This window comes from Paenibacillus sp. sgz302164, from assembly GCF_056120505.1.
On record NZ_JBVYOL010000005.1, the window covers coordinates 349,525 to 407,195 of the forward strand.

The window sequence follows — 57,671 nt, forward strand, 5'->3', positions numbered from 1 at the left end:
TGAGGTTTGTATGTTGCAACTGACGAAAGAAATGAAAAATATCCTTCCGCGGCTGTAGTACAATTGTAGCTAGGAAGCCAAGAAATATACTTTTCAACAATATCGTTATCAGTCAAGGAAGTATCTCCATCTTCAATCCTTCGTTGAATTAGTTCCATTTCGCAAGATGTCGTCATTGACTAATCACTCCCCAAATCATTTATTTCACCTCTATCTAATACAATGAAAGTCAGTTTTCATTGTAAATCTTTTTCCATTTAATTTTGTATTCAATCTTGTAATTCTATTAATTTTCTAAGAAAGTCGCCGTGTCGTATACTCATCTGTTGTTTCTCCTGATCGTAGACCCAGCCATTTTCAATAGCATACTTTATTAAAGTTGTACATGTAGATGGTAAGTTAAGGTTGAAGTACCATGATTCTTTCCATGAGAAGAATACTTCAAAAAAAGATGTCTTGGTATTACTAGGATATACCCGAAAAGAGACAAACTCATTTCTAAAATATTCATTAATTACGCAATGGAATTGAAAACCATTCACAGTTACTTTTTTGAATCGTTTTTCAAATGTCTTCAATCAAATCACCTCACCATTCATTTTCTAATATATTCCTTAATATTGAGGATTTTATTTTCCAAGTTATCTTCATCATCACATGTTGCAGTTTCACGAATGGTCGCCCAACCATGATATTCGTACATCCACAAACACCTACTTCAAATAAAATCACTGCAACCCAATAGTCACTAATACCCGTATCCTCAGTATATATTCCCCGCTTCAAATTATCCATAAAATTCCTTGTATGTGGTCGACTTTTCAATTGCCACTTGAAACAAGTCGTCCCATAGCTTGCTTTTTACACATGAGATAGTAATAGTCCAGATATTCCAGCCAGAGTATTTCGGTTCTATGAAGCATTTCATTTTGATGGGCATGAAAAAAAAGATAGAGCCGTGTTAACCCTATCCTCGTCTTGCAAATTATGTTTCGATCAGTTGCTTGATTTTCGGTGGCTCGAAGTGTTTCTCCATGTATTTTAATCATCTCCGATGCCAAATCTTTTCGCAGATCTCGCACGAGCGCGTTCCATTTCGATCTCACGATTGCGTGGCTCGGCATTGGTGACCAGTGAGTCTAACAGAGTCCGGGCAACTTCAGACACCTCCATAATGGCGCGATTGAACGCCTCCTCGTTCGCCTTAGAAGGCATGGTGAAGCCCGAAATCTTTCTCACGAATTGGAGCGAAGCTGCCTCAATCTCATCGTCGGTAGCGGGAGGATCGAAGTTGAATAGTGTTTTGATATTTCGGCACATGGCTGTCTCCTTTGATTACCGTTATTTTTTCAATCTTACTAACATCTAACTCTATCCTGACAATAACAAAAAGAGTGGCTCATCGCCACTCAATATTCGCCAAATTGGCAAAATATTTACTGATTCTTATTTTTTCGTGATCAAATCCAAATCTACCGGAATAAACTTCTCTACTTGTTCGCCTTTCAACACTTTCAACGCTGTTTTCACCGCTGTGTCTCCGATGGATGCCGGTTTCTGAGCAACGGTTGCTGCCAATTTCCCGTCATTTACGGCTTTCACTGCGTCATCTGTAGCATCGAAACCAACGACCAAAATATTTTTACCCGAGGCTTGAATAGCTTGAAGTGCACCTAATGCCATTTCATCATTATGGGCAAATATAGCTTGAACATCTTTATTTCCCTGCAAAATATTTTCCGTAACGGAAAGGCCTTTTGCACGGTCGAAATCAGCAGGTTGGGAAGCAATTACTTTTACGCCGGCTTTTCCATCCACAGCATCATGGAAACCTTTCCCCCGGTCACGCGCTGCGGAAGTTCCTGCAATTCCTTGAAGTTCCACAAGATTACCTTTATCGCCAAGCGCTTTCAAAATAAAGTCGCCTGCCATTTTGCCGCCTTTCACATTGTCAGATGCAATGTGTGTAACAACTTGTCCGCCATTTGCTGCGCGATCCACTGTAATGACAGGAATATTGGCTTTATTTGCAGCTTGTACGGCAGTTACGATAGCATCGCTATCCGTCGGATTTATCAGAATGATATTTACTTTTTTCTGGATTAAATCTTCAATACCGCTGATTTGTTTCGCTGTATCGTTTTGCGCATCTACTACAACTAAATTCGCGCCGGCTTCTTTTGCCGCTTTATCCGCACCATCCTTCAAAGTAACGAAAAACGGATTATTCAGTGTGGAAACGGAAAGCCCGATTGTCATTTTACCGGCAGCCGCCTTGCTGTCCGTTGTAGCAGACGGTTTCGTGGAAGCTCCTTCCTCAAGCTTGGATTGCGTCGAACAGCCGGCCAGAACCAGGAACACCGCTACTACGGCAGACAAAATGAGATTCATTTTTTTCATTGTAAACTCCCCTTTAATGAATTTTATTTACGAGACTTTGATCGGTCTAACAGGACTGCGATTAAGATTACGATACCTTTGACAACCTGTTGATAAAAAGACGATACATTCAGTAGGTTAAGACCGTTATCCAACACGCCTATGATCATGGCGCCAATTAATGTACCGACAATCCAACCTTTTCCCCCTGATAAGCTAGTTCCGCCAAGGACGACGGCTGCAATCGCATCCAGTTCAAACGCTCCTCCTGCTGTCGGTTGCGCGGAGTTCAATCTGGAAGTTAGAATGATACCGCTAATTGCAGCTAATAAACCGCTTATCGAGTACACCATAATTTTTACTCTCGATGTGCTGATTCCTGAAAGCCAAGTCGCCTCCTCGTTGCTGCCGAGCGCATAAACACGCCGGCCAAAAGTTGTATGCTTTAAGATGATATATAATACTGCAAATGCAATGACCATCCAAATAATCGGCATTGGAATTTGCAGAAAATATCCCTTTCCTAATATGGCAAAATCCTCTTTGAAGCCCGTGATTGGCTTTCCCTGCGTATAAACTAAGGTGAGTCCGCGGAATACTGTCATTGTTGCCAAAGTCGCGATAAAGGGAGCTACCTTACCTTTCGTGATCACAATACCGTTGACCGCCCCCATGACCATTCCTCCAATGAGACCGATCCCTACAGCCAGCCACGTATTCATACCGCTTGCCATTAAGCCTGCCGTAAAAGTGCTTGATAAAGCCAGTACGGATCCTACAGAAAGGTCGATGCCTCCCGTTAAAATAACGAAGGTCATACCGAAGGCGATAAGAGCATTAATCGAAATTTGACGTAGAACGTTAAAAATATTACCGACGGTTAAAAAGTCACCGCTAACTACCGACAAAATTACAACTATCAGAAACAATCCCAATAAAGGTCCCAGACTCTGAAACTTACCGATTTGGGGTTTGTTTAAAATTTTACCATCAACCTGCATGCCGGTTCCCTCCCCCTGTTGCACTTAACATAATGTTTTCCTGATTTGCTTCTTCTTGCTTAAATTCACCGCTTATTTTACCCTCGTGCATGACGAGTATGCGGTCACTCATTCCCAACACTTCGGGAAGCTCGGACGAAATCATTAGAATAGCTACGCCTTGCGAAGCAAGCTCATTCATAAGATCATAGATTTCTTTCTTCGCCCCGATATCGACTCCGCGCGTTGGCTCATCCAAGATTAGTACTTGCGGATTCGTCGCCAACCACTTTCCGATAACCACCTTTTGCTGATTGCCTCCGCTAAGAGAGCCGACCTTCTGCTCACTGTTCGGCGTTTTGATCAGCAGCTTTTTAATCATGGATTCGGACAGCTCCCTCTCCTTTGAACGGTTCATGAAACCGAATGAGGACAATAGCTTCAAGTTCGGAAGGGCCAGGTTGTCGTTAACAGAATGAGCAAGGAGCAGACCTTCATCTTTACGGTCTTCCGTAACTAAGCCAATACCTGCTTGAATAGCATCAATCGGTTTTCGAATCGAGACCGGTTGACTGTTAATGGATATCGTCCCCCGATCAATCGGGGTTATTCCAAATAGTGCTTTCGCCAGTTCGGTTCTTCCGGCACCCATTAGGCCGGCAATCCCTACAATCTCCCCTGCTCTTACTGAAAAGGAAATATCATGAAGCTTCCCTTTTTGTGTCAACCCATTGACCGTCAGTTTCTCTTCTCCAAGGGCGACTTTCACTTTAGGAAAACGATCTTTAATTTCCCTGCCTACCATCATTTTAACGAGCTTGTCCATCGTCGTATTTGCAATGTATTCGGTTCCAATATAATGTCCATCCCGCATGACCGTAACCTGATCGCAAATCCTGAATATTTCTTCCATCCGGTGGGAAATATAAATCATTCCAACACCCTTCTCTTTCAATGAAGCGATGACCTCGAATAACGCTTCGATTTCACGGTCCGTGAGTGCAGCCGTCGGCTCATCCAAAACAAGAATTTCGGCATTCATTGATAAAGCTTTCGCAATTTCCACCATTTGCTGCTGGCCTACAGAAAGCTCGTTGACAATAGTACCCGGATCTATATTCAAGCCCAATTGGGATAAATAGCGATTGGACTCCTGCCGCATCTTTTTCCAGTTAATTAGCCTTGACTTTCCGTAAGTGAATTCACGACCGAGAAAAATGTTTTCCATAACCGTTAAGTGCGGAATCATATTCAGCTCTTGATGAATAATAACAATGCCTAAATTTTGTGCCATAGAAGGTGTATTTATGTCGTAGACAGTTCCACTAACGGAAACGGTTCCACTATCTTTTGTATAAATCCCGCCCAATATTTTCATCAGCGTAGATTTGCCGGCGCCGTTTTCCCCCATCAACGCATGAACTTCTCCGCGATTCAGGGAGAATTCAACTTGTTCCAGCACCTTAACTCCAGGGAAGCTTTTACTGATTCCCTTCATTTCCAACAGCTTGGACGTCATTCCAATTCCTCCTTTCAGAAGATAACTCCAGCCTGAAGAATGACATTGGCATATGGAGTAAACTCGCCTGTTCTTATAATTGCTTTAGCTTGATGTGTCATTGCCTTCAGTTCTTCATGACTGACCTCGCAGACATGTATCCCATTCAACGATGGTTCCATTTGCTTCTTTAGCTTGGGACTTACCTGTTCCATTTCACGGGCCACGAAAGCCTGCTCAACTTGCATTTCCAAAAGCACGGTTTCCAAACAATCCATAAAAGAAGGAATGCCTTGTTTCAAGGCCAGATCGATTCGTTTTACATGGGCAGGAATAGGCAGCCCGCTATCACAAATGACAATGGTATCGGTATGCCCAAGTTCACTGATCACCTTAGAAATTTCGCTATTTAAAATTCCAATCTTTTTCATGTTGATTCTCCCTTGGAATTTTTCGAAAATAGCTCCACTTCCTCTATGCTTGGCATTCCGGCTTGAGCCCCAAACTTCGTAACGGCCAGCGCAGATACCTTCGCCGCAAATGACACGGATTGTTCCAAGTTATTTTGCCCGGCAAGTGAAAAAGCTAGACCTGCATTAAACGAATCCCCTGCCCCTGTCGTGTCGACAACAGGCACCTTATAACCGGGTACTTTGTGCAGCTCACCTTTTTCTAAAAAGGCAGATCCGTCACCACCCAGAGTCGTAATGACGTTGCTTGCCCCTTTTTGCATCAAGCTTGTCATTGCTGTTTCCAACTCATCGCCATCTGCATGAATCCCTGTAAGCAAGCACAATTCAGATCGGTTTGGAGTGATGTAATCTACATTACTTAACAGTTCATCTGGCAACAACTGAGCGGGTGCCGGATTTAAGACCACCGTCTTTCCAAATAACTTTGCCTTTTTCGCAGCATGAACAACCGTTTCTAAAGGAATCTCCAACTGAAGCAGAACAATATCCGCATCCTGGATAATGTCGTCATGCTGATCGATATCGCCTGGCAGCAATTGATGATTGGCGCCCGGGACAACGACGATGCTATTGTCTCCATTTGAAAGATAGATGGAAGCTATTCCGGATGCTGTGCCATCCACGATCTTAACTGAGTTTCTGCTAATCTTATTATTATCTAAAGCTTGTAGAAGCTCTTGACCGAAACTGTCATTTCCGACAGCTCCGATCATCGTCGTTCTTGCTCCCAGCCTTGCGGCCGCAACCGCTTGATTGGCACCTTTGCCGCCCGGTATGAATTTGGCGTTTGAGCCAAGAATCGTTTCTCCCGGTTGCGGGTATCTGTCCGCTTCAATAACGATATCCATATTCAAACTGCCAATTACAACTATATGAGGCGCCTTCATGTTATCTGCTCCTTTTCGTTGAATCTCTTGGGATTACTCTGACATCCAGCTCATAAATTTTGTCCTCTTCTATGGTGCCTTCGATCTTCTTAATTAAAATCCTCGAAACTAAAGCCCCCATATCATAGATGGGCTGTGCGATTGTAGTTAATTCAGGCTCAGTAATCTCGGTCATGTTAATACCGTCGAATCCGCAAACAGCCACTTGTTCAGGTACTTTAAGGCCCATTCTATGCAGAGCTTTCAAAGCTCCGACAGCCATTAAATCATTTCCGGCAAAAATAGCGTCAACATCAGGATGCCGCTTCATTAGCAGTTCCGTCGCTTGGATTCCACCGTGAATCCCAAAATCCCCTTGAACCATTAAGCTTGGGCTGAACCAATCAAACGTACGTACGGATTCTTCATATCCGATTAATCTCTCCTTTGCAGGGATCAGATCCTGGGGACCATAAATGTGCCCGATTTTCTTGCAGCCTGCCTCAAGAAGATGCTTTACAGCTTGTCGGCCACCCTCACGATTGTTCGAACGAACAACGCTGCAGGTTGTATTGGTCGGTGCCCTGTCCAGACAAACAAAGGGAATGTTAGAGGACATCATTTTATCTACATCTTCAAGTCCCAGCGTATTGGAGGCAAAAATAATCCCATCGATATTTTTACTCTTCAACGCATCTATATATTTCTTTTCTTTTCCGACCTGACTGTCCGAATTGCAAAATATGACGGTGAATCCGTATGTAGTGGCAACATCTTCAACCGCCCGTGCCAGTTCCGGAAAGAATGGATTTGAAATGTCGGGTAAAATTAAAGCAATTGTTTTCGTGCTTTTTCCAGCGAGTCCCCTTGCAACAACACTGGGTATATAATTCAGTTTTTCAATCGCATGTTTTAGCTTCAATTCCGTATCAGCGTTTACATAACCGCTTTTATTTAAGTAACGAGATACTGTTGCAACAGAGACTCCGGCTAATTTGGCCACATCGCGAATAGTTGCCATCCTGGGTTCACTTCCAAGCTCATATTTATGGTATCGTTACCGCAACTTTAATAAAATCCAATATTTATTGGCATTTCAATATGTGGTACCGTTTACACACATAATATATCACAGCTTTTTTTCAATTGCAATATGAATGTTTACAATACAGAATTAAATTGAAGGCGGATATAGCTTGTTCAACGACAAAAAAACTGCGCAATCAAAAGATGCGCAATTTTCAAAAATCATATATCATCATGAATTATTTTTTGAATTCGTAACACACACTTTAATTTGCGCTGTTATTCCTTCACCTCTGCTCAAGGCAACTTCTAAAGGCAAGGCTTCCTCTTTATTAGGATTACTATGGCCGACATGCTCCTTCCAGGCGGAACTTAACATCCTGTGTCGTTGTAAAACAAACTGAAATAATTGCGATTTTTCCGGTTGATCTACAAAATCAGGAATTTGTTTTACAGATGTATGAAACAAACTGCTTAATAACGTTGTAGCTATTATCCAATGACCGCCTGAGTTAGGATGGATACCATCACCTGAACGATAACTAGGGTTAATCTTTCGTTCAAGTTCTCTCATCTGAAGAAGCGGATCGTAAATATTCACAACTTGATCGGCAATTATATCAAGAGTAAGTATCCAATTCGCATAGTAGCGAAGCACGCCGTTGTAATTTTCGTATGGAGTTATATAGCTGTATCCTTCTTGGTTATCGGGAGATAGAACGCAATCGCTTATAGACTCTGGATCAAATGGTGGAGGGGTCATGACAAAGGCTTTTGCTCCGTATTGATGGATGGTGCGGATTGCTGCAAGAATACCATTTTGATAAGCTTGAAACCTTTCTTGGGAAAATGGGGAATAGATGCCATCATTCATTCCATATCCCATAACAACCCAATCCGGCTTGCTTTCTTGCAGTGCCCTTGCCAGTCGATCAAGGATACAAGGACGCGGAAACGGATGATCCGGCTCTGTTAATCCAGAGGCAGTTTCGCTGCTAACACCCAGATTTATTAAGGTAAAATGAACATTGGAAGCATACAGATGGAAATATGCGTCCAAAAAAGCGATAAACGTACCTTCATTTGTAATGCTGTCGCCAAGAAAAACGATTCTTTTTTCATCGGAGACCTGCGATTCCTTACCTGCTATTACGATCATTCTTCTGCTCCCAATTGTCAATTCAGTTACCCGTGTTAGTAAAATGATCATTTGTCCTTTTTTGAGAACTTTGCAAATGACGGATCATGGCTGCGGAGGCGCCTTTTGGATCACGCTTCATTAAATTCTCCAAGATTGAATGATGTTCCGACCATTCCACGTTCGTGAAATCTACATCCAGATTTAATTGAATAAAGCTTACATATCTTTGAATTTGTTCAATATATCCAATAACTAAATTCCTCAAATTTGTATTTTCACAATATTCAAGGATAGTACCGTGTATGGAACTATTCATTTCCGTTATTCTCTCTAATCCGTTAACTGAGTATGAGGAATCATTGATTTTAAGAGCATTCATTGTTTCCAGCAGCCCCCTGAGTTTGTCATCGGGAATGAGTAGCGTTGCCTTTTCTACTGCCAGAGGTTCAAGCTGCAATCTGATTTCAAATAATTCGTTCAAGTCTTTAATACTCATTAGATTAACAAACATACCTTTAAATGGAATAACATGCAAATACCCTTCCGATTGCAATCTGGAGAGCGCTTCGCGAACAGGAATGTTGCTTACCTCCAGAGAGCGTGCCAATTGGTCAATGTTTATTTTTTCTCCGGATTTTAATTTATGAGACAGTATGCCTTCTTTAACAATCCGATAAATTTCATCCGTTAAATTAACTCGATTAATTTTGCTTCTCATCGAACCCTCACCCATCATTTTTCCCATAAATATATCATGTATGATTGAAGGTTTTCAATTTGATGAGAAGCGTGAGCCCTCCTTTAACCTAGTGAATTCACATCGATATCAGCATCATCGTCATCCGAATTTTCAGCCTGCTGATTGGATTTCTTTTGCGTCATAAAACGAATCTCAGCCCCGTAGCTCGTACCTGCCGAGTTAGTCGCATACGCTCTAGCGTAATAAACTGTATTAGGCTTTAATTTTGTCAGCTTTGCACTGAACATGCCTAATCCGGAACCGGCGGATACTTGTAATGATTCCTTATCGTCAATTGCCGGAGAAGGCACTGTTGAGTACACAATTCCCCGTGATGTGACGGCGGCGCCCCCATCTGCTGCAACCTTGCCTTTAATTGCGGCTTTTGTGCGCTTTACCTTATAATCGGCGGTGCTCACTGTGGCTGTTATCGGACCTGGTACAACGGCGAAGCTCAATTTATCTAAAAGCATATAGATTCCTGATTTTTTCACAGCTTTAATCGTGTGCCAACCATTCGCAAGTCCCGAAACGCTGTATACTTTTTGTTGGACTAAGCGGGAAGCGTTGTAAGCACTCACTGTTTGCCGGAATCCCCCATCTATGTAAATATCGATGCTGCCTTGCGAGGTATCCATTTCTGTAATTACATCAATTCCGGTTCCCTTAAAAGTGTAGGCAAAGGAATCGCCGTTGGTTTCGGTTACATGCACGTCATTCTGATAATCTCCGCTGAAAATGAAAGTCAGGTTAGCAATGCCGACAGGCTGCGCTGCAAGGTATTCCTTCTTGATCGTTACTTTATTGCCTGATAACGTATAGTCGATACTTGGTACAAGCGTTTTTCTGCCGTTGTCGATTCGCTCTAATGCGTATTCTCCCAATGACAACGTGATGCTAATATCCGCTTGCGCGTCCGGTTTTTTATCAAAACTTCCCGCAGTCGGAGTGATCAGATCCCCCGCAACAATGTTTAATTTATCCAGCAGCATAAAAGTTCCGGATTTCTTCACTACTTTAAGAGTATGGGAGCCGTTCGGCAGTCCATATATGCTGTATACGGTTTGTTGAGCTAACCGGCTGGCGTTATAAGTGCTGACCGTTTGTTGGAATGCACCATCTATATAAATATCGATATCCCCTTGCGAAGAATCCTTCTCAGTGACGACTTCAATCCCCGTTCCTTTAAAGGTATAGGCGAAATAATCATTGTTCGTCTCGGTGAAGTGAACATCGTTCTGGTAATCGCCAAGCCCTCTATTCGTGCTATACCCCCATGAGCCCGTATATTGAATCGCAGCATTGTTATCGTTAATGGAAGCCGCGGCGCCTTGGGATGCGGGAGCGAGTTGAGCCGCGAACGCCAACGGTATCGACGGTATCGGCTGCGCAGGCAAATAGATGTTTCCGGTAACCGTAATCCCCGTATCGTTGTCATTTACAATAACTGGCGCAGTTCCCGTTGATGGACCACTCAGATCTGGGATTAAAACTCTCAATTTATCCAGCAGCATATATGATCCCGACTTTTTTACGGCTTTAATCGTATGAGGACCGTTCGCTAATCCGGAAATCCCATATACGGGCTGCTGAACTAATCTGCTGGTGTAATAGGTGCTTATCGTTTGTTTAAAGGCGTTATCCACAAAAATGTCCATGTCGCCTTGGGAGGCGTCCATTTCTGTAATCAATTCAATACCCGTCCCGTTAAACGCATATTCAAAGTACTCATCATTCCGTTCGGTGAATTGCACGTCATTTAAATAATCGCCAAGCCCCCGATTCGTGCTTCGCTGCCAAGCGCTTGAATAGGAAATGCCAGGATCGTCATTATTTAGTGTAATGGAGGCCCCTTGGGAGGTATCGCTAACAACAATGGCGAGCGTCTGGGCATGACCGGCGCTGAAGTTGAAAATCAGGTTGTTCGTTCCGGTCGGCAGCTTGAACAAATATTCTTTTTTGATTGTCACTGTGCTGCCTGAAACGAAATATTCGGTCCCAGCTACCAAAGGATTCCCCCCGCCTACGATACCGATCAGTTGATTGCCCTGCAGGTTCAATGTCGTTGTGACATCCGCCTGCAAAGTTGCCTGCTTATCGAAATTTCTCGTCGATGGAAGGATGGTGCTGTTCAAAGGTGAGGAATCACTTACTGCGATGGCGAGAATCGGCCTGGCTCCTGCACTGAAATTGAAAGTAAGCTGGGTAGTTCCCAGCGGTTGGGAAGCCAGGTATTCTTTCTTAATGATTACCTGATTGCCGGATACCGTGTAATCCGTGCCAGGCGCCAATTCGGTTTCATTGTTCACAATGCCGCTCAATGTATTCCCGTTCAACGTCATCGTTGTTATCACATCAGCCTGTAAATCCTGCTTCTTGTCAAAGCTTGCCGCAGCGGGGCTAATCGCACTGTTCTGTGCCAAGGAATCGGTTACTGCGATTGCCAGCGTTTGCGCAACACCAAGCCCCCGATTCGGGTCCCGCTGCCAATTGCCCATATACGAAATGCCGGTATCGTCATCATTGATTGAGGATACGCCTCCTTGAGACACCACTTTCAACAACCGCGAAGCATGGGGCGCCAAATTCGTCGCGCTGTAACCTGTGTTATAAACGCCAAGATCGGAATGGCTCCATAAATCTCTTACGGACGCCGCACCGCTTAACCCGATATCGCTCCAATTCACAGTGACCGCCGCGTTAGCGCTGCCAAGATTAAACAGCCCGACTGTGTAGCTTCCGTCGCCGTTATTGGCATACCAAACCTGCTGTTCGGTTGATGTAGATACCGGATGTGCAGGATGACCGGCCTGATTGACAGCGATAACTTCATCGTTCGTCAGCAGTTGAATACCGTAACTATCCAAATTCGTCAGATCATTGCCTGTATACAATTGAGCTGAAGATATTGCCCAAAGGTTCATGGCCGTCTGGCGCTCGTCCGGCGTGATGCCGTCCATCGCACCGTTACCGATGTCCAGGGAGTCGAAGTCGTTCCAACCGCCAGGCCCGGCGTAACGCCACCATTGCTCGGCTTTCGGAAATAGACGTGCGATATTCCCCCAACTGGTTAAACCTGCTTTCCCGCAGTAGCATTCAACATCCCATTCGACGCGCCAACCGTTCGCATACTTCTTCCAGGTGTCCGCGTAGTTAATGTCCAGCGCCCACGACAGCTCGAACCAGATATGATGAGGCTTAAGCGCCTGGGACCAGGCTCTGACATCATCGCGCGCATCAATGGACGTATCGTTATGTCCGGAGCCCGGTGTTACGCTATCAAACTTCACGAAATCGACGCCCCAGGAGGCAATCTGATCGGCAATTGAGTTGATATAGCTCTGCGCGCACGGCTTCGAGAAATCAATCTTATAGCCCAAATTCCAATAATCTGCTGTCGTTAAGGGCAAAACGACAATATCCTGCGCATGGCAAGCGGTTCCATAAATCGGCAAGTTGGCGTTGTAAACTGCGGGAGACAACCCCGGAATAAAATAAAGACCAAATTTTTGCCCATTGTTGTGCACATGATCAATGACCTCGCCAATACCGTTCGGATAGAGCGCGGTGCTCGGTTGCGGCCGTCCATATGCATCCGTGCTGCCGCTCCAGCCCGCATCTACATTGATATAATTATAGCCATGGGGTTGCAGTGTCCTATGCATAGCGTCGGATTGAGCCATAATTTGTGCGGCTGTTATCCAATTCGGGCTGTTCTGATATACCTGCATGCTGTAGCTGCTCCAGCCCATGTACGGTTTTTGAGCTAATCCGTTATCGGCCGCGTTCACCATAGTCGTATTTGGAATCAAGAGGGCAAGCAGCGCCAGCAAGAATCCAAAAACCAAATGCCGGCTTTTCGTTTTATTCCATCGTTCAGCCACATCATTCATCCCCTTTTTCACAATAAATTCACCGTAAAAAAGTCAGATGCTTTATTTCCGGATAAAACACCTGACCTGACATTAACCATCGCTATTTTTTAAAAGAGGCGGCATCATACGCTTTCTGCAAAATTTCGAGATACCTGCCGAGTTTCAAATTCTCCAACCCTTTTACATAAGCGTTCCAATCTTTATTCAGATCTTTGTTTCCGGTAATAAATTGAAGGGCGCTTTGCTCAATGTAGTTCTTAAGATTGGTTTGTAAAATACTGGCCTCATCGGTGAGTGCAGGATCAATCCAAATCGCCCACATCGGGAAAAGTTCCTTCGGCTCATGACCTTGATATAAGAGCGTCGCATCGTACAGTCTGCGTTCGTAGTTAGCCGAGTCGTAAATATCTGTCCCTTGCACGAAGCTGTCTCTGTATTCCTTAGGCTGGTAGAAATGGCCCATCCCGCTCCATCCTGCATTGCGGGGAGGCTGGCCGTCAACGGCAGGAATCGTCGCAATTTGAGGCTTAACGCCTTTGCCGAGCGCTACCTCGCCTTCCTTCGGTCTTCTCCAGTCGATGCCTTCCATCCCCGATGCCGCATTCGTTTGGCCTTCCATGGTAAACATGTAATCCACCATTTTGATCAATGCGATTTGCGCTTCTTTGCTCGCTTTGTTCGTAATGACGAATTTGGCGCCCGGAGTCAGACCCCCTCCGTCATTTGTTGCCAATGAACCATGAGGACCTGTAAGCGGAGGAACAGGATTATAATCGGCGGAATTTTTATTTCCTTTATCAATGTTCACGAATATGGCAGGATGCATGCCGGCGCCCGCACCTAAAATTTGTCCGTTTGCGTTCTCGCCGATTTTCTTGAAGGCTTCGGCATTTTGCGTGAACGCCCCGGGATCGATCAATCCCTCATCATATAAGGATTTAATATAAGTAAGTCCTTCCTTCCACTCCGGCTTATTGGCCGCAGTATCTACTTTCCCGTTAACGAGGTTCAAATAATTACGGTCATCGTCGTAGATGAACCCGTTCATCAGGAATGGAATGACGCGCACGCCGAAATCTTCGATCGAGCCGCTAAGCGGAACTTCATCGGCTTTGCCATTGCCATTCGGATCGTTTTTCTTGAAAGCTTCAAGCACTTTCTTGAAATCCTCGGTCGTTTTTGGCATCTCAAGGTTTAATTTTTTCAGCCAGCTCGTATTGATCCACATCTTGTTCGGATATGAGCAATGGAAGCACTGTGTGTAAGCGCCAAGTCCATAAATTTTACCATCCGGGGCGGTGATAAAGCTTTTGAACGTGGAATCCTTTTCCATCGCCGCTTTAATATTGGGCGCATATTGATTAATCAGATCATTCAACGGAAGCAGGACACCTTGATTGCCAAATTTCAGAAGATCAGCTTGCGAGAATTGATCGATATAGGCAGTTAACATATACGCTTCCGGATAGTCGCCGCTTGCAAGCGAAATTTGCCGCTTTTCTTTGGCTCCGTCATAAGGGATAATCTCAAACTTGAACTTTGCGTTGAATTTGCTTTCCAAATGTTTCGTAAAAAGGTTCGTATTCAGATCAATGTCATTAGCCTGCTGGGCAAAAACGCTGATCTCTACGGGCTTGCCGGCTTGTGCCGCACTGGACGATGCCGGTTCTGCGGAAGGTTCCGACGATGCCGGTGTTTGATCGTTTTTCGAACAGGCGGCAGCAAATAGACTTGCCATTAAGACGAAAACCAATGCGATGAATGATCTTCTTTTCATGTAAAACCGCTCCCTTTTTAATTGGTCTGCCAGGCAAAAGAATGTCATTTGTCATTATCCTATAGAGATCACCCCTTTCAATTCTTCGAGGCGAGCATCGTTCCCTCTTCCCGCTACCCTTTTACGGAACCAACCAGCATCCCTTGTACGAAGTAGCGCTGTACAAACGGATAAATAATGAGTACGGGGAGCGTTGCCACGACGATCAAGGCATATTTCAAAAGCTCCGCCAACTGCTGTCTTTCCACCAGCTTTAACGCATCCGTCACATTCGAGCTATTGTTGAGAATGATAATGCTGCGTAAAACAAGCTGAAGCGGAAACAGGTTAGCGGTTTTCAAATAAATGAGTGCATCGAAATAAGCATTCCATTGACCTACCGCATACATCAACACAAGAACGGCAAGAATCGGTTTGGATAACGGGATCACCACACTCCACATAAACCTCATATCGCTGCATCCGTCCATTTCGCTTGCATCGATCAACTCGGCCGGGATCGAGGCTTGAAAGAAAGTCCTTGTAATGATCACCTGCCATACCCATATCGCGTTAGGGAGTAATAAAGCCCATCTCGTGTCGATAAGTCCCATTTGCTTTACAACCAGGTAGGTAGGAATCAGGCCGCCGCTAAACAGCATCGTGAACGTAATCATCATCATCAGTACATTCCGGCCGAAAAAAGTGTTACGCGATAGCGGATAAGCAATCATCACCGTAAGAGCTACGCTGACAGTCGTGCCGACAGCCGTATAAAACAGCGAATTGGCATAGCCGGTCACGATTTTGGGATTATCCATCAAACTTGCATATCCCTTGAAAGAAAATTCTACAGGCCATAACCAGACCCGGCCGGATGTGACCGCCGAGGGACTGCTGAACGAACTGCTTAGAATATAAATGAGCGGATAAAGGATTACGATTAATACAAGACTTAATATTGTATAAATGCCGATCATAAATAGCTTGTCTCCAACCGAATCCTTAATCGTAGATCTCATCGCGTTCAATCTGGCTCCCCCCTCTATTTCACCAAATACTTGTGTTGGATAATCGCTTCGCCATCATGTTTACCACAAGGAGAAGAATCAAATTAATAACGGAATTAAACAAACCCACCGCCGTTGCAAAGCTATAGTTAGCGTTCAATAATCCGATTTGATAGACATACGTAGCAATAATTTCAGAATTTATTTTGTTAAGCGAATTTTGCAGCAAATAGATCTTTTCGAACCCGATGGACATTACGCTGCCCGCATTTAAAATAAAAACAATCGTGATCGTCGGCATGATGCCGGGCAAATCGATATGACGGATTTTCTGAAAGCGCGATGCGCCGTCTACCTTCGCCGCCTCATAAAGCGCTGGATCTACTCCGGCGAGCGCAGCCAAAAAGATGACCGCCGAATAACCGGCGGTTTGCCAAATATCGGACCCAACATAAATCGAGCGAAACATTCCGGGTTCTCCAAGAAAATTGATGGAAGGCAGACCCATGTGATGCATAGCGACATTTACGAATCCCAGCCTGGGGGCCAGAAAAAGCATAATGACGGATACCATGACGACAGTGGAAATAAAATAGGGAGCAAATGATACCAACTGGACCAGCCGCTTAAACTTTCCGCTGCGTATTTCATTTAGAGCTAAAGCTAACAAAATAGGGATTGGAAACCCGGCAATTAATAAATATCCGCTTATTAAAATCGTGTTTTTCATCAACGTCCAAAATATCGGGTTATCAAAAAACAACTTAAAATGTTTGAATCCCACCCAAGGGCTTCCCCATATTCCTTTGGTAACGTTGTAATCCTTAAACGCCAGGACGGCATTCAACATCGGATAGTATTTAAAAACAAGGAAAAATAATACCGGCGGTACCACAATGACATAAAGCTGCCAATGTTTTTTAAAACTCTTTGCTGCCGAGAAAAAGAAGCCTCCTCTTTCTTTTGGCACTGCCGGTCTGCTTTCAATGACAATGCTTTCTTCCAAACCGCTCCCCCCTAGTGCCTCCCGTATTTTTTTGATAGCGCTTACCATACAACTGATTATAGGGGGGGACAACGTCCACCGTATAGGTACAATTGCGTCGTTTTGCGAACAAATAACCCGATTTCCCAGGACATTTTCTCCCTTTGAACCTCCAATTATCGCCGTCCAGCCGTTCCAGACAAAAAAATCCTAACCGCATGAGCGATTAGGATTTTCATTGTTCTGCGGATTGTCTGAACGAGCTGGGCGATACTCCCATAACCCGTTTGAACGCCCTGCGAAACGTGTGTGAACTATTATAGCCGACATGCGATGCTATTTCATCAACACTATACATGTTTCTCTTTAATAAGTCAGAGGCGTGGTCCATTCTCACTTTTTCCAAATGATCGGATAAATTCGTCCCCGTCACCTCTTTAAACAATTGGGAGATGTATTTTTCAGGACGCTCCACTTTCTCGGCAATTCGATATAAATTCAAATCCGGGTCTTTATACATTTCTGCGATATAATCGTTAATCTGCTTTACCGTTTTAATATGAGCATCGTTCTTTTTACTCGTGATGAGACTGCACAGGGTTACGATAATTTCACTGATTTCGCGCGAAATAAGTTCAATTGCTTCCTGCGGCTGGATACTTAAGATCCGATTTTTGACTTTCTCAAACATATTGGTTTCCATAAGCGCCTTGTGATCGAGCAATTTGAGCAGTGTGCCTTTCAATTCTCCGATAAACTGAAGCTTCATCACCATGGAAAGCTCCCGGCTTTGCGTATTCTGCTCGATAACGGACTGAACGATTCGTTCGGCTTCACCCACATCTCCAGCCTTGATTGTACTCATCAATCGCAGTTCCACATCCATCGGGTAATAGTACGTGAGACTATCGACACGCGTATCGCTAAACCAAACGATTCCTTTTCTATTCATATATGCGGCGTGTTCCAAAGCCTGCCTCGATTGTTCATAAGAACGGCTAATCTCCATAACGGAAGCAAAGGAATCGCTTAATGCCGCAGTAAGGGAGATCCGATACTCATTAAAGGCAACATCGGTTAGCGCAGCAACCAATTGCGCGACATCTTCCTTGCCGGCTTCCTCGCTTTCGTCTTTCGGCGTGATGATGACGACTATACGATCTGATCCCAAATCGGTCATATGTATATGCAAGTAACCGCTAATATCGAGCAAAATTTGTTTCAAGACGAGTCTGGCGGCATTCAGCTCATTGAGAATTTCAACGCTGTCCAAGCCTGAGTATCCGTTGATCTGCAAGATTCCGGTATATCCGGCATTCATGTGAAGCCCCGTATTCGCCTGAGAGGCGGCGGAAATAATCGCTTCCCTGGATTGAAATTCTCCTGCAATCAGCCTTTTAAGAAAAGCATCCTGGATCAAGGGAAGCTGACGATTCAACTCGGATTCCAGACGCTTGTTGTTGGTTATGATATTGCGCATGTTCCCTTGCAGAAAATCATATTCATTCCGCCCCACCGTTGCGTCCTTGCCAAACTGCTCTTTCATCACGCTCAGCAGCCTATTGATCGGCGCCGCATTACGATAAGATTGTAAAAAACCGATGAGAAGTCCGATAATTAGGGCAACACCGGTCACGGACCAAGTAATGTATTTGATTTTATTCGCATTTTCCATTAAAGCGTATCTTGGAATTCCCGTACTGTATACCCAGCCTGTTAATTGAGAGCGGATCGTAATCACCAGGTCATCTTTATAAAATTGACTGATCTTCGCCTTATCGAAGCGGCTATCCGCCGACAATTGATCGATTTCAGACTGACTGATACCTTGCAAACTAATGGTTTGACCCCGCGCATCGCTGATATAGGTCCACCCGCCATTCGCATCCCTTTGTCCGGATAAGAGGCTGTTGATCGTTTGTTGGTCAATGATCGTGACAACCGCAGCCGGTGGGGAATCGTTAAAGCTGTCTAAGGGGAGGGACTGCATAAAGGTGATCACGGAGCTCTGTACACCATTACTGATGAAGGGACTTAACGGCATCATTTCGCTTCTGTGCGTTTTTTCCAATACCGTCCTTTTCCACTCATCTAACGACAGATTGTTGTAATGTGAGGTCTGATAATAATGTTCAGGCCGAAAATAAGCATTTCCCGGCGTGAGGATGACGTTAAAATTATTCAAATAAATGTAAAAATGTTTCAAAAAATCGTTGGTTTGGCTGTATGCCTTAATATCTCTCGTGATTTTCCATATACCATACACATTCGCTTTCTCATCCACCATTTTTTCGTTCAAAAGCACGCTTAAATCCTGATTTAAAGCAAGCTGTCTTGTAAAACTTTCCACTTCCGCAATTCTCCGCTCCAAAATTTCTTGGCTCTTTTGAAGCTGCGTCACTTTGTTCTCAATGGATATCGACTGCGTGACAGCGATAGCCGTACGGTACGACATGTAGCCGGCTATACTCGGTATGATCAAGATAATCATATAAGAGATCAGAAATCTTCGAAATAAACGCGAATATTTGGGCATGGCCATTCTCCCTTCCAAGTTGGAAGTTTCGAAACGCTCCTCTTCTGTTATAGGTCCAGCCGGTATTTATGCGCGTATTAACGCCTTGTTACATGCAGTTGCTTGTCAATGATATACACGTATCCAGGCTCAAGAACAATACTTACCGTCTGATTCCGATAATGAAGAAAAGTCTGCCGCTCCGAGAATGCTTGAAGAACGGCCTCAACCAATTCCCCATCCTCCCAGAACAAGCTTATTTCTGCGTTGCCTTTCACCCGCATGCCCGTAACCTTTCCGGTATGCCACTTCTCGGGAAGTGCCGGAAGCAAATGGATTTCACCGGCATGACTTTGCACCAGCATTTCCGCTATAGCTGCCGTCCCCCCAAAATTTCCGTCTGCGACAAATATGTTTTTCTCCGCTCCGGCAATGCCCGGTTTGGAATACGTCAGCAAGTTGTCAAAGCATAATTGACCGATCAAATGCGTTAAGTGTTTATACGCTTTGGCGCCATCCTGCAATCTGGCGAAGCTGGCTGCGAAGGAAGCCACCGTGAACTCAACATCCTCCAGTTCTTCACGCTGCATACGGTTTTCCAATGTTTGTCTGGCAGCTGCGCTCAGTTCCGGCGTTCCTCTTAAGGTGATTTGACTGCCTGGATATAAGCCGACCAAATGGGACAGATGCCGATGATCCGGCTGGGCTTCTTCATAATCTTCAAGCCATTCCTGTAATTGCCCCTGCTTGCCTATAAGCAGCGGAGGCAGTAATGCGATGGCATGTTTCAGCCTTTGCTGCCAATCGAAATCGTCCTGCAGCAGCTCAGAGGCTTCCAAGCAGAAGACGAATAAGTCCCGCACCAGCATTTGATCGATCGTAGACCCCATTGACAATTGGTGCTCGCCGTCTTCTACATAGAAGCTATTTTCCGGCGAGTTCGACGGTCCTGTTACGAGCCATCCATATTGCGGATGTATAGTCATATAGTCCAGAAAAAAGGCTGCCGCTTCTTTCAATACCGGATATGCCCGTTCCGCTAAAAACTCCCGATTCAAGTTGAACTCATAATGTTCTCGCAGTTGGAATGCAAGCCATAAGCCGCCTGTAACATTCAATCCCCAAGAGGTCTCCCATCCGGGAGCCGTAAAGCCCCATGCATTAGAAAATACATGAGCCACCCAGCCAATACATCCATAAAATTGCTGAGCTGACGTTTTGCCGGCAACCGCCAATCGCTCAATATAAGCCATTAAAGGAAGATGACATTCTGCCAAATTGCTTGTTTCCGTTGGATAGTAATTCATTTGCGTATTGATATCCAGGTGGTAATCGCAGCTCCATTGCATGCGATTGGCTTCGCCATCGTTCCATATCCCCTGCAAGTTCAAGGGCAATGGGGAGTCAGCCCGCGAGCCGGAAATCATTAAATATCGCCCATATTGATAAAATAATGCAAATAATTGCGGGTCGTCGTCTTGGCCGGTCCGTAGTATCCGTATTCTATCGTCGATTGGAAAGCTGGAAGAGCTTGAATGACCTAAGTCTATATTTACTCTGGCAAACAAGCTGCGGTAATCGGCAATGTGATTTTCTTTGAGTCTCGGATATCCTTGGGCCGCAGCTAGTTCAAGTTGGCGTTCAGATTCATGAAGCCAGTCTTCATCGCTTTTTCCATAATCCGTGTTGACCGCAAAATAGATACAGGCTTCATCTGCATTTTTTACCGCAAGTTGATCGGCATCCGCACAAATCGTTCCACCTTGAATCACCACTTTAAGCATCCCTTGACAGAGCACGCCGCATTGACCGTTACTGTGCATAGTTTCAGTCGCTTGCCCTTTAAAGGCAATCGTATCGTCTCTTTCCGGCCAGCATGTAAAACGATCTGTTTGCCCTTCCACGCCAATCGAAAAAGAAACCCCTCCCGGCTGCTCGCTCCATAATCGGGAAACCACAATGTTATCGGCGTGTGAAGCGAACATTTCCCGCTTGTGGATATGTCCGTTTGCTTTGTAGGAAGTATGTATGAGAGCGTTATCAAGATTCAATTCACGATAGAAATCATCTGCAAGATGCTCGGTACGAAGAACGATTTGACACATCGGCAAATGAGTCCCGAAATTTTGCTTTTTAGGCTGCAGCGCACGCTGGGCCAGTTCTTCTCCATGCTTGAAATCCCCTGCAAAAAAATGCTGCCGCATCTGCTCAAGATCGGCTTTGCCCTTGGAATGGCTTTCGATCCGTTCTGATTGTCCTGACCAGTAGGTGACTTCCGTCATGCTCCAGATTTCCTTATCGATCCCCCCATAAAGAACGGCCCCCAATCTACCGTTACCGATAGGGAGCCCTTGCGACCAGTCCAAAGCGGCGCTGGAATACCAAAGTTTCAAATCGTCCAAGCAGGATCCCCCTAAACTCATCATTTATCGTTTATCATGTATGATTTATTTTATCATTAAGGATTCACTGTGTAAATGCAGCCTGTTATTCAAGCGGAATGTCTTAAAAAATCCGGCCCTAAACATCAGAGCCGGATTGTGTACATGATTAAGGTTTAATTTGGTTGTAAAACTTCTCTTGTACCAGTTTCGCCGCCGCGTCCAGTTGGGCTTTGACATCGACGTCCTTTTTGGAAAATACTTCTTGAACCGCACTTGTCATCGTCGCATAGTAATCTTGCGTGTTGAACTGCGCTTCCGGTTTGCCGTCCAGCAGCTTCATAATCTCAGGGGAGTATTGATACACATTATCGTACTTGTCGTATAAAGCTTTCACCTTTTGACCGTATGCCGAGTCCGGCGTGAAGTACTCGATGACCGGAGGAACAAAATATTTATTGTCTTTTTTCCGCTGCTGAATGCTTGCTTCAATGGAAGCCAGGCCCTTATCCGAGAAATAGTCGAACGTTGCGTAACGGAATGCCGTCTCTTGCTGCTCTTTCGTTGCTTTCGGGTTGATCACCAGGAAGTCTCCGCCTAAAACTCCGGTGTGTTTCCCCCCTTTATCGGCAGCAGGCATCGGATAAACAAGAACATTCGCAGGTTCCATGCCGCCTTGATTTAGCGCCTGGTCAACCGGGCCGTCTGGACCTGCTATCACCATTGCCGTTCTGCCTTGAGCAAAGGCGCTCACTGCGTCGCCCCAACCGAGAGCCCAATCTTTCGGAATGGCTTTGGCATCCCAGGCCAGACTTTGATAGAATTTGAGAGCTTTCACACCCGCATCCGAATTGAAGGCCGCTGTGACTTTGCCGCCTTCAACCTTCTGAATATCTCCGCCGGCTTCAAATAGGAAGTTGGTCCAGTTCCAGCCCGCTTCGTTGCCTTTGCCCATCGGCGCAATGCCGGCAATGCCTTTGGCAGGATCGGCCACCGCTTTGGCGGTGTTCAGCATATCCTCCCAGGTCCAGTCGTATCCGGGAACCGCAGCCTTCTTATCGTCCAGCATCTTCTTGTTGACGACCGTTCCGGTTACATAGCCTTGTTGAGCTATTCCATACACTTTGTCTCCTATCAAAAATTGCTTTTGCAAGATCGGGTTCATCTGATTCTTGAACTCATATTTGTTGAAAAGGTCCGTAATGTCGGCCGCCCAACCTTTTTCAGCCAAAAATTTGCCTTCCGTCGCATATGTATTGAAGAGTGTCGGGGCTTCGTTGGCGCCCATTTTGATGCCAATTTCATTCGGATTGTACTGCCAATCGCTCTTGACGATCTCAACATTCGGATACTTCTGATTAAACCGTTTGATTTTGTCGTCTTCAAGTGCCCGTTTTTCCACCTGATCAGGCGTTGGATAATAGATGCTGATTGTGATCTTCTTCTTGTCCTCTGCCGGTGCGCTGCCGGCTGCAGTACTGCCGGAATCGGAGGCGGCAGGCGGGTTTTTCGATTGGTCGGCGCCTGCTCCTTGATTGGAACCGCCGCATGCGGCCAGTAAGGAGCTGAGTACAAGGAGAGACATTGACATTGCCGTCACTTTGCGTTTGCTCACAGGAATTCCCCTTTTCCAATGTGATTTTGATGCTGCACATTTATCATAATTCGGAATTTATACAAGAAAAAGGTGTATTCTTATTCGGGTCATGTGCATGTTTACGTTTCGAACTCGCCACATTTTTAGCCCTTAACCCCACCCAACTGGATCCCTCTCAAAATAAATCTTTGGAAGATAAGGAATACGACAACCGGAGGGAGCGCGACCATAAACAAGATCGCAAACTTGATGTTCAAATTCATCCTGCGGACGTTGATCACATATTTATAAATGGCCGTGGCAAGAGGATACCCGTTATCGCTGTGCATTACGATCGACGGCCAAAACCAATCATTCCATGCGGTGGAAAAAATAAAAATGGCCAATGTGGCAAAAATCGGAATCGATAACGGAACAGCGATGCGGTAAAAGCATGTGAAATCGGAGGCGCCATCCATCCTGGCCGCTTCAAACATTTCCGAATGAATGCCCCCGAAAAAGTTTTTTAACAGGAGCAGATAAAAAGCATTAGCAGCCGCGGGAAACCAAAACGCAGCAAAATGATTGATCAAGCCCAGTTCCTTCAAGTTGATAAAATTGGGAACGATGTAGGTAGTCGGCGGAATGAAGAGCGTAATCAGGAAAAAGGCGTTGATGACTTTATGGAAAGGCACTTTCAAATGGGATAAGCTAAATGAAGCCAGTCCCAACACAAGGAACGTAACGATGATATTGCCGGCAAAAATTATCAAGGTATTTCTCAAGAAAAGCAATAAATCAATATACTTCCAGCCCTGATTGAAGTTCCCCCACTGCCATTCCGAAGGGAACAAGCGCGGCGGAAACGAGTTGACCTCCGCATTGGGCTTTAGCCCGTTAAAAAATGTGATCACAATGGGATACAGCATGGAACAAACCATGGCGAGGATGATCAAGCACATAGCCAGATATACGATTCGATTCGTGCTTTTCCTTAGATCGTATACCGAAAGAATGCCGCGTTCGGAGCCTTTCATGTTCAGTCTCCCTCCTTTTTGGAAAACTTGTATTGCAGGATCGCCAAACCGCCGAGCACAACAAACATGAGCACCCCTAAAGCTGAAGCTGTCCCATAATCCTGGCTGGTGAAGGCACTTTTTACAATCAATAGGCCATATGTCAACGTCGCTTTGTTGGGACCTCCATCGAGCATGGCGTACTGGGACTGGTATCCCTGCGAGGTGGCGATAAACTGCAGAATGAATAACAGGAGAATCAAGCTTTTCAGAGAGGGCAGCGTAATGTAACGAATCCGGGCCCATACGCCCGCCCCGTCGATTTCCGCAGCTTCGTACCAATCCCGGGGAATGCCGCTTAATCCCGCCAAATAAATCAGCATAGCCGCTCCGAACTGCTGCCATGTTTCCATAAATACAAGCGAGGCCATCGACCATTTCGTATCCGTCATAAAAGAAACCGGCTCGAAACCCAGCTTGACCAGAATGGCATTGATCGGGCCAACCGGATCATACATCCATCTCCACAGTCCATACAGCACCACGATCGGGAGAACGTTAGGCAAGTAAGCGGCGACGCGGACAAATCCCTGGAATCTTTTGAGCTCCGAAGTGGCGATGGCGAACACGATGGGCACCCAAAATCCGATCACTATGCACAGAAGCATGTAGTATAAAGTATTTTTCACGGCTTGCCAGGTATCAGGATCGCGAAGCACCTTTTGGTAATTATTCAGCCCGACGAATTCGTCGCCTTTGACAAAATCGATATGGTACAGGCTGTAGACGAATCCTTTGATGATCGGCATCCACAAAAATAAGACAAACAAGACGACAGCCGGCAAAATAAACAGATAGCCCCATATATGCTTTTTCCTTATCCGCGGAATTCCGGATTTGCGCCCGGTTTCCGCATATTGAGACTGCAACGCTGCTGCTGGTTGCTTCAACGGATCTCCCTCATTCCTTTTCTAAGTGTCTTTCTTCCATTTTAGAAAAGCAGGGGAAACATGAACATGTGCAAAACTATGCGAATGATAGGTGATCTTACTTCTTCAATTCGCTCGGACTGACCCCGAAATATTTTTTGAATATTTTGCTGAAATGCTCCGGGGATTCGTATCCGACCCTTTCGGATATTTCATAACGGCGCAGATCGGTGGTCAGGATCAGTTTTTTGCTCTCCTCCATCCTTAATTTCATGACATATTCCCACAAATTGTATCCCGTTTGCTTCTTGAACAAATAGCTCAAATAATTGGGGCTAACGTGGTTCTTTTGGGCAACTTCGTGGAGCGTCAGGCCCTTCAGGGCGAAATTGTCGTCAATATACGCTTTCGCTTTATCCACGATCAGGTTGTGCTGTACGTTCCATTCTTCTTCCGTCGGGTCTTTCGAATAGCTGTTCCAGTTGAAATCCCCATAATAAAATACATAATGATCCGGATGTTCCCGGCTGTATCGGATCGCTTTCTGCGCTTGCTCGTTCAACACGCCCAAGAACTCGATCCCATTCAGGATTTGGCTTATTCCCACAACGCATGGAAGGGCCAAATACTTTTGGATGTTATAATTCAGACTTCGTCCCAGCATATCCAATTGATTGATTTTATTGATGCTTCTGTCCCTATGCTTTTCCTCATCCCACTGGAGAATGACGGAAATCTCCTGATCCGGTGAGTAAAAGGTGATATGGTTCCCCTCTTCCTCCAACAATTCTTGGGCAATATTCAACACGGCGTATTGCAATAAGTCCCTGTCTTTGGCGGAGAAGTTCCGCTCCTCCGGGTTGGACGACAGGTTTAGTTTGATTTTTAATACCGCGAAATAAGGTCCTTCCAAAGGGGTGCCGTTCAGCTTATGTGCAGCCGGGGAACCGGTCAACACTTTGGCAGGGTCGGTAAGAAGCCGATTCAACAGCTCGGTGGTATGAGGCAGCGGCTCTTCTAAACGAAATCGATGGTTTAGATTGGCGATGAATTCCTCATGCGTCGTCATCGGTTTATCCATTTTCAGCAAAACATTTCGGACCGAATCCAAAAATTGATCGCCGATCAGAGGCTTGATTAAATAATCTTTGGCGCCTAATCGAATGGCCGATTGTGCATATTGGAACGTCTCGTGCGCGGAAACAACGATCGTTTGAACCCACGGCTTAATTAATTTCGCTTGATGCATCAATTCAATACCGTTCATCTCGCCCATTTGGATATCGGTTATGAGCAGGTCGACTTCTTCCAATCTTAAATAATCCAGCGCCTCATAACCGCTATGCGCGATAAAGATGGAGTTAATGTTTAAGCCGGACGAAGCGAGGAGCTTACTAAGCCCTTTACAGATGAAAGGTTCGTCGTCTACAATCAAAATATTGTACATGCGGCTCTCCCCCATGAAATGCAGTAGTTGAAATCAAGCTCGTTCTTCACATTTAGGCAGCATAATCGTTACTTCCGTCCCGTATTCTTCTCTTTTCCGGTAGCTGATCCCATACGTTTTTCCAAAATGCAGTTGTATCCTTTGATGGATATTTCTTATTCCGTAACCTAATGACGGATTCGTTTTTTCTTCGTTCAACAAGCGTTCGATCATCTCGTAATCCGCTTCTTTATATCCGTTATCTTCGACCCGGATGATCACTTTATCAGCTTGTTCCAAGGCCGAGATTGTGATTTCCCCGTCTTCCCCCATATTCTTCACTCCATGAATAATAGCGTTTTCAATAAGCGGCTGCAACGTGATTTTCGGAATGAGATACTTCCGTACGCTCTCCGAAACAGCCCAATGTACCTGAAACCCGGCCTCGTATCTTGTTTTCTGAAGACTTACGTAGGCGGCCGCATGCTCCAATTCTTCCTTGAGCGTAATCAGCTCTCTTCCTCTGCTTAAGCCGATTTTCATCAATTTGGAAAGAGCCTTAATCATCTCCGCCGATTCGGAGTTTCCTTCCAGCGAGCTTTTCCAGTAAATACTTTCCAGCGTATTGTAAAGCAGGTGGGGATTGATTTGTTGATACAAAATTTGCAGCTGCGCTTCTTTCTGTTTAATCTCCATCTGATATTGATCATGGATGAGGGTATTCATGCGGCCCGCCATGTCGTAAACGGAAGAAATCAGCACCCCCAATTCATCATTTCTTTTCTTATCGGGAGTCTTGGGCACCGCTTTACCCGGCACGTAGGATCTGACGAAAACAACTAATTTTTGCAGCGGATTCATTAAGGATCTCCAAAAATACATCATGACGGCAAATACAAATATAGAGTACACAACGGAAATTAATTGGATGACTTTTTTGAGCTCGTTTTGCCGCTGCAGCAGCGAGTTTACCGGAATACGGTAGACCAGTTTTTGCTCAAGGACGTGACTATAATTCACCACATAGATGTATCCGGAAGAAATGACGTCGATCGTGTCTTTCAGCGGCTCTCCGTCTGTAGTGTTCGGCGGCAGCGAAAGCGTGGTTCCGAGGCTGGGAGTTGTCGCCGCGAGAATCAAATCCGACGAATCGGTTAAATAGATTTCGCCATTCGGCAAAGATACGGTTTGGAACGACTCCTCGATGATTTTATCTATGTTCGTTACGACCAGCACGCCGATGACTCCGTTGCCTTGGGAGATAGAGTTGACGGCCCGGACATAAGTAAGTGTGCTTTGTTTCGATGGGGAGTCGAAATTATCGATGATTCTCAAGTAGCCTTTGCCGTTTTTTTGAACAGCTTCATGAAACCAGTCAGGCGTATTTCGGTCCGAAAGAAAAAAAACTCCCGCTTGAGTCGTGATTCTGAGTTTGGGAGGAGCGAAAGAATAGTATTCATGAGGATCGTAGACATATAAGGAAAAATAAACGGCCTCTCCCCCGTTGACGCCGATCGAATAACTTTTGAGCAGCTTATCCATGGCTTCATATTTGCGGACCCGCTCGACAACGGGGTCGGCTTCGGTCGGAATCAATTGCTGCGTGAGCGGATTTTGAATAATCGTCGCTGTGATCTTGTTGATCGAATCCATATCCCGATTGAGCAACGCATGATTTTGTTTATTCAACTCCGCATAGGCATTCGCCGCATTTCGCTTTAAAATTTGCTCGGTTTTCATATTCCCGTACCCATGCAAAATAAAAACGGGGCTGATCATAAGCAGAAACAACAAGATCAACTGATGATTCACGCTCATTTTCGTCAATGGATTGGTTAGTTTTACCCCCATTCGGATGACCTCCTTCCATCCATAATATATCAAATCGCGCATCCGATTTTCCAAATATTTATATCCGGTAAAAATAACCATACATTCCATAGAAATAGACATGATCGACAGGCATGCTGCCGAACGAATTTTCGCTTGTTGAATTGCATGCAAAAATGCCAGTTCGTAATCCCGCACACGATATCGATAGAATTACTACTTCTATGTCTTAACCAGCCTGCCATATGATCAAAAGGTAACACCGGATCATCATTCAAATCAGAGGAGGGAAGGCAAAAACAACGACAAATAATGGGTGAGAAGGACAACTAAGAGTTTCAATCGAGGAAACTTTATTTTGAAAGGAGAGATGAAACTCGTGAAAAGCAAAAGACGAATCATCGCTTGGCTTTGCTTCCTTACCATGGTATTAGGCACTTTTCTAACATCTATCGGACTACCTGAACCTGCCCAGGCAGTTGGAGGACCGAATCTGGCGATTGGCAAAGCTGTTACGGCAAGCAGTTCGACAAGCGCACCATACACAGCGGCAAATATCAACGACAGCAACCAGGCAACTTACTGGGAAAGCGCAAACAATGCCTTACCTCAATGGATTCAGGTGGATCTGGGCAGCACGGTCATGATCGACCAGATCGTCATGAAGCTTCCGTCAGGCTGGGAAGCGAGAACGCAGACGTTATCGATTCAAGGAAGTACCGACGGCACGACTTTCTCGAATATGGTCAACTCCGCCGGGTATACATTTGATCCGGCCTCGGGCAACACGGTGACGGTCAACTTCGCCGCTGTCAATACCCGTTACGTCAGGCTTAACGTAACCGCCAACACCGTCTGGCCGGCCGGACAATTCTCAGAGCTGGAGGTGTACGGCGCCGGCGGAGGGCCGGTAGTGATCCCGGGCAAAATCGAAGCCGAAAACTACAGCGCGATGAGCGGAATCCAGACGGAAACGACGTCGGATACCGGCGGCGGCCTGAACGTCGGTTGGATTGATGACGGCGACTGGCTGGACTACAGCATCAACGTGCAAACCGCCGGCACCTACACGGTTGAATATCGTGTGGCCAGCCCGAATACGACAGGTCAGATCCAGCTTCGTTCCGACGCAACCACACTTGCCGCTACCGCTGTGCCGAATACCGGCGGCTGGCAGACTTGGCAGACCGTCACAGCCACGGTGAACTTGAGCGCCGGGCAGCAAACGCTCCGCGTTTATGCAGGCGGCGGCGGGTTCAATCTCAACTGGATCCATTTTGTGCAAGGAGGCGGTGATCCGCAGCCGCCTACAGCTCCGGCCAACTTGGCCTTGAACAAGCCGGTCACCGCTTCTTCGAATACGCAAAATTTCGTGGCGGCGAATGCGAACGATGGCAGCACGTCGACCTATTGGGAAGGAGCCGGCGGTTCATATCCGAACACCTTGACGGCGGACCTGGGCGCCAACGCGAGTGTGACCTCCGTCGTGGTGAAACTGAACCCCGACTCCATATGGTCGACGCGCACGCAAACCATTCAAGTGCTGGGACATGACCAGAACTCCACGGTCTTCAACAACTTGGTTGGCACGACCGTTTATACCTTTGATCCCGCAACCGGTAATAAGGTGACCATCCCGGTCACGGCGACGGTCAGCGCGGTCCAGCTCAAGTTCACATCCAACTCCGGCGCGCCTGCAGGGCAAGCGGCCGAGTTCGAGGTCATCGGAACTCCCGCATCGAATCCGGATCTGACCATCACGGGCATGTCGTGGTCGAAGGCTTCTCCGTCAGAAACCGACGCCGTCACACTCACCTCCACGGTGAAAAACATCGGCACGGCTGCTTCTGCGGCCACGACGGTTAATTTCTATCTGGGAACGACGAAAGTCGGGTCCGCTTCCGTCGCGGCGCTGGCAGCGGGAGCATCCGCCGGCGTGTCGGCCACTATCGGGGCCCAGAACGCGGGAACGTATTCCGTCAGTTCCAAGGTCGACGAAGACAACACCGTTATCGAAATGAACGAGACGAACAACAGCTTCACCAATCCGGCTTCGATGACGGTTAATCCGGTGTCAAGCTCCGACTTGGTCGCAACAACTTCATGGACGCCTAGCAATCCAAGCGCCGGCAACACGGTCACCTTCACCATAAACCTCAAAAATCAGGGGAATATCGCTTCTTCCAGCGGCGCTCACGCCGTAACGCTGGCGCTTAAGAACGCTGCGGGCACAACGATTCAAACTTTTAACGGCTCCTATACCGGCGCCTTGGCAGCGGGAGCATCCGCCAACGTTACCATCGGCACATGGACGGCGGTCAATGGCAGCTACACGGTCACGACAACGGTTGCGGCAGATGCCAACGAAGTCGCGAGCAAACAAGGCAACAACACCAGCACGACAAGCTTGTATTCCGGGCGCGGAGCGAACATGCCGTTCACGATCCTGGAAGCCGAGGCTTCGTCCAACAGCACCAACGGCACCCGGTTGGCTCCAAACTTTTTGCCGGGCGATTTTGCAGGCGAAGCTTCCGGACGTTCCGCCGTTTATCTCGATACAACCGGAAAATATGTAGAGTTTACGCTCACCTCTCCTGCTAATGCTCTCGTTCTGCGCAATGCCATAGCGGAGAACACAACCGGAACGATTAGCATTTACGTGAACGGCGTTGACAAGGGCAATTTTACCGTCACATCCAAGTACTCCTACGTATACGCAACGCCGGACACTCTCGGACAGCTTGGATACAACAACTCCGGTACGAAAGCATACTGGCTCTATGAAGATGCCCAGCTCATGCTTGACCAGGTTTATCCTGCCGATACCAAAATCCGGATTCAAAAAGACTCGGGGGACGTTCCTTGGATTTATGTCGATTTGCTGGAAACGGAAAACGTCGCACCTCCGGCGTCAAATCCGGATCCGGCCAAATATGTGGAAGTGTCCGGCACCAAATCGATTGAGCAAGCACTGACGGAATTCAGACAAGATACTAGCAAGAAAGGGATCTTCATTCCCGCCGGTCAATGGACCATTTCGTCTAAAGTTTTCTTGTATGGCCGGGCGACGGAAATCATCGGCGCAGGCCCGTGGTACACCAAGCTGACGGCGCCGCAAGACCAAACGAATACCGATGTCGGATTCAATATCAGTTCCTCCGCCAACGGTTCCATCATCAAAAACTTGTCGGCTTGGGGCAACTATGTATACCGGGTAGACGGACCCGGAAAATTTATTGACGGGAACGGCATGCAGAACGTAACCGTTGAGAATATTTGGGCCGAGCATTTTATATGCCTGTATTGGGGAGTCAACTCTTCCTACAATACGTTCAGAAACAACCGGATCAAAAACACATTTGCAGACGGTATCAACATGACCAACGGATCGTCCTACAATATCATCGACAACAACTATGCACGCGCAACCGGAGACGATGCGTTCGCCTTGTTCAGCGCGATCGATGCCGGCGGGTCTTACAATGCAGGCAACAAATACACCAATCTCACCGCCGTCAACGTCAGACGCGCCGCCGCTTTTGCCGTATACGGCGGTCAAGACAACCTGTTCCAGAACTTGTACGGTGCGGATACCTTGACTTACCCCGGCTTGACCGTCAGCAGCTTAAGCTTCGGGTACAACACGTTAGGTTTCGGCGATAAAGATACCGTCATCGACGGAGTCACGCTGGACCGCACGGGCGGAGATTTCTGGACCAGTGCCGGTGCTGACGACAAGATCAACAATTATCAGAATTTCGGCGCGATCTGGTTTTTCGGTGGCGACAGAGACTTCAAAAATATTTGGGTCAAAAATGTAGACATCAATAATCCGGTTTACTTCGGATTGATGTTCCAGTCCAAATATCCGGAAGCTCTTCCAATGACGAACGTTCGGGTAGAGAACGTGAATATCAATAATGCCACCCGCTATGGCATCAAGCTTGTCGTCAAAGCGGAAGACGGGCAAGGACCGGCCGTCGGCTCGGCAAGCTTTACCAATGTAAAAGTAAATAATCCTGGAATTACGGCCATTTATGGTCAAGACAAATGCCCTGGCTTTACCATAGTTAAGGTTTCCGGGAATAACTGGTAACCGCTCTGCTGTAGTCTTGTTTCACTGATGCAGGTTAACCCTTTGGCAGCTGAGATTGACCGCCTAAGGGTTAACCGCCGCTACAACCAGAATCTGCAGATCGGAGGCTTGCCTTCCAGCTCGTCGATCATATTCAGCACGAGCAGGTTCCAGTTCAGAAAGCCTCCATTCATGACCGGCTCGCCGGTTTGCGGAACGTAAAATTCATGCAGGGTACCCGAGCGCTCCAAATCCTCTCCGAGCAGACGAACGATTTTACCGCAAAGTTCTCGAGCCTCAGAAACATATCCGTAGTTCATAAGCCCCCGAAACACCACATAGTTGGCCACAATCCAGATCGGTCCAAGCCAGTTGGACGGGTTGATCGTAGCGCTGACGTCAAACATTTTCTCATCCTGTGCAAGCGAAGCGATTCCGTAAGGGCTATTGAAGGTGACCGGATCCGTAGCATGGAAGACGAGGCTGGCTGCCTGCTCTCTGTCTGCGATACCCGCCAGCATCGGGATGAAACCCGACCATGCCCGAATTTTAATCGGAAGTGTCTTCCAGAAGACGCCGAGCCCTTTGTGAAACCAATCGAAGTGCCGCGTTTGGATATCGACGTCAACGGAGTAATAGAAGCGGTCTCTCGGATCCCAGCATTCGGCTTGAATGGCGGCTGCGAGACGATCAGCCTTCGCCGAGTAGGCGTCCCGCCGATCCGGTCGTCCCAAACGTTCGCTAATGACGCCCATGGCGCGCAACTCGGCGACCATGAAGGCATTTAAATAAATATTCGCTGTGGAGAAGCGGGCCCGGCCGAACGTCGCCGGATCGTTGTCCATCCCGATCATAATGTCGTCCGCCCACACATACAGACCGCAATTCGTGTTCAAATATCCTTTGTCGTAGCAGTCGAAATATGCCTCCAGTTTCCCGTAATCGCCTTGAATCCATTCGTAATCACCGGAAAATCCGCCGATCATCGCAATCTGCTGGCAAAGAAACGGCTTGTGCATGTTCAGGCTATGCCCTTGCCGGCGCATATAGTTGAGATACGGCTCCGGCAGCGAAGCGTTGCCGTCCACCGTAGCAACCATCATCGGAATGTAGCCGTCCTCCATTTGATAATCAAGGAAATTATGAACGTTCCCCTTCGCATGGCGAATATACCGGTTCCGGAGCTCCTCGTCCCCACCATCCGCAATATTGAATAAAGCGTATACCGCCCAGAATGAGTCCCAGTCCCACAAATTGCCGTCGTACACGGAACCCGGGTCTACAAAGGGATGCTTCAAATAGTGTACGGGCTCCTTGAGAATCGTATCCGCTTGGGAGACGATATAGCCCCGCAGCAGCTTTTCATAATAGGGAAGCTTATCGGTCAATTTCAACAACTCTCCTTTTTTTATCCTTTAGTTGCGCCCGCCGTCATGCCTTCTACGATATATTTCTGAAGGAAAAAATAGAGCAGCAGAATCGGCAAAATGACAATAAGTATGTCGGCGAAAATCAAATTCCAATCCGAGCTGTATTTGCCCACATAATTGTAGACGGAAACGGTCACCGTCCATTTGGTGCCGTCGGTCATCAAGTAGAACGGTCCCATGAAGTCGTTCCATACGGATACGACGGTCAGGAGGGAAGCGGTGACAAGCACTGGCTGCATTAATGGAAAGATGATCGTCCAGAACAGCCGCATGGGGCGGCAGCCGTCGATAATTCCGGATTCGTCCAATTCTCGCGGAATCGTCTTTACATAACCTGTCATCAGAAAAATCGTAAAGGGCAGCAGAACGGCGGCATAATATAGGATCATTCCGTGATATGTGTTATGAATGCCCAATTGAATCATCAACTTGATGGTCGGTACGAGAGACACAGGCATCACTAAGCCGACGACAAAGAAATAATACAATCCGTTAGTCAGCCTTCTATTGTTGCGTTGAATGCTGAAGGCGGCCATCGAGCTGAACAAATTGGTCAAGGTCAGCGCTCCGGCCGAGATGAGGACGCTGTTCAAATAGCCCCGCCCGATATTTCCTTCTTGGAAAACGGTCCTGAAGTTTTCCCAATGGATTGTCCCCGGCAGCGTCAGCTTAAACCGTGCCGCTTCGCCGACATCCTTCATGGAATTGACTGTGATCATATAGAACGGCACGATGACGATCAAGACCAGCACGATCAATAAAGCTTCTCGCCCCAGCCCGCTCCATTTGCCTGATGGCATTCTCATAGCTCTACCTCCCTCTTTCGAAGTACCCGCAAAAAGACGAAGGCGACAGCCGTTACGATAAGCGTCAGGAACAATCCAGAAGCGGTCGCATACCCCCAGTTGCCGCGGGAAAAGTTACGGAAGATGAGTGTATTAAACACTTCCGTATCGTAGCCGGGTCCGCCGTTTGTCAACACGAGCACCGTCTCGAACACTTTCAGCGAGCCGATGATCGTCAGAAGCACGTTCACCGTGAAAGACGTGGCCAGAAGCGGGAACGTAATCGCGCGGAATTTCTGAACAGCTCCGGCACCATCGACGTCGGCCTGCTCCAGCAAATCTCTCGGTATCGTCTTGAGGCCCGCCAAATAAATAACCATCGCAAAGCCGGAGCTGCGCCACAGCTCGGTCATGATGATCGAAAGCAGCGCAAACCTGGAATCGTTGAGCCAATCGACGGCCAGAACACCCAGCCCAATCATCCGGAGCGAATGATTCAAAATTCCTAGCTCGGGATTGTAGATCGCCGTAAAAATGTAACCGACAATAAGCGGCGCGATCACGACGGGCATGTAAAAAGCAGTTCGATGCAGCGGCGTCAGGCGGGAGCTGCGGTTCAGCAGCAAAGCGAGCATCAAGCCGATCACATTGACACCGACCGTCACAGCCGCCGCGTAAACCAGCGTGTTGCGGATAGCTGTGCCAAGCACTCCTTCCGAAAACAGCTGCCGGTAATTATCAAGTCCGATAAATTGGATGGCGTCGCTGTACGAACTCCAGTCCGTAAAGCTGTACACAAAACCGGAGATGGCCGGAAAAACGAACAGACCACAATAAACGACAAGCGCCGGAATGATGAAAGCTATCGGATATCGTACGTGTTTCAACATGACATCGTCTCCTGAAGAAAGGAAACGGGGGATGGCGCCTCCATCTCCCCTTCCTTTAATTGATTATTTGTTGACTCAAAATCCGGGAATTTTCTTATTCTTACCGTCTTGTCTGTAGTTTTTATCCATTTGCTCGACAGCCTTCTGTGCATCGCCCTTGGCAACCAGTTCTTGTGTAATTTTATCGTAATCGAAGAAGCCCGCTTGCAGCCTGAGCTGAATTTGGATGACGCCATTGCCGCCCTGAATGTATTTGTAAATATCCTCCTGGGCCGGGAACAGCTGCGCCTTCACGCCGTTGTACACCGGTATGCCCGGATTGTACTTGTACCAGATCGCGAGCGATTCCGGCTTCGTCATGTAGCGCGACAGCTCAATTGCAGCCTCGGCTCTGGGCGACGTTTTGGTCACGAATATTTGCTTTGGCGGGTATAGCGATACGACGCCTGCATCCTTATCCGAAGGAAGCGGGAAAAATCCGATGTTATTGACTTTGTCGGCGAACCGCTTGGAGATTTCCGGGAGCATCCAGTCCGCTTGGAAAGCCATCGCCGCCGTTCCGTTCGCCAGCGCATCCTGTTGATTCTCGTACGTGCCGGAAAGAAAATCCTTGTTCAAGTAGCCTTTGGTGTTGAGCTCGTACTGCCGCTCAAACACTTTTTTCATTTCCGGAATATCGGTCAGCCGCAAAGTATTCTCGTTCAGCTTCTTCACTCCGTCGTTACCGCCGATGGTCGGCAGGACGAAGGTCTGAAATGCGGCCAGCGAGAAGATCTGCGTCGGCCAACCGGTTTTCCCGGCTTCATAGAACGGTGTAACACCCGCCTTCTTCAGCTTGTCGGCATTGTCCAGCAGTTCCGCATAGGTTTTCGGAATGGAAAGACCGTTCTTTTGGTACACGTCCTTGTTATATAGCACACCCATCGCGTTATAGGAGCCCCACGGGATGCCATAAATTTTGCCGGCTACCGTGTAAAAATCTTTGACTGCCGGAGTAAGCTGACCGACATAGGCTTCCTTTGTCATGTCCACCAGGTTTTTCTCGGCCTGCATCGTCGTATATTCGTTCGGACCGGCGAAGAAATAAAAAATATCAGGCGGATCCTGTGTCGCGAAGCGGGTCTTGACAATATTCTCATACTGCGTGACATCGGGAAGAATTTGCAGGTCGACCTTGTTACCGCTTTCTTTTTCATAGTTGGTGAAGATCTCTTTAAATGCTTGTGACTCCGAGTCTCCGTTCGCCACCGTCGTAAAGGTGAGCTTCACCGGGTCCTTCTTCGCAGGTGCGGTCGGCTTATCCCCCACTTCTTTGGCCGATGGTGCCGCTGTAGTGCCTGCCGTACCACCGCCCCCTCCGCATGCTGCAAGCATTCCTGCCGACAAAGCCGAAATCAGCATGAACGCCGCCACTCTTTTCCTGTTAGCCATTGTCCATCCCCCTCATTTCACTTATAGCATCGGTCTACAATTCCTATTATAGAAACGCTTTTCATCCCGGTAATGGGGGAAATGCAAACAATTTATAGGGCAAAATCAATGTCCTGAGTGCTGCTTCTTGTACTCCCTGGGAGTCAGCCCCGTCTGTTGTTTAAAAATTTTGCTGAAATAAAACGGATCGCTGTAGCCCACCATCTCAGCAACATCCTTAAACAGCATGCGGGGCTTCTCCCTGATGATTCGCTTGGCAATATCAATCCGCAGCTGAATCAAGTAGTCGATCGGACTGTACTTATATTGACGCTTAAATATCCTGCCCAAATACGAGGGATGCAGGCCGAACGTATCCGCCAGATCCGAGAGGGAAATATTTCGCATATAATTTTGCTCCAGGTACGACTTCAGCTTGACGGTCCATGAAGCATCGGCCTCACGTACATGCTCGGAGGTGTCGAACAACGATACGAAAGCTTCCTGTACGTTATAACGAACGGCTGTAAGGTCCGCAGCCTGCCAAATCAGCTCCTCCAGCTCGGAATGCCAATGAGCCAGTGCAGGTAGACGTGACAGCTCCTTATGCTTAGCCACCCATAATTTCATCATATCGGTCAGAGAATCGTACCAGCGTACCCGTGTGGAAGAGGACCAGGGTTCGCTCTCCAGCAGTGTCTGCAGCTTGCGCAGAAATTCCGATTTTCGCTGCTTGGCCAGCAGTTCTCCCAGTTCCTCTTCCAGCGTATTGGAAAGAGGCAGAGCCTTCGGCTCGGATAGCGACTCCCCCTCCTTAAGATCCATACATTTCCGGCCATTCAGCGGGAAGTTTCTATGCGCGGCTTTCTGCAGCAGATAAAGCGTTCCCGACAATTCGGCTTGCAGCTTTTCAACCTTGGCCGCCACGAAGCAGACGGAACGTTCTGTTTCTGTTCCATGCCCCGCCGATGCAGCAAGAAACTGTTCGAGTCTCACTTCCGTCAGGCTGTGGCAGCCTATAACTACAGCGCGTTGATGATGCGGCGATACCGGTAAAGCATAGAAGGACTCTCCCTCGTTCAACAGCGATTTCACCTGCCATTGATTCGGGTATTCAACCCAATCGCTCTCCTGTTGAGGGGGAATCCATGCAAGCAGAACCGCGTAATTCGCATGATAAAAATATTCCTGCGCCAGCTCCCCGATCTGCTCGGACTCCTGTTTGTCCGACTTCTGAAAGGCCCACTGCTGCAGCAGCTCGGCCTCGATTAACGATTGATCCGAAAGCAGCTTAGCCTTCGCTTTTTGCAGAAATCCCCTTATATTTTCCTCGGTCGGGGGCTTCAGGAGTAAGTCCGATACGCCCACCTGTATAGCCTTGCGTGCATATTCAAAATCGCGATACCCTGTCAAAACAGCGCAAACGAGCGACGGCTGCTGCTCCTTGGCACGCTCGATCAGCGTGAGGCCGTCCATGACCGGCATGTAGATGTCCGTCAGCAAAATATGCGGCTTCACCAGATTAAGATCCAACAGGGCATACTCACCATTCTCGTACTCCCCTACGATTTTGAAGTCGGGGTCGATGTCCCGTATCTTCTGAGCAATGCTTTGCAGAATGAGAGGCTCATCCTCGGCAATGATAATTCTAAACATCGTCAATCTCCTCCCGTCGTTCCATTCGTATGGTCAGCTCCATGCCCTCGTTCAAATTGCGAAGAGAAAACGCAACCCGGCCCTTCTGAAACAAATAACATCTCGCAAAAGCATTCTCCAGTCCAAGCCCGCCGATTCCTTTTGCGGCGACTTCGTCCGTAATGGAGACGGATGCGTTGTCGAGGCCGGCGATGAAACGTTTAATCCGGGTCAGCGCCTCCGCAGAGAAACCGCTTCCATTGTCTTGAACACGAATCAGCCAATCATTTTTTTCTCCCCGGCTGATCCTTATCCATAAGTTCCAAGGCGGGTACACCTGCTTAAATCCGTGGGCAAAAGAATTTTCGACGATCGGCTGCAGCAAAAATTTAGGAATAGGGACATCATCAAGCGTTTCGTCCGTTTCGATTTTATAATCGAACTGCTGTTGGTAGCGAAGCTTCATGAGATCCAAATATTGAACCGTGAACCGTAGCTCATCGCCTAGCTTAGTAAGCCCCGAAGGAGATCTGCTCATATATTCCATCATGCCCATCATCTTATAGCACATGGAGGCAGCGGCATCAGCCCCGGAGTTTTCGGCAAGTACGCCGATTGATGACAGCGTATTGAATACGAAGTGCGGCTGAAGCTGTGTCTGAAGCACGCGGAGTTGAGCCATATTCTCGCGCTGCCTGGCTTCAAGCAGTTGTTCCACAGATTGCTGAAGCCGCGTCTTCATCGCAACAATATCGTCATACAATACCCGAATTTCGAACGAGGCCCAACGATAAGCTCTGCTGCTGGGCCCGCTTCGCATCACGTTGAGTTTATCGATATCCCACATTTTTACATGCCGAAGGATTAGCCGAATAGGCAGGGTGATGGTTGAAGCGATCCCATAGGCGCTAAGCAGTGCAGCGATCTCCGCTAACAGGGCTACGGTCAGAACGGCGTTGCGAAGACTTTGAATCGGACTGAGGAGCGCGCTTTCCGGCTGAACCGATAAGACCGTTAGCCCATAAGAGGATGAGCGGAGCCACCCGACCATGTAATTTTTCCCTTGATAAACCTTGGTGGTGGAATGGAACATATTGGATTGCAAAGCCGGAATATCTTGTCCGGCAATAGGCAAACCGTCGCCTTCCGTGTCCGCAGGATAAAATCGGTTCCCTTGGTCGTCGAATATGAACAATTGGAGGTTCGCATGCTTGCCGGCGTCCCCGATAATCTCCTCCAGCTTGTCATATCGCTGTTGTACTTCTACGATGCGCGGCTCGAAGGCCGCATTGTTCGGAAACAAACGGGATAAAGAAAACACGATCTCTCCCGACTTGAACCATTCATCCCTATGGGGCGGATTGAGCTGAAGATCGCCATTCTTCTGTATGGTCGGCGGAATCCAATCGATCTTGTTCATAAGCCCCGTACGATCTGCGACGGGGTCGATCTTTAGTCCATAACTGATGAAATCCCCGCTCAAATTGAATACATTGATCTGCTCGGCGATAAAGGAAGGACCGTTCAAGGTGGACAAAATATTTTCGAACCGTTTCTTTTGGGCCAAAACATCGTATGAATCTGAACCTGCGAAAGCGTCTTCGAAACGCGTTTGGAAATCAGAATTATAAATGACCTGTGCCGAGATCCGATCCATATCTTTAATCGTTTGAATCAGCGAAGTCTCAAGCCGCTGAAGCATTTGATCGGAAGTTTCAAGCGAGCGTTCCCAAATTGTTGCGGACATTCGCTGATAAAACAAATAGCTTAACGCCGCAATCACAAAAGATATGATCAACGTATATGAAATGACCAGCCTGCTTTGAACCCCGAACTTCGGCATTTTCCTCATCCTCATCATGATGTAGTGTTGTATCCAGCATATCACGCAGAACGTTGCTTTAAGCAAAGGTTAACATATTACAAATTCCTATGTATAGATGCTCCATTTACTTCGTGCTTGATGCGTTTACAATAATGATTAGAGCCGTCAGGGAGCTGACAAGAGTGTGAATATTTGGAGGAGGTGCCGAAATGTCGAAGATATTGAAGGGAGCGCAATTCTTTGAGCCCGATTTCCCGATTTATTTAAACCGGGAAACGGAGGCATTCCAAACGGGTCAGCATGAGCACGATTTTATCGAAATGTCTCTCGTCGCGGAAGGCTGCGGCTACCATTATATCGATCATGCATTGATCAAGGTGCAAAAGGGCGATCTATTCCTGCTGCCGAAGGGCACGTCTCATGTATTCCGGCCATCGTCCGCTTCCAGATCGAAGCCGCTGATCATTATGAATTTTCTTTTCGATCTCAAAGCTCTGGAGCCTGTCCGTCAGTGGATTCCCTTTGAATCCCAATTGTATAAGTGCTTGTATGAGCCTCATGCGCTTTCCCGCGCCTGGTCCTATTATCGTGATGACAACGACCGATTCCTCTCTTTATTTCAGCAGGCTTATTTTGAATACTCAAACCGTTCCGTCGGATATAGGCCTATCATAACGGCTCTCCTTCTGCAAACGCTGCAGCTCATCCATAGGGTTCAAACGGAGAAGTCCGTTCCGGACCAAGCTTCGTCCTCTTCAGCTTCGGATAAAATAAAAGATATCCTCAATTTCATCGAACAGAACTATTCGGACAAAATCACGTTGAAATCGCTTGCGGAGCAGTACTTTATGAGCGGAGGCCATTTTCAAAACCAATTTAAACGAATCACGGGCCAGACATTTAACCAATATATCCAGAACGTTCGCATTCAAAAATGCTGCCAGCTGCTCAAAACGACAAACAAAACGGTACAGGAGACGGCAAACGATGTCGGCTATACCGATATGAAGTTTTTCCATTCCCTGTTCCGCAAAATTACGGGCAGCTCTCCTCAGCAGTTTCGCAGGATACGAGCCTGATGGGATGCGGAACCAACATACGAAAAAAAGGAAGGACCTCAGTCCTTCCTTTTATCCTCTACAAGGGAATATTTCCCATTTATTAGATCACCCAGCCAAGCCCCTTGGACAACAAGCTGCTGCTGCAGTTCATCTATATGGATGCTGCGAGTGATGTTAGTCCCCTTCTTGGCAAGCAATGCTGCTGCTGTTCCCGCCGCCTCTCCCATGGCGAAACAATTGGGCATCACACGAGTTGAGCCTTGTGTTACCCGATCCGTAGAAATCGCCCTGCCCGCAACGATCACATTCTCAATCCCGATTGGCAGCAGTGCGCGGTACGGAATACCATGCGACTGTCCGGGGTCCAAATGCACAATCGTCATACCCGTTGATGGCTTAGCCATATGGATATCGATAAAGTAAGCGTTGCGAGCAATATCATCAGGAAAGGTGCGGCAATTCAGAAAATCATCTGCGGTAATGACATAATCTCCAATAATTCTGCGGCTTTCTTTCTAAAGGGACAAGCCTTCTATACGAAAAATCGGCTGTGACCATTCCGGTGCTTCTCCCGAATCTAAATTTGCGCTTTAAGCTATTTAGTTATTTTATACTGACCACCTTTTTGCCTAATTTATTGTTCATTTTACTGCTGACGTATGTCAACTATCATAACTATCAGAATAAGGTCACCGATTTTACGATAAATACCATCGAACAGGTTAAACGAAACATCGACTATGATCTTAAAAGCTATGATAAACTGACTCAACAGCTGGCCTATCATCCCGAGGTGCAAAGCTTTCTCAATCAATATCCAAAATCCGCAGAGGCTGCACAAGCTTATAAAACAGCTTTAGAGCTGCAGTTTGCTAATTTAAAGCTCCAGAAAAAAGAGTTCTTATCCATGGAGATCTATAATGCGAATCAAGAGCGAATTTATTCCGGAATCTACGCCGACAATGTGCCGATTAAGCAAATTTACTCTCGCATTTTTGAGCAATTGGATCAAAGCACAGGAGAGCTGCAGTTTATCGGGGCTTATAATAATCTGTATCGAACGCCAGTTTTAACATTTGCTCGAAAGATTAGCAGCAGCGGCGCTTTGAACTACGGTGGAAAAATTGGTTATTTGATCATTAATGTTGAGCAATACATGCTTAATGATATTTTTCGTAACGTTCACAGCGGGGATTCCGGTTATTTCTTTTTGATTGATGCCGATGGAACCATACTCACACATGACAACAAGGAGCTTTCATCTCAAATCATGAATAAAGCAGATGCCTCGTTTACAACGATGCTTCAGCAAGCTAACGGCACTTACACAAAAGTTCTTCATAAGAAAAGCTACCTTGTTTTTTATGATACCGCTTCTTATTTTCAATTGAAAATGGTCGGCATTATTTCCTCCAATGAATTAAAACAAAAGGCTTATTTATTGATTTGGTATGGTGTTGCTTTTTTCATTCTATACGGAATGATTATACTCCTGATAGCAACGTTAATCTCTGCTCAGATCAGTAAATCGCTGCGTAAGCTGAAAAGACTGATGCAGGAAGTGCATGATGGAAATCTTGATGCGCATATGCAATATCAGGGCAAGGATGAGATTGCTATCCTATCCCGTTACTTCAATAATATGATGCAGCGTTTAAATGCATTAATTGACGAAAATTACCAATCGAACCTGCGGGAACAGGAGTTGATGCTTTTAGAAAAGGAAGCCCAGTTAAATGCCCTTCAGCAGCAAATCAATCCTCATTTTCTCTACAATACGTTGGAATCTATCAAATGGATGGCATTCAAAAAAAATGCAATGGACATTGTTGAAATGACTACTTCACTAGGAAAGTTTTTCCGAGGGAGCATTTCAAATGGCAGCGGCTTGATCCCTATGGCTCAAGAATTGCAACATTTGGAACATTATATTCAAATTCAGAAAATTAGATATCAGAATCGCTTTGATATCATTTGGGAAGTAGCTGACGAGATTAAAGCCTGTTATACCGTGAAGTTGATTCTCCAGCCCATTGTAGAAAATGCGATTATCCATGGTTTGGATCAGTTAGAATCAGATGGGCTTCTCATGATTAAAGGATACATGAAGAATAACCAAATATTTATGGAAATTCTAGATAACGGTGTTGGGATGAATGAGAATCAACTCAGCCAAATGCAGCTATTCGCAAGAGACTCCGATGGGAGCGGTCATACAGGAATTGGACTGATCAACGTCTTTCGTCGCTTGCAGTTGCATCATAAAGAACGTTATTCATTGGAAATCGACAGTAAATCAGGCAGCGGGACACTTATAAGGATTCGCCTTCCTATATTGCTCGATGACCATGCTGAAGATAATTAAAAAAGCACTGCGGTATCTCAGATTGAGATCGCAGTGCTGCATTCATTTTAGGAAATGGGCGAACTTATCCGGGGAATTTCGAATGTCTTGAGCCAGCTTCTCGTATTCCGCGGATAATTTGACCGAACGAACTCTTTTGGCGTCTTGATCGCGCGGCTCAATGAATCCTTCTTCTCTCCAATGACTTACCTTTTCCCTTATTGAACGGTCCGACAAACGAAGCAGGTCCCTCATTTCGCTTGTCGTTAGGGTGTCTTGTTTAAAGGTTAATTGAGCGAACAACATTCTTTGCTGGGGATCTAACTTGCGAATCAGATCCGGCTCGATTTTCGTCATTTGGGCAGATTTCTCCGTTACGATGGCAGCAGCTTCTTGAAAAACCTCCGCCAAACCATCAATAAAGAATTCCAGCCAAAGTGTCATGTCAGCCTCATTCCGCCCAAAATAATAATTGTGATGGAGACCCAACTGGAGTCGGCGATAATATTCAGCCAAGTTGCGGTCATAGAAATTCTCGAGTACAAATAACCCCTTTAAGCCATATCCGCCGCGGCGTAAAAGATATGTCGTGATCATCCGGGCCGTTCGGCCATTCCCGTCCATATACGGATGGATCGTCAGAAACTGCCACATGAAAATCCCCGCTTTGATAGGAACCGGGACCGAATAGGTTCCCGGCGAATTCACCCAGGCCACCAGATCTTCCATTCCGGCGGCAAATAAAAACCAGAAGCAATGCGGCCGCCTACTTGATTTTGTTCTTCGCGATAGTCGCTAATACGCGGTCTTCGTCCGTGCGATATTCGGATAATGGCGTGCAGCTTTTTAATAAATTCCTCTGTGACCGGGAGCTGCCTTTTTTCGGCTTCATCCAGGTATTCCAAAGCTTTCATTAAGTTATAAACTTCCTGCTCTTCATTGTCATTGCTGGTTTGGTACAAGACTTTTCGCTTCGTCGCCTCATCAAGCGTGTTTCCTTCAATTTTCGTTGAAAGAATGACCGTCTTTTCCATCGATTCTTTCTTAAGCAAATCCAGAATAGATGCGGGCAATGGAAGCAAATCCACTACAACACTGGCGCGTTGTATATCCATTAGTCTGCGGGCAATGGCGTCAGTTATTGAATATTTGGGTGTGAACATAACATCACCTTCCTCAATAACATTATGCCATTGCCGCTATTTTGCCGCAAAGTCATTATTTGATTAAGCCATGCCACTTTTATTGGTTATGAACGCAGGGAATCTGCTTTTGTTGGCTGTATATCAACGATCTGGAATTCCGGTTCGAGGCCATCCTTCCGGATACTTGCAATCCACTTTTTATAGGCTCTATGTTTATAAGAATCACGTAAATGGCTGATTTTCCGATGTTCCATATCATGGGTTTGTCCAACATAAAAGGGCCTCCGTGTTCGAGGATCAATAATTAGATAGGTGTCCACCAAATTTCTGCCAGTTCTAACGTTGAGAACGATTTATAGACAGCCCCTTTATATCCTTCAACGTTTTGTTTGGCTCCTCCATCCCATGTGTGACCGTTGGATTATGAACACCTGACAATCTGTTTTTAATGAATCGCGCGGGCTTCATAATTGTACCTCTGAGTCAAGTTACTTCGAAATATCTCGCCACTCTACAATAAACTCTCCTTCAAATCCGTTGCCTTCATGTTTGCTTAGCTCTTCAAGAGCATTTCCGCATTCACATGAGATTTGATCGGCGCCATAATTGTCCGTACCAAAAACAATGCGTTCATTGCGATAGTTGGGACGTCTGCCAGGCACTATTTTCTGTTCCTCGCCGCATTTCAAACAGCGGATAATAAATCCAGCTTCCATGTAACCACCGCCTTCGTTCGTTTATTCATCCATTATGTTATTCCAAAAAATCTTTCAATCGCTTGCTGCGACTTGGATGTCTCAGCTTACGCAGCGCTTTCGCTTCGATCTGGCGAATGCGCTCGCGGGTAACACCGAACACTTTACCCACTTCCTCAAGGGTGCGTGTACGGCCATCATCAAGTCCAAATCGAAGACGCAGAACATTCTCTTCACGTTCGGTGAGTGTATCCAGCACATCCTCCAGTTGCTCCTTCAGCAACTCATAAGCAGCTGCATCAGAGGGGGCCAGCGCCTCATGATCCTCGATAAAATCACCAAGATTCGAGTCGTTCTCTTCGCCGATCGGCGTTTCCAGTGAAACAGGTTCCTGAGAGATTTTCATAATCTCTCTCACCTTTTCCGTACTAAGCTCCATCTCCTTGGCGATCTCTTCAGGTGTAGGCTCGCGTCCGATTTCTTGCAGCAGTTGTCTGGAAACTCGGATAAGCTTGTTGATTGTTTCCACCATGTGAACCGGAACGCGGATCGTTCTAGCTTGATCGGCAATGGCTCGCGTAATGGCCTGTCGAATCCACCAAGTTGCATACGTACTGAATTTGTACCCCTTGTTATAATCAAACTTTTCTACCGCTTTGATCAGCCCCATATTGCCTTCCTGAATTAAATCCAGGAAAAGCAGGCCGCGACCGTTATATCGTCTGGCGATACTGACGACAAGGCGCAGGTTCGCTTCAGCCAATCTGCGCTTCGCTGATTCGTCACCCTGCTCGATCCTTTTGGCCAAAACGATTTCCTCCTCTGCTGAAAGCAAAGGAACACGTCCGATTTCCTTCAAATACATCCGTACAGGATCATTAATTTTAATACCAGGCGGGAAGATCAAGTTATCCTCAAAATTCAAGTCATCCTGAGCATGATCGTCGGGCTCATGAGAAGGATCGTCATTCAATTCGTTGCTCACATCAATCCCATTTTCAGCCAGCTGCTCGAAAAATTCATCGATCTGCTCTGAATCCTGATCGAAAGGGGCGAGTTTCTCCATAACTTCTGTATATGCCAGCGAAGAGCTTTTTTTCCCTAGTTCAAATAAAAGCTCTTTCGTTTGTTCAAGCGTAAGTTCAGTCTCTAATCCTTCATGTTGTTCGTTCGCCATCCTTTAACTCCTCCTCCCTGGAAAACGGAACTTACACTTGCTCTTTCAAGCTTGTATGATCTACTTTCCAATCGTTCCTATTTCTCAACAGCCGACATCTGGATTGCTGCGCTCGTTTGATTTTTCCGATTAAGAATTCTCAATTCAAAAAGCAGCAGTATCCCTGTAATGGCAGTGGCAATCAAGTCGGCAAGCGGTCCGGAAACTAACACACCCTCGACTTGAAAAAAATGAGGAAGAATTAACAAAGCTGGTATAAAGATAAGTACCTGTCTGGACAAGCTCAAAATCATTGCCTGCTTGGCTTTACCAATAGCCATGAAATAACCGGAACCAATCACTTGAACCCCTATAATTGGAAGCAAGATCAAATACACGCGAAGGGCATGGCTTCCGAAAGTGATAAGCTCCTTATCCTCACTGTTGAAACTCGCAATAAGCTGCTCTGGAAACAGCTGTGCGATCAAAAAAGCCAGGCACGGAATAACCGTCGCAGCAATCATCGCATAGCGGAGCGCTTTTTTTACGCGATCAAACCTTTCAGCCCCATAATTGTATCCTATAATAGGCTGAACCCCCTGATTGATCCCCATAATTGACATCATGACGAGGGCCTGAACACTCGCTACCACTCCCATACCCGATACAGCGATGTCTCCTCCGTATTTAACCATGTTATTATTAATTATAACATTGAGAAGGCTGGACATGGCCTGCATGACAAAAGGAGCAGCGCCAAGCGCAACTATTTTTCCAACAAGGGCACCCTCAGGCTTTATATACTTCATACGTATTTTCAGGGTGCTCTTGCCCCCATAAAAGTGAGCTAAGACAAAAGCCGTTGACACAGCCTGCGCCAGAACTGTCGCCAAGGCTACCCCTTTCATACCCCAACCAAAACCAAAAATAAATAGGGGTGCTAATATAATATTCAATAGCGGACCGATAAGCATCGTTAACATCGCCTTTTTCGGATTTCCTTCTGCTCTGATAAAATTATTCATGCCGAAGCCAACCAGCATCAAGACCGTTCCTGCAAAAATATAAATCATATAGTCTTTCGCGAATGGCAGTACGTCGATGCTTGCTCCATATACTTTAAGAATAGGAGTCATAAAAAGCAAGCCTAACAAAGTGATGAAGATCGATACGATAATCAGCAGCATAAGCGCGTTCCCCATAATCTGCTCTGCTTCGTCTACTTTCTTTTCACCCAGCTTGATGGATACGAGTGAAGAACCCCCCACCCCAATCAACGTTCCACCTGCCCATATAAGCAGCATAATCGGCAAACTAATCGTGATACCGGCGATACCAAGTGATCCAATACTGTGACCGATAAATACTCGATCAATCACGTTGTAGAGTGCACCAACCAACATCGCAATCATAGCAGGCACTGAAAATTGCACCAATAACTTTGATATCTTTTCTCCGCCTAATCTTTGGATATGATCCATGTTTCGCCACCTTTTCTAAACGCAGATTACAACTGGTTCATTTAAATTTACTTTCTTTAACCTCTTACCTGTAAAATGTTAATTTCACCCCTTGACAGCATGCCGTTAATGTGTTATGATTTATATGTACGTATTATATTATAAATTAATGTACTACTTTTTTCAACTTCTTATTCCATATTTTAGGATTTTATCTCATTTTATATATGTAAAGATCTTCAATCCTTATAAAATAATCTTTTTAACCTTATCCGATGCTCCATCGAATAAGGTTTTTTAGTTTTTTGGGAATCGCGGGCCTCATTCAGTGAGCTTTTCATTCATGGGATCATGCGCGGCTGCAAATATTCGAAAAATCGATAACCTCCATCATTTATTGGCTTAAAATAAACAAGGGTGCATTTCCAATGATCTGGAAATACACCCCTGCTGTTTAAAAAGCTTTCCACGTAATATCTATCGATAGCATACCAATCGGTTTATCCTGAGGAGTCCAATTATTTTGGGTTGCCATTTCCGGATTGCGAAAACAAACAAGCGATTTATAATAGCCGAAGGCGCGGCAAACCCCGGGCCTGACCGAATGAATGCCGCATCTGTCTTTTTCCATATCATAAAACATGCAGGTCCCATAATATCTCGTTTGATTCTCAAGCTCCATCCTGCTTTTTTTAGGCATGGACTTCACTTTCTTTATGATCAATTTAAGCTCTTTCTCCGTAACAGGAACAGGACCGCAGCACAAGCCTTTGCACCCTTTACATGGTAAATCCCCCATAACATCCCTCATTTCATATCTGTTATCGGTACCTTAGAGAGCTGGTGCTCCCGACTCTCCCGATTGAGGTGTCTCAACTCAACAAGAAGCAGTATTCCCGTAATCAAAAAGGATACCGAGTCGGCTATAGGTCCGGCAACTAGCACCCCCTGCATTTGAAAAAAGCGGGGAAGAATAAAAAGGGCCGGAATGAAAATCAACACTTGCCTCGATAAACTTAACAGGATAGCCTGCTTAGCTTTGCCGATGGCTTGAAAATAACCCAAGCCGATAATTTGAAATCCGATAACCGGCAAACAAAACAAATATACGCTCATTGCATGGCTTCCAAAAGCAACTAACTGTGCGTCATGGCTGTTGAATATGGCAATAAGACGGTCTGGGATTAAACGTGTTAGTATATACGACAAGGTCGCCACCAAAGTCGCGGAGACAGCCGCATATTTAAGCGTTTCTTTTACTCTATCATAATGCTTGGCTCCGAAGTTAAATCCAATGATAGGCTGCATGCCTTGATTAATGCCCATAAGCGTCATCGTGATAAGAATTTGAATACTGGCGACCGTGCCCATTCCCGATACAGCGATATCTCCTCCATACTTAATCAATTTATTATTTACGATGACAGTTGCAATACTCGTCACAATTTGCAAAACAAATGGGGCTGCACCCAAGGCGATTATTTTTCCGACTACCGCGCCCTCTGGCTTGAGATGAGCGGTACGAATTTTCAAGACGCTCTTCTTACCAAAGAAATGCGCAATGACAAGTACAGTTGAGATCGTCTGCGCGACCACTGTAGCTAGCGCCGCTCCTATCATACCCCAGCCGAACCAATAAATGAAGATTGGAGCGATCAGGATATTCAAAATAGGGCCTGTGACCATTGTGAGCATCGCTTTTTGGGGATTGCCCTCTGCTCTGATAAAGTTATTCATACCAAAACCAACCAACAAAAACAAGGTTCCGCCAAAAAAAACAGCCATATAATCCTTGGCATAAGGCAGTACGTCACTGCTTGCTCCGTAGAACTTGAGAATCGGGGTCAACAAAAGCATTCCCGCTATGGTAATGGCGATGGAAGCAAAAATAAGCAATATTAGAGCATTGCCCATGACTCTTTCCGCTTCCGCAATTTTCTTCTCACCCAGCTTGATCGACACCAAGGAGGAAGCCCCCACTCCAATCAGCGTTCCGCAAGCCCAAATAAACAGCATCACAGGCAGACTGATCGTCATTGCGGCAATACCAAGCGTACCTGCTGCACTATGTCCGATATAAATACGATCGATTACGTTATATAACGCACCTACCAGCATAGCAATAATCGCCGGAATTGAAAATTGCAGCAGCAATTTCGGGATTTTTTCCTTAGCCATTTTCTCAGCATGATCCATGATCCATCACTCCATATACTATTTTATTGATACAATTGTTCACAAAATCCCCCTATCGTTTCACACACGCCGGTTTCAAACAATAACGTAATATGGTTGGACGCCTCTACATCGATAAGTTGAAAATCAGGCAAGCTCCGTTCCCATTCTTGCCAATAAGCCGTACGGTCTACGGAAAGCTGATCGTGCAAGGTCGTTAAATACGGTTCCAGATCTCCGTAGAACTTGCCGTTCTTGTTCCTGAAATAATAGCAGGAGACCGCTTGGGGGTCAGGCAGGGGCAGAACCCGGAAATGTTCACTTTTGAATGCGGCTTGAACCTGTAAATTTTTCCTGAAAATCTGAGCCAGCTCGCTATCGCTTTTGGTTATGGACAAACCTCGTGTTTTGCCAAGTGAGATGAGATGCAGCAGCAATTCGTCAGCGGGTGCATCCAAGTTGATCTCCTCGGGATGAATCAGCTTCGGGTAGAGCTTATCCGGCCCTTGGCGAAGCCGGCTGATCAAGGACAGATTGACCGCCTGCAACATCCGGCCCTGCTCCGATATCGCCACCTTGCTCATCCCGTGAGGGTCCAGCGTGTCCAGCATAACCAGCGATCTTACCGCCTGGCCGGACAGTTGCAGTTGGCGGGCCGTCTCATAAGCAAGCAGGCCGCCTAGCGAATATCCGCCCAAATCGTAAGGGCCTTGAGGCTGAAGGGAACGAATCAACTGCACATAGTAGGCCGCCATGGCCGTCAATCCATGAATCGGGGCGTCGGCATTCATGCGCCCTTTCGCCTGAATCCCGTAAAAAGGACGACCTGTCCGCTGGGCAAAATATTGATATCCTTCAACACCTCCTCCTTCTCCGTGCAGCCAAAATACAGGATTCCCCCGCGTACTGCGATTCAGGGAAATGAGTTCAGGCGCATTCGTCATCGGAGAAGACTGCTCGAAAACAGACAAAATCTTTTGCAGCACCTCCGGCTTGTTAACGAAGGTTTTTTGCTGCATCCCCCATTCTTTTTCTAACACGGCTGTAATCCGTTTCTTGATTGGCTCGGTCATATGTTCTTTCATCAGCATCAAAGATTCTCTGGGCACTTCTGCCAAATCCTTCGCCAACCGTATCGCATAAGGCATAACCTCATTGCGCGGTACAATCGGGACCGGCGCTCCCTTGGCCGCCAATTCCGCTCCGCGGAAGCGGTTGCCCGTGTAAAGAATCTCTTGCGCGAGAACAGGGCCCAGTTTCTCGGGAAAAATCAAAGTCGCCCCATCCCCGGGAGTAAAACCATACTTCATATGGTTGCATGTATAGCTGCTTTCCCGGCTCATGACCACAAAATCGCTAAACATGCCGAAACACCACCCCCCGCCAATTCCATGACCCTGCATCGCCGAGATGACCGGAATTTTGCAATCCAGGGGCAGGGTGTAGACATGCACATCGGTCATTTTCATCTTGCCGTCATGCAGAGCCAATAATCCGTCCTTTCCCCCGCCAGACGCAAAGTACGTGTCATATCCGGTAAGAACGATGACTTTATAGTCCGGATTAGCCTGAATGGAATGGAAGGCCTGAAACAGGCCTACAATCAGTTCTATAGAAAATGTGTTTTTATTTTCCCGATCCTTCATCGTAACAAGGGCAATTCCCGGCTCTATACACTGAACCTCAACAACCTTCGATTCCGCAGGCACTCCCGGGGGCAGTACAGGCGCCTGCTCCATGGCTGGCGCTTGCTCCTCCCGCACCCTTGCAGGCGGCTGTCCCGCAGCAGCATCGATCCGGCGGATCAGCTCTTTTTCCACTTCTGCGGAATTCATCGTACCGATTTGCAGCGCATATAAAATGTCTTTGACATTCAACGAATTTCACCTTCCCGGCGGCCGACTGCTGATTTCCTATAGATCAGCTTCGTCAGCTATTTGCCAAAAAATTCATAGATTCGATCCTTTACTTCCGGACGGTGGAACGTTTTGGCATGCATAGCAACCTCCTGCTCCACAACCTTGGACAGTTCGGCCCGAAGCGGACCTGCCAAATGCTCTTTTAAAGTGATTAGAGAAACTCTTGGCTTTTCGGCAATTTGCCGGGCAAGATCCCAAGCGTAATTCATTACTTCAGAGCGAGGGAGAACCGGGAAAGGGATTCCTCTCTTCTCCAATTCTCCTCCGCGGTAATTGCCGGCGTTAATCAACAGCTCTTCCGCCAGGCTGAATCCCAGCTTCTTCGGCAGGATGAAAGTAGCCCCCATCCCCGGTGTAAAGCCATATCTCATGAAATTGGTCGTATACACGCTCTCCCGGCTGAAAATCACAAAATCGGAAAACAACGCCATGGCAAATCCGCCGCCGATGGCATGGCCTTGCATGGCCGAAATGACCGGAATTTTACACGCCAAAGCCAGGCTGTAAATATTCGTATCGGTAAATTTTTCTTTTCCTTCAAAAATGGCCAGCAGTCCATCCTGCGTTCCTCCGGAAGCAAAATAGCTGTCATAACCTGTCAGGACGACACACTTGTAGTTCGGATGAGTCTCAATCTTTTCATAGGCTTCCGTCAAGCCTTCAATCAATTCCTTGGAAAACGTGTTCTTATGCTCCCTGTCCTCCATCGTGATTTGAACAATTTCGGGAGTAAGCTCATGCATCGAAACTACGGATGAAACCATCATTACTCACGCTCCCATGGGAATTGTCCTTGCTCGACAAATCGGAAAATTCCCTCCAGATTGCGAGGATCGGAAAAAATTTCCCTATTTCCTGCCAACGCCGGAGATTTGGATTTTACCAGAACGTCATCCAATTGATTCATATAGCGCTTATACTGGGCTATGCCCGATTTCGGCAGCTTGCGAAGACGGAGCAAGTGCTTGCGAAGCAGCGCCTCGCTTTGAGCGTCGCATACGTCCGCCAAACCCCAGGTATGCGCTTGCGAAGCTGAGACAGGCTGTGTCATCAGCGTTAAATAATGCGCCTTTTGATAACCTATGCGGCGAATTAAAAAAGGAAGCACACAAGCGGGAAAAAGCCCGAACAACAGCTCGGACAAACTAAACACCGCCGTTAGATCGGAGAGCACGATATCACAGGCGGCAACAAAGCCGATTCCTCCGGCATTCACTTTTCCACGAACATGCGAAATCGTTATATACGGACCCGTTGCCAATTTCAGCCACAAATCATACAAAGGCTCGGGATCATGCCCAGGCGCTTGCCCGTCGGCTGCTTTCTCGTAAATTCCCTGGAAGTCTGCGCCGAAGCAAAATATTTCCGGCAATCCTTCCAAAACCACAACCTTGACAGACTCTTCACACAACGCCAATACATGATGGCACTCTTCTATCATTCGATCATTGATCGTATTGTTCGCTTCCGGCCGATATAACTGAATCACGCAAACCTTATCTTGAAAACGGACTTTAATCGTTTCGTAATTCATTAGACGAACCTGTATTCGCGATGGAATTCGCTAATTCGATCCAGAAATAGAAAGCCTTTCCCTTGGGAAGCCCTGAAAGGCTCGGGAAGCAGATCCACATCAAGTTTGACATTTCGAGTACCGAACTTCACCGCATTGCTGCCGGCCAACAGCGTATCGTACTGGTTCATACTCAAGGCATAGCGATGATTCAACTGATCTTCTATCCGGAATCGGCGCTGTAATTGCTGCCCGTACGAGGTTGCGACTCCGCTGTAAAATTCGGAACAGCAGCCTGAGCCGTAAGAGAAGAGCCCGATTCGTTTGGCGCTTTCAAAACGGCCATTATCGATTGTGCTGGCCAAGGAAAGCAAGACCGTGCCGCCCATAATATTGCCGACTCTCTGGCAATAGTTCAGCCCGGGAGTGACACGCTGCTGGAAATCGGCTTCAATCTCGGCCGTGGCGGCCTTGACCATCTTGCGCATCATGCTGCGATGCGCCCCTTTAACCATGCCGCCAAACGGGGTGTGGAATGACAAGTACTGGAACGAATCGCGGTAATTCACGCCTACTACGCGTTTTTGATACTCCAGAAAAGCATTTTCGCAGCAATCCAGATAAGACAATAAGGAGAGGTCGGCATCGCCTGCTTCACTATCGGGAATCGGACGGCACGTATCCATAACCTCATATCCGTAATATCCGTTAGCCCCCACGTCTACCTGGAATACTTGGGGATTCTCTCCTATCAAAACAGCTATGGCTCCAGCCCCGCCGCTAGGCTCGGCATAGGACCAGTCTTCGGTCAGCGCCTCTCCGCCTTCTGCCGCCAGGAAGCGTGAAATATCCGTCGCTACAACTAAAGCCTTGGCTCCGGGAGAAGCCTGAGACAAAATAAAATTGACGGCCATCTGAAATCCGGCCGTCCCTGCGTAGCAAGCATTTTTCAGCTCGAACAGGCGGCAATTCCGATTTAATCCCAAATAATGATGGATATAGGTACTCATCGATTTCCCAAAATCGATCCCGGATTCGGTACATGTAATCAGCAGTTCGATTCGATTCCTCTCTGCTTCGGAAAGCTGGTCGATAATAGGCTTCGCCGCATTGACGCCAAAGGTAACGGGATCTTCATAAGGAAGTGCAACCGCCTTCTCTTTCATAAGCAGATTTTCAAAACGCGTCGTATCCAGATTACGGTGCTTGGCTAACTCCATCACGTTCAAATATGCGGTTCCCCCGAATACATTCATCGCCTCGATACCAACTGCAACCATTTATGATTCCTCCCCAGGATCTGCTTGTCTTTTGAAACAAAGAGCGGTGTTAATCCCTCCGAAACCCATGCTTAACGTGAGCGCGTGCTCAATAGCATGAGGAATGGATTCGCCCTGCACCCATCGGCATGCGTCATGAATCGGATTTTCCAAATTTCTGCTCGGATGCAGCCGATTCTCTTTCATCTGCAAGAGCGTTGCTACCACCTCAACTGTGCCGGCAGCACTTAAGCCATGTCCAATAATCGATTTGGTTGTATTCATAAATGCATGGCCCAACTGGCAGTCAATAATCGCCCTGGCCTCCGTTTCATCTCCAATCAACGAACCCGTTCCATGAGGATTAATATAATCAATATCCTGCGGAGACAAGCCTGATTGCTCTAATACGCTTTGAATGACGCGAACTTCTCCGGCATACGAAGGATCCGGATTGCGATTGCGATCCATCTTTATCGCTCCGCCCAACAGCTCCGCGTAAGGCTGCGCGCCTCGGCGGACGGCTGATTCCGTCCGTTCAATGACGACAACGCCACAGTTCTCTCCATATATGAATCCATCGTGATTCTGATCAAAAGGCCTGCATGCCAGCTCCGGCGTCTGTGCATATCGGTCACTGCCCATCGCACCCAACGAGCGCAAAGCTTGGCACTCCAAGTAGGAGAGATCCATCAAAGCTCCCATCGCGATGCATACATCCACCTGCCCGGAACGAACGCTGTGGAGCGCTTGAATAATTGATGCTTGACCGCTTGCCGAAGCGCCTCCGATCGTATAGGCAAATCCTTCTATCGGGAATTGTTCGGTGCATAGACCAGCCAAATCGCTGTCCATAAAAGAGATCCCGTAGGTCGGCCGGACAAAATCGATCCGCTCTCCATATGTTACGTACGTTTGCAGCAGCTCACGCTGTTGAACGTTGGAACCGCCGATCACTAAGCCAATACGCGATGGGTCAACGGCATCTAATCTCGCCTCCTCCCATGCTTCTTGCAAAGCAATGAGCGCAGCCTGACCCGATAAGGATAAAGTTCGAAGCAGCCGTTTGGAGATAGACTCAGGAGGGAGCAGAGAAGAAATCTCTGCTCCTATAAATGCCGTGTCCTTTTGCCTGCCGGCACGCTGCATGATGCCGAAGGCATGGCGCCCTGCCAGCAGCGCCTCTGTGAAAGCAGCTTTTCCCTGCCCTATCGCCGATACGACGCCAATTCCGGTGACAACAATTTTAGACGGATTGTAATTTCCCATAGAGTACCTCGACCAGTTCCCCGATATTTTGCGCGCCTGATAGCTCAACGCGAGGAATGCGAAGTTCCAAAGAATCCATGGTCATCATGACAATCTCGGCACGATCGACGGAATTCGCGCCTAGCTCCGTCAAGCTTTCCGCAGGCTTGAAATCATGATTTTCCAATTCGGGAAGCACCTCGCGAGTATGGCCTACGACAATATTGAAAATTTCTTGTTTTTGCATAATGATTACCTCCTGGGTTATGGGTATGTAAAAGAACGTCAATTCGTTTGCCCGGATGCGCTGCCGACAGATGCCAAGTACAGTTGTTGCAGAAGCAGATCGGCCTGCTCGATATCCATATTTCCTTCCTGTACCTGTTGGAGCAGTTCTTGCAGCGGAGAAGACGACGGTGTTTGGGCGGCAATTGGTTGAACGCTGCCCTGCTGCGGTTGCCGTTGCTCCTCTAGGAACAACGCAAAAGTGCGAATCGTTGGATGATCATAGATTACATTAGCTGTCAATGCCATACCATAAGTTTGATTGATCTTCTGAATCCATTCGACCCCTATAATAGAATCCATTCCCATGTCGATCAGACTGGCATCCTGATCAATCTGACTGCGCTCCATACCTAAAGCTTCCGCCAAACTATCCGTCAACTCAACATGCAGTTGTTCCTGCGCCATCGTGCGAAACAAAGCGCCGTTCCCCTTTTGTTCCGCAGCGGCGGGTTCAGGTTCGCGGGAAGGCAATCGGACCGCATGCAGCGCACTTCCGGATGAAGTTTTCCCAGACTCCGAATCCTGCTGGCTTGACTGGCTCGCTGCTGCATGCAGTTCCTTGGCTAAATACGCTGCGAAGTCTCGTACATTGGGGTATTCATAAATGACACTGGCGGCAAAAGAAGTCTGATGCTTCTGGTTGATCTTCTGTATCCATTCCACGCCAATGATCGAATCTAATCCCAAATCGATAAAAGATATCTCTTCATCAATTTGATGACTCTCCATTGCCAAAGCCTCAGCCAAACTAAGTTTCAGCTCGGTCTCCAGTTGTCTGGTCGAAATCGAAATCCCTTGTGCAGGGGCAACTGTCGCCTTTTGCTCCAGCAAAGCAATCGATAGCGTTGGAGTCTCGAATGCCTCCGAACCGCCTGTTAATGGCAGGGAAATCGTCGGCTTTCCAGAATTCGCCACAGACGGTGGACGCACCGGATCAGGCTGGATCGGACTCAGTGT

Annotated in this window: 44 protein-coding genes and 2 pseudogenes (2 of these 46 only partly in view); 3 read left to right on the forward strand and 43 right to left on the reverse strand. The window is 46.9% G+C overall.

Going from position 1 to position 57,671, the window contains the following annotated elements; genetic code table 11:
• The 22 genes from AC0LWT_RS11040 to AC0LWT_RS11145 form a co-directional block, all read right to left on the reverse strand.
• A protein-coding gene (locus AC0LWT_RS11040) for a hypothetical protein (RefSeq protein ID WP_474681293.1) crosses the window boundary here: on the reverse strand, positions 1–176 show its beginning. Its footprint begins 214 nt before the window's first position; only the first 176 of its 390 coding nucleotides appear in the window; its start codon is at positions 174–176; the stop codon falls past the left edge of the window.
• A 419-nt stretch (positions 177–595) separates the two neighbouring features.
• The gene (locus AC0LWT_RS11045; protein ID WP_474681294.1) at positions 596–703 is read right to left on the reverse strand and encodes an Imm7 family immunity protein; all 108 of its coding nucleotides are present in this window, start codon (positions 701–703) and stop codon (positions 596–598) included.
• A 338-nt stretch (positions 704–1,041) separates the two neighbouring features.
• A complete protein-coding gene (locus AC0LWT_RS11050) occupies positions 1,042–1,320 on the reverse strand; it encodes a DUF2277 domain-containing protein (protein WP_474681295.1) in 279 nt (92 codons plus the stop codon).
• A gap of 126 nt (positions 1,321–1,446) precedes the next feature.
• Positions 1,447–2,400, reverse strand: coding sequence for a ribose ABC transporter substrate-binding protein RbsB (gene rbsB / locus AC0LWT_RS11055; protein ID WP_474681296.1), 954 nt, complete (start codon positions 2,398–2,400; stop codon positions 1,447–1,449).
• A 23-nt stretch (positions 2,401–2,423) separates the two neighbouring features.
• Positions 2,424–3,380 carry an ABC transporter permease gene (locus AC0LWT_RS11060; protein WP_474681297.1) on the reverse strand — a complete coding sequence of 319 codons (957 nt, stop codon included), beginning with the start codon at positions 3,378–3,380 and terminating at the stop codon, positions 2,424–2,426.
• The gene (locus AC0LWT_RS11065; RefSeq protein ID WP_474681298.1) at positions 3,370–4,878 is read right to left on the reverse strand and encodes a sugar ABC transporter ATP-binding protein; all 1,509 of its coding nucleotides are present in this window, start codon (positions 4,876–4,878) and stop codon (positions 3,370–3,372) included. The genes AC0LWT_RS11060 and AC0LWT_RS11065 overlap by 11 nt, the downstream gene beginning before the upstream one ends.
• Before the next feature lie 14 nt (positions 4,879–4,892).
• Positions 4,893–5,288: a D-ribose pyranase gene (rbsD, locus tag AC0LWT_RS11070; protein WP_474681299.1), complete on the reverse strand. Its 396-nt coding sequence runs from the start codon at positions 5,286–5,288 to the stop codon at positions 4,893–4,895.
• Complete coding sequence (gene rbsK / locus AC0LWT_RS11075) at positions 5,285–6,217, reverse strand: ribokinase (RefSeq protein ID WP_474681300.1); 933 nt, start codon at positions 6,215–6,217, stop codon at positions 5,285–5,287. Before rbsK ends, rbsD begins: the two co-directional genes overlap by 4 nt.
• A gap of 1 nt (position 6,218) precedes the next feature.
• The gene (locus AC0LWT_RS11080) at positions 6,219–7,217 is read right to left on the reverse strand and encodes a LacI family DNA-binding transcriptional regulator (RefSeq protein ID WP_474681301.1); all 999 of its coding nucleotides are present in this window, start codon (positions 7,215–7,217) and stop codon (positions 6,219–6,221) included.
• A gap of 237 nt (positions 7,218–7,454) precedes the next feature.
• Entirely contained in the window at positions 7,455–8,381 is a 927-nt protein-coding gene (locus AC0LWT_RS11085; protein WP_474681302.1) for a GDSL-type esterase/lipase family protein, read from the reverse strand.
• Positions 8,382–8,403: 22 nt separating this feature from the next.
• On the reverse strand, positions 8,404–9,081 hold the full coding sequence (locus AC0LWT_RS11090; protein WP_474681303.1) for a GntR family transcriptional regulator: 678 nt from the start codon (positions 9,079–9,081) through the stop codon (positions 8,404–8,406).
• 83 nt (positions 9,082–9,164) lie between these two features.
• Positions 9,165–12,986, reverse strand: a complete 3,822-nt coding sequence (locus tag AC0LWT_RS11095; protein WP_474681304.1) for a X2-like carbohydrate binding domain-containing protein — start codon at positions 12,984–12,986, stop codon at positions 9,165–9,167.
• Positions 12,987–13,077: 91 nt separating this feature from the next.
• Complete coding sequence (locus AC0LWT_RS11100; protein ID WP_474681305.1) at positions 13,078–14,754, reverse strand: extracellular solute-binding protein; 1,677 nt, start codon at positions 14,752–14,754, stop codon at positions 13,078–13,080.
• A 113-nt stretch (positions 14,755–14,867) separates the two neighbouring features.
• Complete coding sequence (locus tag AC0LWT_RS11105) at positions 14,868–15,755, reverse strand: carbohydrate ABC transporter permease (RefSeq protein ID WP_474681339.1); 888 nt, start codon at positions 15,753–15,755, stop codon at positions 14,868–14,870.
• A 28-nt stretch (positions 15,756–15,783) separates the two neighbouring features.
• Positions 15,784–16,638 (reverse strand): ABC transporter permease, encoded by an 855-nt coding sequence (locus tag AC0LWT_RS11110; protein WP_474681340.1) that lies wholly within the window; start codon positions 16,636–16,638, stop codon positions 15,784–15,786.
• A 325-nt stretch (positions 16,639–16,963) separates the two neighbouring features.
• A complete protein-coding gene (locus AC0LWT_RS11115; RefSeq protein WP_474681306.1) occupies positions 16,964–19,264 on the reverse strand; it encodes a helix-turn-helix domain-containing protein in 2,301 nt (766 codons plus the stop codon).
• A 77-nt stretch (positions 19,265–19,341) separates the two neighbouring features.
• Positions 19,342–21,645 (reverse strand): glycoside hydrolase family 95 protein, encoded by a 2,304-nt coding sequence (locus AC0LWT_RS11120; protein ID WP_474681307.1) that lies wholly within the window; start codon positions 21,643–21,645, stop codon positions 19,342–19,344.
• Positions 21,646–21,793: 148 nt separating this feature from the next.
• Positions 21,794–23,215, reverse strand: a complete 1,422-nt coding sequence (locus AC0LWT_RS11125) for an ABC transporter substrate-binding protein (protein WP_474681341.1) — start codon at positions 23,213–23,215, stop codon at positions 21,794–21,796.
• 149 nt (positions 23,216–23,364) lie between these two features.
• The gene (locus tag AC0LWT_RS11130; RefSeq protein ID WP_474681308.1) at positions 23,365–24,237 is read right to left on the reverse strand and encodes a carbohydrate ABC transporter permease; all 873 of its coding nucleotides are present in this window, start codon (positions 24,235–24,237) and stop codon (positions 23,365–23,367) included.
• 2 nt (positions 24,238–24,239) lie between these two features.
• Positions 24,240–25,145 carry a carbohydrate ABC transporter permease gene (locus tag AC0LWT_RS11135; protein WP_474681342.1) on the reverse strand — a complete coding sequence of 302 codons (906 nt, stop codon included), beginning with the start codon at positions 25,143–25,145 and terminating at the stop codon, positions 24,240–24,242.
• 118 nt (positions 25,146–25,263) lie between these two features.
• Entirely contained in the window at positions 25,264–26,592 is a 1,329-nt protein-coding gene (locus tag AC0LWT_RS11140; protein WP_474681309.1) for a response regulator, read from the reverse strand.
• A gap of 33 nt (positions 26,593–26,625) precedes the next feature.
• Positions 26,626–28,422, reverse strand: coding sequence for a cache domain-containing sensor histidine kinase (locus AC0LWT_RS11145; protein WP_474681310.1), 1,797 nt, complete (start codon positions 28,420–28,422; stop codon positions 26,626–26,628).
• 349 nt (positions 28,423–28,771) lie between these two features.
• Here AC0LWT_RS11145 and AC0LWT_RS11150 point away from each other — a divergent pair, with 349 nt between their 5' ends.
• Positions 28,772–32,497 carry a carbohydrate-binding protein gene (locus AC0LWT_RS11150; protein ID WP_474681343.1) on the forward strand — a complete coding sequence of 1,242 codons (3,726 nt, stop codon included), beginning with the start codon at positions 28,772–28,774 and terminating at the stop codon, positions 32,495–32,497.
• An 80-nt stretch (positions 32,498–32,577) separates the two neighbouring features.
• Here AC0LWT_RS11150 and AC0LWT_RS11155 read toward each other — a convergent pair whose 3' ends face one another.
• The 6 genes from AC0LWT_RS11155 to AC0LWT_RS11180 form a co-directional block, all read right to left on the reverse strand.
• The gene (locus AC0LWT_RS11155) at positions 32,578–33,864 is read right to left on the reverse strand and encodes an MGH1-like glycoside hydrolase domain-containing protein (protein ID WP_474681311.1); all 1,287 of its coding nucleotides are present in this window, start codon (positions 33,862–33,864) and stop codon (positions 32,578–32,580) included.
• A gap of 20 nt (positions 33,865–33,884) precedes the next feature.
• Positions 33,885–34,712, reverse strand: a complete 828-nt coding sequence (locus tag AC0LWT_RS11160; protein ID WP_474681312.1) for a carbohydrate ABC transporter permease — start codon at positions 34,710–34,712, stop codon at positions 33,885–33,887.
• Positions 34,709–35,581, reverse strand: coding sequence for a carbohydrate ABC transporter permease (locus AC0LWT_RS11165; RefSeq protein WP_474681313.1), 873 nt, complete (start codon positions 35,579–35,581; stop codon positions 34,709–34,711). Before AC0LWT_RS11165 ends, AC0LWT_RS11160 begins: the two co-directional genes overlap by 4 nt.
• A 75-nt stretch (positions 35,582–35,656) precedes the next feature.
• Complete coding sequence (locus AC0LWT_RS11170) at positions 35,657–37,012, reverse strand: ABC transporter substrate-binding protein (protein ID WP_474681314.1); 1,356 nt, start codon at positions 37,010–37,012, stop codon at positions 35,657–35,659.
• Positions 37,013–37,117: 105 nt separating this feature from the next.
• Complete coding sequence (locus AC0LWT_RS11175; RefSeq protein WP_474681315.1) at positions 37,118–38,647, reverse strand: response regulator transcription factor; 1,530 nt, start codon at positions 38,645–38,647, stop codon at positions 37,118–37,120.
• Positions 38,640–40,469 (reverse strand): sensor histidine kinase, encoded by a 1,830-nt coding sequence (locus AC0LWT_RS11180; protein WP_474681316.1) that lies wholly within the window; start codon positions 40,467–40,469, stop codon positions 38,640–38,642. Before AC0LWT_RS11180 ends, AC0LWT_RS11175 begins: the two co-directional genes overlap by 8 nt.
• A 191-nt stretch (positions 40,470–40,660) precedes the next feature.
• Between AC0LWT_RS11180 and AC0LWT_RS11185 the strand changes: the two genes are divergently transcribed.
• Positions 40,661–41,530 carry an AraC family transcriptional regulator gene (locus AC0LWT_RS11185; protein ID WP_474681317.1) on the forward strand — a complete coding sequence of 290 codons (870 nt, stop codon included), beginning with the start codon at positions 40,661–40,663 and terminating at the stop codon, positions 41,528–41,530.
• A gap of 38 nt (positions 41,531–41,568) precedes the next feature.
• Here the strand turns inward: AC0LWT_RS11185 and AC0LWT_RS11190 are convergent, their stop codons facing one another.
• Positions 41,569–42,012, reverse strand: coding sequence for an FAD-dependent oxidoreductase (locus AC0LWT_RS11190; RefSeq protein ID WP_474681344.1), 444 nt, complete (start codon positions 42,010–42,012; stop codon positions 41,569–41,571).
• A gap of 50 nt (positions 42,013–42,062) precedes the next feature.
• On the opposite strand from AC0LWT_RS11190, the gene AC0LWT_RS11195 reads away from it, so the two are divergent.
• Entirely contained in the window at positions 42,063–43,877 is a 1,815-nt protein-coding gene (locus AC0LWT_RS11195; protein WP_474681318.1) for a sensor histidine kinase, read from the forward strand.
• A 42-nt stretch (positions 43,878–43,919) separates the two neighbouring features.
• Here the strand turns inward: AC0LWT_RS11195 and AC0LWT_RS11200 are convergent.
• The 14 genes and pseudogenes from AC0LWT_RS11200 to AC0LWT_RS11265 all read right to left on the reverse strand — a co-directional run.
• A pseudogene (locus AC0LWT_RS11200) lies at positions 43,920–45,019 on the reverse strand (Fic family protein).
• 286 nt (positions 45,020–45,305) lie between these two features.
• Positions 45,306–45,398 (reverse strand): annotated as a pseudogene (locus tag AC0LWT_RS11205) (ribonuclease H1 domain-containing protein); the annotation flags it as partial.
• 91 nt (positions 45,399–45,489) lie between these two features.
• The gene (locus tag AC0LWT_RS11210; RefSeq protein ID WP_474681319.1) at positions 45,490–45,717 is read right to left on the reverse strand and encodes a hypothetical protein; all 228 of its coding nucleotides are present in this window, start codon (positions 45,715–45,717) and stop codon (positions 45,490–45,492) included.
• 37 nt (positions 45,718–45,754) lie between these two features.
• Positions 45,755–46,873, reverse strand: coding sequence for an RNA polymerase sigma factor RpoD (rpoD, locus tag AC0LWT_RS11215; RefSeq protein ID WP_474681320.1), 1,119 nt, complete (start codon positions 46,871–46,873; stop codon positions 45,755–45,757).
• Positions 46,874–46,950: 77 nt separating this feature from the next.
• A complete protein-coding gene (locus AC0LWT_RS11220) occupies positions 46,951–48,333 on the reverse strand; it encodes an MATE family efflux transporter (protein ID WP_474681322.1) in 1,383 nt (460 codons plus the stop codon).
• 433 nt (positions 48,334–48,766) lie between these two features.
• A complete protein-coding gene (locus tag AC0LWT_RS11225; protein ID WP_474681323.1) occupies positions 48,767–49,111 on the reverse strand; it encodes a YkgJ family cysteine cluster protein in 345 nt (114 codons plus the stop codon).
• 8 nt (positions 49,112–49,119) lie between these two features.
• A complete protein-coding gene (locus tag AC0LWT_RS11230) occupies positions 49,120–50,508 on the reverse strand; it encodes an MATE family efflux transporter (RefSeq protein ID WP_474681324.1) in 1,389 nt (462 codons plus the stop codon).
• Positions 50,509–50,531: 23 nt separating this feature from the next.
• On the reverse strand, positions 50,532–52,364 hold the full coding sequence (locus tag AC0LWT_RS11235; RefSeq protein ID WP_474681325.1) for a polyketide synthase: 1,833 nt from the start codon (positions 52,362–52,364) through the stop codon (positions 50,532–50,534).
• A gap of 56 nt (positions 52,365–52,420) precedes the next feature.
• On the reverse strand, positions 52,421–53,170 hold the full coding sequence (locus AC0LWT_RS11240) for a polyketide synthase (RefSeq protein WP_474681345.1): 750 nt from the start codon (positions 53,168–53,170) through the stop codon (positions 52,421–52,423).
• Between the two features lie 2 nt (positions 53,171–53,172).
• Positions 53,173–53,940, reverse strand: a complete 768-nt coding sequence (locus AC0LWT_RS11245; RefSeq protein ID WP_474681326.1) for an enoyl-CoA hydratase/isomerase — start codon at positions 53,938–53,940, stop codon at positions 53,173–53,175.
• Positions 53,940–55,199 carry a hydroxymethylglutaryl-CoA synthase family protein gene (locus tag AC0LWT_RS11250; protein WP_474681327.1) on the reverse strand — a complete coding sequence of 420 codons (1,260 nt, stop codon included), beginning with the start codon at positions 55,197–55,199 and terminating at the stop codon, positions 53,940–53,942. Before AC0LWT_RS11250 ends, AC0LWT_RS11245 begins: the two co-directional genes overlap by 1 nt.
• Entirely contained in the window at positions 55,200–56,447 is a 1,248-nt protein-coding gene (locus AC0LWT_RS11255) for a beta-ketoacyl synthase N-terminal-like domain-containing protein (protein WP_474681328.1), read from the reverse strand.
• The gene (locus AC0LWT_RS11260) at positions 56,425–56,673 is read right to left on the reverse strand and encodes an acyl carrier protein (RefSeq protein ID WP_474681329.1); all 249 of its coding nucleotides are present in this window, start codon (positions 56,671–56,673) and stop codon (positions 56,425–56,427) included. The genes AC0LWT_RS11255 and AC0LWT_RS11260 overlap by 23 nt, the downstream gene beginning before the upstream one ends.
• A 38-nt stretch (positions 56,674–56,711) precedes the next feature.
• Positions 56,712–57,671, reverse strand: the 3' portion of a protein-coding gene (locus tag AC0LWT_RS11265) for a beta-ketoacyl synthase N-terminal-like domain-containing protein (RefSeq protein WP_474681330.1). Its footprint extends 2,415 nt past the window's final position; only the last 960 of its 3,375 coding nucleotides appear in the window; the start codon falls outside the window, past its right edge; its stop codon occupies positions 56,712–56,714.

Excerpts from the sequence above, each read along its gene's own strand:
- AC0LWT_RS11140 (WP_474681309.1), bottom strand. The coding sequence starts at position 26,592 with ATGTACAATATTTTGATTGTAGACGACGAACCTTTCATCTGTAAAGGG.
- AC0LWT_RS11175 (WP_474681315.1), bottom strand. The coding sequence starts at position 38,647 with ATGTTTAGAATTATCATTGCCGAGGATGAGCCTCTCATTCTGCAAAGC.
- AC0LWT_RS11050 (WP_474681295.1), bottom strand. The coding sequence starts at position 1,320 with ATGTGCCGAAATATCAAAACACTATTCAACTTCGATCCTCCCGCTACC.
- AC0LWT_RS11260 (WP_474681329.1), bottom strand. The coding sequence starts at position 56,673 with ATGCAAAAACAAGAAATTTTCAATATTGTCGTAGGCCATACTCGCGAG.
- AC0LWT_RS11225 (WP_474681323.1), bottom strand. The coding sequence starts at position 49,111 with ATGGGGGATTTACCATGTAAAGGGTGCAAAGGCTTGTGCTGCGGTCCT.
- AC0LWT_RS11185 (WP_474681317.1), top strand. The coding sequence starts at position 40,661 with ATGTCGAAGATATTGAAGGGAGCGCAATTCTTTGAGCCCGATTTCCCG.
- rbsD (WP_474681299.1), bottom strand. The coding sequence starts at position 5,288 with ATGAAAAAGATTGGAATTTTAAATAGCGAAATTTCTAAGGTGATCAGT.
- AC0LWT_RS11045 (WP_474681294.1), bottom strand. The coding sequence starts at position 703 with ATGTACGAATATCATGGTTGGGCGACCATTCGTGAAACTGCAACATGT.
- AC0LWT_RS11065 (WP_474681298.1), bottom strand. The coding sequence starts at position 4,878 with ATGACGTCCAAGCTGTTGGAAATGAAGGGAATCAGTAAAAGCTTCCCT.
- AC0LWT_RS11100 (WP_474681305.1), bottom strand. The coding sequence starts at position 14,754 with ATGAAAAGAAGATCATTCATCGCATTGGTTTTCGTCTTAATGGCAAGT.
- AC0LWT_RS11105 (WP_474681339.1), bottom strand. The coding sequence starts at position 15,755 with ATGAGATCTACGATTAAGGATTCGGTTGGAGACAAGCTATTTATGATC.
- AC0LWT_RS11250 (WP_474681327.1), bottom strand. The coding sequence starts at position 55,199 with ATGGTTGCAGTTGGTATCGAGGCGATGAATGTATTCGGGGGAACCGCA.
- AC0LWT_RS11245 (WP_474681326.1), bottom strand. The coding sequence starts at position 53,940 with ATGAATTACGAAACGATTAAAGTCCGTTTTCAAGATAAGGTTTGCGTG.
- AC0LWT_RS11080 (WP_474681301.1), bottom strand. The coding sequence starts at position 7,217 with ATGGCAACTATTCGCGATGTGGCCAAATTAGCCGGAGTCTCTGTTGCA.
- AC0LWT_RS11090 (WP_474681303.1), bottom strand. The coding sequence starts at position 9,081 with ATGAGAAGCAAAATTAATCGAGTTAATTTAACGGATGAAATTTATCGG.
- AC0LWT_RS11170 (WP_474681314.1), bottom strand. The coding sequence starts at position 37,012 with ATGGCTAACAGGAAAAGAGTGGCGGCGTTCATGCTGATTTCGGCTTTG.
- AC0LWT_RS11085 (WP_474681302.1), bottom strand. The coding sequence starts at position 8,381 with ATGATCGTAATAGCAGGTAAGGAATCGCAGGTCTCCGATGAAAAAAGA.
- AC0LWT_RS11230 (WP_474681324.1), bottom strand. The coding sequence starts at position 50,508 with ATGGATCATGCTGAGAAAATGGCTAAGGAAAAAATCCCGAAATTGCTG.
- AC0LWT_RS11060 (WP_474681297.1), bottom strand. The coding sequence starts at position 3,380 with ATGCAGGTTGATGGTAAAATTTTAAACAAACCCCAAATCGGTAAGTTT.
- AC0LWT_RS11125 (WP_474681341.1), bottom strand. The coding sequence starts at position 23,215 with ATGTCAATGTCTCTCCTTGTACTCAGCTCCTTACTGGCCGCATGCGGC.
- AC0LWT_RS11165 (WP_474681313.1), bottom strand. The coding sequence starts at position 35,581 with ATGTTGAAACACGTACGATATCCGATAGCTTTCATCATTCCGGCGCTT.
- AC0LWT_RS11130 (WP_474681308.1), bottom strand. The coding sequence starts at position 24,237 with ATGAAAGGCTCCGAACGCGGCATTCTTTCGGTATACGATCTAAGGAAA.
- rbsK (WP_474681300.1), bottom strand. The coding sequence starts at position 6,217 with ATGAAGGCGCCTCATATAGTTGTAATTGGCAGTTTGAATATGGATATC.
- AC0LWT_RS11220 (WP_474681322.1), bottom strand. The coding sequence starts at position 48,333 with ATGGATCATATCCAAAGATTAGGCGGAGAAAAGATATCAAAGTTATTG.
- rpoD (WP_474681320.1), bottom strand. The coding sequence starts at position 46,873 with ATGGCGAACGAACAACATGAAGGATTAGAGACTGAACTTACGCTTGAA.
- AC0LWT_RS11150 (WP_474681343.1), top strand. The coding sequence starts at position 28,772 with ATGAAACTCGTGAAAAGCAAAAGACGAATCATCGCTTGGCTTTGCTTC.
- AC0LWT_RS11210 (WP_474681319.1), bottom strand. The coding sequence starts at position 45,717 with ATGGAAGCTGGATTTATTATCCGCTGTTTGAAATGCGGCGAGGAACAG.
- AC0LWT_RS11180 (WP_474681316.1), bottom strand. The coding sequence starts at position 40,469 with ATGCCGAAGTTCGGGGTTCAAAGCAGGCTGGTCATTTCATATACGTTG.
- AC0LWT_RS11115 (WP_474681306.1), bottom strand. The coding sequence starts at position 19,264 with ATGCCCAAATATTCGCGTTTATTTCGAAGATTTCTGATCTCTTATATG.
- AC0LWT_RS11240 (WP_474681345.1), bottom strand. The coding sequence starts at position 53,170 with ATGGTTTCATCCGTAGTTTCGATGCATGAGCTTACTCCCGAAATTGTT.
- AC0LWT_RS11255 (WP_474681328.1), bottom strand. The coding sequence starts at position 56,447 with ATGGGAAATTACAATCCGTCTAAAATTGTTGTCACCGGAATTGGCGTC.
- AC0LWT_RS11145 (WP_474681310.1), bottom strand. The coding sequence starts at position 28,422 with ATGGGGGTAAAACTAACCAATCCATTGACGAAAATGAGCGTGAATCAT.
- rbsB (WP_474681296.1), bottom strand. The coding sequence starts at position 2,400 with ATGAAAAAAATGAATCTCATTTTGTCTGCCGTAGTAGCGGTGTTCCTG.
- AC0LWT_RS11160 (WP_474681312.1), bottom strand. The coding sequence starts at position 34,712 with ATGAGAATGCCATCAGGCAAATGGAGCGGGCTGGGGCGAGAAGCTTTA.